This window comes from Yoonia sp. 67-2 (genome assembly GCF_035117555.1).
In the GTDB taxonomy this organism is placed as follows: Bacteria; Pseudomonadota; Alphaproteobacteria; order Rhodobacterales; family Rhodobacteraceae; genus Yoonia.
Map to the genome: position 1 here is coordinate 54,694 of NZ_JAYKPK010000001.1, position 57,671 is coordinate 112,364.

General features: G+C 60.2%; 49 protein-coding genes and 2 tRNA genes (2 of these 51 only partly in view). 27 read left to right on the plus strand and 24 right to left on the minus strand.

Translation table 11 applies throughout. The annotated features are described in order from the left end of the window. Window positions 1-515 carry the 3' portion of an imidazoleglycerol-phosphate dehydratase gene (locus VOY09_RS00305; RefSeq protein WP_322892885.1) on the plus strand. 70 nt of this gene lie to the left of the window's left edge, so only the last 515 of its 585 coding nucleotides appear in the window; its start codon lies beyond the left edge, outside the window; it ends in the stop codon at window positions 513-515. A 65-nt stretch (window positions 516-580) separates the two neighbouring features. Here the strand turns inward: VOY09_RS00305 and VOY09_RS00310 are convergent. The 3 genes from VOY09_RS00310 to VOY09_RS00320 form a co-directional block, all read right to left on the minus strand. Beyond that, window positions 581-655 (minus strand) — tRNA-Gly (locus VOY09_RS00310). Between the two features lie 263 nt (window positions 656-918). Continuing rightward, on the minus strand, window positions 919-4,362 hold the full coding sequence (locus VOY09_RS00315; protein ID WP_322892884.1) for a pyruvate carboxylase: 3,444 nt from the start codon (window positions 4,360-4,362) through the stop codon (window positions 919-921). A gap of 60 nt (window positions 4,363-4,422) precedes the next feature. Next, a complete protein-coding gene (locus VOY09_RS00320) occupies window positions 4,423-5,562 on the minus strand; it encodes an alpha-hydroxy acid oxidase (protein ID WP_322892883.1) in 1,140 nt (379 codons plus the stop codon). 139 nt (window positions 5,563-5,701) lie between these two features. Here VOY09_RS00320 and VOY09_RS00325 point away from each other — a divergent pair, with 139 nt between their 5' ends. Then, entirely contained in the window at window positions 5,702-8,374 is a 2,673-nt protein-coding gene (locus VOY09_RS00325; RefSeq protein ID WP_322892882.1) for a UvrD-helicase domain-containing protein, read from the plus strand. Window positions 8,375-8,493: 119 nt separating this feature from the next. Next, window positions 8,494-10,119, plus strand: a complete 1,626-nt coding sequence (locus VOY09_RS00330; RefSeq protein WP_322892961.1) for a chloride channel protein — start codon at window positions 8,494-8,496, stop codon at window positions 10,117-10,119. Here VOY09_RS00330 and VOY09_RS00335 read toward each other — a convergent pair. The 3 genes from VOY09_RS00335 to cobT form a co-directional block, all read right to left on the minus strand. Further along, window positions 10,116-10,457, minus strand: coding sequence for a DUF427 domain-containing protein (locus VOY09_RS00335; RefSeq protein WP_322892881.1), 342 nt, complete (start codon window positions 10,455-10,457; stop codon window positions 10,116-10,118). The two genes, VOY09_RS00330 and VOY09_RS00335, sit on opposite strands and share 4 nt — an antisense overlap. Window positions 10,458-10,499: 42 nt before the next feature. Next, window positions 10,500-12,284: an aminopeptidase P family protein gene (locus VOY09_RS00340; protein WP_322892880.1), complete on the minus strand. Its 1,785-nt coding sequence runs from the start codon at window positions 12,282-12,284 to the stop codon at window positions 10,500-10,502. A gap of 71 nt (window positions 12,285-12,355) precedes the next feature. Further along, window positions 12,356-14,233, minus strand: a complete 1,878-nt coding sequence (gene cobT / locus VOY09_RS00345) for a cobaltochelatase subunit CobT (protein ID WP_322892879.1) — start codon at window positions 14,231-14,233, stop codon at window positions 12,356-12,358. A 149-nt stretch (window positions 14,234-14,382) separates the two neighbouring features. Between cobT and VOY09_RS00350 the strand changes: the two genes are divergently transcribed. Beyond that, entirely contained in the window at window positions 14,383-14,967 is a 585-nt protein-coding gene (locus tag VOY09_RS00350) for an NAD(P)H-dependent oxidoreductase (protein WP_322892878.1), read from the plus strand. Window positions 14,968-15,079: 112 nt separating this feature from the next. On the opposite strand, the gene cobS is transcribed toward VOY09_RS00350, so the two are convergent. Together cobS and VOY09_RS00360 are read right to left on the minus strand one after the other, a co-directional pair. Further along, window positions 15,080-16,066, minus strand: coding sequence for a cobaltochelatase subunit CobS (gene cobS, locus VOY09_RS00355; RefSeq protein ID WP_322892876.1), 987 nt, complete (start codon window positions 16,064-16,066; stop codon window positions 15,080-15,082). A gap of 81 nt (window positions 16,067-16,147) precedes the next feature. Then, on the minus strand, window positions 16,148-16,783 hold the full coding sequence (locus tag VOY09_RS00360) for a DnaJ domain-containing protein (protein ID WP_322892875.1): 636 nt from the start codon (window positions 16,781-16,783) through the stop codon (window positions 16,148-16,150). Window positions 16,784-16,861: 78 nt separating this feature from the next. Here VOY09_RS00360 and VOY09_RS00365 point away from each other — a divergent pair, with 78 nt between their 5' ends. After that, window positions 16,862-17,113 (plus strand): BolA family protein, encoded by a 252-nt coding sequence (locus VOY09_RS00365; protein ID WP_322892874.1) that lies wholly within the window; start codon window positions 16,862-16,864, stop codon window positions 17,111-17,113. Here the strand turns inward: VOY09_RS00365 and VOY09_RS00370 are convergent, their stop codons facing one another. The 3 genes from VOY09_RS00370 to VOY09_RS00380 form a co-directional block, all read right to left on the minus strand. Next, a complete protein-coding gene (locus tag VOY09_RS00370) occupies window positions 17,114-17,479 on the minus strand; it encodes a DUF4177 domain-containing protein (RefSeq protein ID WP_322892873.1) in 366 nt (121 codons plus the stop codon). It lies immediately after the preceding gene. A gap of 63 nt (window positions 17,480-17,542) precedes the next feature. Beyond that, on the minus strand, window positions 17,543-19,054 hold the full coding sequence (gene gatB / locus VOY09_RS00375; protein WP_322892872.1) for an Asp-tRNA(Asn)/Glu-tRNA(Gln) amidotransferase subunit GatB: 1,512 nt from the start codon (window positions 19,052-19,054) through the stop codon (window positions 17,543-17,545). A gap of 54 nt (window positions 19,055-19,108) precedes the next feature. Further along, window positions 19,109-19,984: a 1-acyl-sn-glycerol-3-phosphate acyltransferase gene (locus VOY09_RS00380; protein ID WP_322892871.1), complete on the minus strand. Its 876-nt coding sequence runs from the start codon at window positions 19,982-19,984 to the stop codon at window positions 19,109-19,111. A gap of 124 nt (window positions 19,985-20,108) precedes the next feature. Between VOY09_RS00380 and VOY09_RS00385 the strand changes: the two genes are divergently transcribed. The 5 genes from VOY09_RS00385 to VOY09_RS00405 all read left to right on the plus strand — a co-directional run bounded on the left by VOY09_RS00385 (window position 20,109) and on the right by VOY09_RS00405 (window position 24,574). Next, window positions 20,109-20,252 (plus strand): DUF2256 domain-containing protein, encoded by a 144-nt coding sequence (locus tag VOY09_RS00385; protein WP_322892870.1) that lies wholly within the window; start codon window positions 20,109-20,111, stop codon window positions 20,250-20,252. 97 nt (window positions 20,253-20,349) lie between these two features. Continuing rightward, window positions 20,350-22,494 (plus strand): malate synthase G, encoded by a 2,145-nt coding sequence (locus VOY09_RS00390; RefSeq protein ID WP_322892868.1) that lies wholly within the window; start codon window positions 20,350-20,352, stop codon window positions 22,492-22,494. A 17-nt stretch (window positions 22,495-22,511) separates the two neighbouring features. Beyond that, window positions 22,512-22,940, plus strand: a complete 429-nt coding sequence (locus tag VOY09_RS00395) for a GlcG/HbpS family heme-binding protein (RefSeq protein ID WP_322892867.1) — start codon at window positions 22,512-22,514, stop codon at window positions 22,938-22,940. 141 nt (window positions 22,941-23,081) lie between these two features. After that, window positions 23,082-23,849, plus strand: a complete 768-nt coding sequence (locus VOY09_RS00400; protein ID WP_322892866.1) for a gamma-glutamyl-gamma-aminobutyrate hydrolase family protein — start codon at window positions 23,082-23,084, stop codon at window positions 23,847-23,849. A 17-nt stretch (window positions 23,850-23,866) separates the two neighbouring features. Beyond that, a complete protein-coding gene (locus VOY09_RS00405) occupies window positions 23,867-24,574 on the plus strand; it encodes a D-lyxose/D-mannose family sugar isomerase (protein ID WP_322892865.1) in 708 nt (235 codons plus the stop codon). Here VOY09_RS00405 and VOY09_RS00410 read toward each other — a convergent pair. Together VOY09_RS00410 and VOY09_RS00415 are read right to left on the minus strand one after the other, a co-directional pair. Beyond that, window positions 24,563-26,797, minus strand: a complete 2,235-nt coding sequence (locus VOY09_RS00410) for a xanthine dehydrogenase family protein molybdopterin-binding subunit (RefSeq protein WP_322892864.1) — start codon at window positions 26,795-26,797, stop codon at window positions 24,563-24,565. The two genes, VOY09_RS00405 and VOY09_RS00410, sit on opposite strands and share 12 nt — an antisense overlap. Window positions 26,798-26,799: 2 nt before the next feature. Beyond that, window positions 26,800-27,264: a (2Fe-2S)-binding protein gene (locus VOY09_RS00415; RefSeq protein ID WP_322892863.1), complete on the minus strand. Its 465-nt coding sequence runs from the start codon at window positions 27,262-27,264 to the stop codon at window positions 26,800-26,802. A 210-nt stretch (window positions 27,265-27,474) separates the two neighbouring features. Here VOY09_RS00415 and VOY09_RS00420 point away from each other — a divergent pair, with 210 nt between their 5' ends. The 9 genes from VOY09_RS00420 (at window position 27,475) to glmM (ending at window position 39,588) form a co-directional block, all read left to right on the plus strand. Beyond that, window positions 27,475-28,923, plus strand: a complete 1,449-nt coding sequence (locus VOY09_RS00420; protein ID WP_322892862.1) for a TrkH family potassium uptake protein — start codon at window positions 27,475-27,477, stop codon at window positions 28,921-28,923. 106 nt (window positions 28,924-29,029) lie between these two features. Continuing rightward, window positions 29,030-29,947, plus strand: a complete 918-nt coding sequence (locus VOY09_RS00425) for a glycine--tRNA ligase subunit alpha (protein ID WP_322892861.1) — start codon at window positions 29,030-29,032, stop codon at window positions 29,945-29,947. Beyond that, window positions 29,947-30,474 carry a DUF6446 family protein gene (locus tag VOY09_RS00430; RefSeq protein ID WP_322892860.1) on the plus strand — a complete coding sequence of 176 codons (528 nt, stop codon included), beginning with the start codon at window positions 29,947-29,949 and terminating at the stop codon, window positions 30,472-30,474. Before VOY09_RS00425 ends, VOY09_RS00430 begins: the two co-directional genes overlap by 1 nt. Next, the gene (glyS, locus tag VOY09_RS00435) at window positions 30,474-32,753 is read left to right on the plus strand and encodes a glycine--tRNA ligase subunit beta (protein WP_322892859.1); all 2,280 of its coding nucleotides are present in this window, start codon (window positions 30,474-30,476) and stop codon (window positions 32,751-32,753) included. The genes VOY09_RS00430 and glyS overlap by 1 nt, the downstream gene beginning before the upstream one ends. Window positions 32,754-32,832: 79 nt before the next feature. Continuing rightward, window positions 32,833-35,385 (plus strand): putative PEP-binding protein, encoded by a 2,553-nt coding sequence (locus VOY09_RS00440; protein WP_322892858.1) that lies wholly within the window; start codon window positions 32,833-32,835, stop codon window positions 35,383-35,385. 183 nt (window positions 35,386-35,568) lie between these two features. Beyond that, on the plus strand, window positions 35,569-36,237 hold the full coding sequence (locus tag VOY09_RS00445; RefSeq protein WP_322892857.1) for a cell wall hydrolase: 669 nt from the start codon (window positions 35,569-35,571) through the stop codon (window positions 36,235-36,237). Between the two features lie 83 nt (window positions 36,238-36,320). Continuing rightward, window positions 36,321-37,238, plus strand: coding sequence for a dihydroneopterin aldolase (locus VOY09_RS00450; RefSeq protein WP_322892856.1), 918 nt, complete (start codon window positions 36,321-36,323; stop codon window positions 37,236-37,238). Beyond that, complete coding sequence (gene folP / locus VOY09_RS00455; RefSeq protein ID WP_322892855.1) at window positions 37,238-38,245, plus strand: dihydropteroate synthase; 1,008 nt, start codon at window positions 37,238-37,240, stop codon at window positions 38,243-38,245. The genes VOY09_RS00450 and folP overlap by 1 nt, the downstream gene beginning before the upstream one ends. Further along, window positions 38,242-39,588: a phosphoglucosamine mutase gene (gene glmM, locus VOY09_RS00460; RefSeq protein WP_322892854.1), complete on the plus strand. Its 1,347-nt coding sequence runs from the start codon at window positions 38,242-38,244 to the stop codon at window positions 39,586-39,588. The genes folP and glmM overlap by 4 nt, the downstream gene beginning before the upstream one ends. Window positions 39,589-39,668: 80 nt before the next feature. Here the strand turns inward: glmM and VOY09_RS00465 are convergent, their stop codons facing one another. Together VOY09_RS00465 and ilvC are read right to left on the minus strand one after the other, a co-directional pair. Next, on the minus strand, window positions 39,669-40,577 hold the full coding sequence (locus VOY09_RS00465) for a DMT family transporter (protein ID WP_322892853.1): 909 nt from the start codon (window positions 40,575-40,577) through the stop codon (window positions 39,669-39,671). Between the two features lie 83 nt (window positions 40,578-40,660). Beyond that, entirely contained in the window at window positions 40,661-41,683 is a 1,023-nt protein-coding gene (ilvC, locus tag VOY09_RS00470; protein WP_322892852.1) for a ketol-acid reductoisomerase, read from the minus strand. Window positions 41,684-41,810: 127 nt separating this feature from the next. On the opposite strand from ilvC, the gene VOY09_RS00475 reads away from it, so the two are divergent. The 3 genes from VOY09_RS00475 (at window position 41,811) to VOY09_RS00485 (ending at window position 43,952) form a co-directional block, all read left to right on the plus strand. Continuing rightward, the gene (locus VOY09_RS00475; RefSeq protein ID WP_322892851.1) at window positions 41,811-42,266 is read left to right on the plus strand and encodes an Lrp/AsnC family transcriptional regulator; all 456 of its coding nucleotides are present in this window, start codon (window positions 41,811-41,813) and stop codon (window positions 42,264-42,266) included. Beyond that, window positions 42,263-42,715: an Lrp/AsnC family transcriptional regulator gene (locus tag VOY09_RS00480; protein ID WP_322892850.1), complete on the plus strand. Its 453-nt coding sequence runs from the start codon at window positions 42,263-42,265 to the stop codon at window positions 42,713-42,715. Before VOY09_RS00475 ends, VOY09_RS00480 begins: the two co-directional genes overlap by 4 nt. A gap of 109 nt (window positions 42,716-42,824) precedes the next feature. Beyond that, the gene (locus tag VOY09_RS00485) at window positions 42,825-43,952 is read left to right on the plus strand and encodes an aminotransferase class V-fold PLP-dependent enzyme (RefSeq protein ID WP_322892849.1); all 1,128 of its coding nucleotides are present in this window, start codon (window positions 42,825-42,827) and stop codon (window positions 43,950-43,952) included. Here VOY09_RS00485 and VOY09_RS00490 read toward each other — a convergent pair. Together VOY09_RS00490 and VOY09_RS00495 are read right to left on the minus strand one after the other, a co-directional pair. Further along, window positions 43,949-45,139 (minus strand): UbiH/UbiF family hydroxylase, encoded by a 1,191-nt coding sequence (locus VOY09_RS00490; RefSeq protein ID WP_322892848.1) that lies wholly within the window; start codon window positions 45,137-45,139, stop codon window positions 43,949-43,951. The genes VOY09_RS00485 and VOY09_RS00490 overlap by 4 nt on opposite strands. 38 nt (window positions 45,140-45,177) lie before the next feature. After that, window positions 45,178-45,825 carry a pyrimidine 5'-nucleotidase gene (locus VOY09_RS00495; RefSeq protein ID WP_322892847.1) on the minus strand — a complete coding sequence of 216 codons (648 nt, stop codon included), beginning with the start codon at window positions 45,823-45,825 and terminating at the stop codon, window positions 45,178-45,180. A 102-nt stretch (window positions 45,826-45,927) separates the two neighbouring features. On the opposite strand from VOY09_RS00495, the gene VOY09_RS00500 reads away from it, so the two are divergent. Continuing rightward, complete coding sequence (locus VOY09_RS00500; protein WP_322892846.1) at window positions 45,928-46,581, plus strand: GntR family transcriptional regulator; 654 nt, start codon at window positions 45,928-45,930, stop codon at window positions 46,579-46,581. Here VOY09_RS00500 and VOY09_RS00505 read toward each other — a convergent pair. Both VOY09_RS00505 and carA read right to left on the minus strand, forming a co-directional pair. Then, a complete protein-coding gene (locus VOY09_RS00505) occupies window positions 46,535-48,427 on the minus strand; it encodes a glycosyltransferase (protein WP_322892845.1) in 1,893 nt (630 codons plus the stop codon). The genes VOY09_RS00500 and VOY09_RS00505 overlap by 47 nt on opposite strands. A gap of 53 nt (window positions 48,428-48,480) precedes the next feature. Next, complete coding sequence (carA, locus tag VOY09_RS00510) at window positions 48,481-49,626, minus strand: glutamine-hydrolyzing carbamoyl-phosphate synthase small subunit (protein WP_322892844.1); 1,146 nt, start codon at window positions 49,624-49,626, stop codon at window positions 48,481-48,483. A 172-nt stretch (window positions 49,627-49,798) separates the two neighbouring features. Between carA and VOY09_RS00515 the strand changes: the two genes are divergently transcribed. After that, window positions 49,799-50,260: a GatB/YqeY domain-containing protein gene (locus tag VOY09_RS00515; protein ID WP_322892843.1), complete on the plus strand. Its 462-nt coding sequence runs from the start codon at window positions 49,799-49,801 to the stop codon at window positions 50,258-50,260. A 74-nt stretch (window positions 50,261-50,334) separates the two neighbouring features. Here the strand turns inward: VOY09_RS00515 and VOY09_RS00520 are convergent, their stop codons facing one another. From VOY09_RS00520 to lipB, 3 genes are all read right to left on the minus strand, one after another. Continuing rightward, the gene (locus VOY09_RS00520; RefSeq protein ID WP_322892842.1) at window positions 50,335-50,835 is read right to left on the minus strand and encodes a DUF2244 domain-containing protein; all 501 of its coding nucleotides are present in this window, start codon (window positions 50,833-50,835) and stop codon (window positions 50,335-50,337) included. Between the two features lie 144 nt (window positions 50,836-50,979). Then, window positions 50,980-52,638, minus strand: a complete 1,659-nt coding sequence (ctaD, locus tag VOY09_RS00525; protein ID WP_322892841.1) for a cytochrome c oxidase subunit I — start codon at window positions 52,636-52,638, stop codon at window positions 50,980-50,982. A 145-nt stretch (window positions 52,639-52,783) separates the two neighbouring features. After that, window positions 52,784-53,434 (minus strand): lipoyl(octanoyl) transferase LipB, encoded by a 651-nt coding sequence (lipB, locus tag VOY09_RS00530; RefSeq protein WP_322892840.1) that lies wholly within the window; start codon window positions 53,432-53,434, stop codon window positions 52,784-52,786. A gap of 106 nt (window positions 53,435-53,540) precedes the next feature. Between lipB and VOY09_RS00535 the strand changes: the two genes are divergently transcribed. Beyond that, a tRNA-Leu gene (locus VOY09_RS00535) sits at window positions 53,541-53,627 on the plus strand. Between the two features lie 8 nt (window positions 53,628-53,635). Here VOY09_RS00535 and VOY09_RS00540 read toward each other — a convergent pair. Further along, window positions 53,636-54,178, minus strand: coding sequence for a pseudouridine synthase (locus tag VOY09_RS00540; protein ID WP_322892959.1), 543 nt, complete (start codon window positions 54,176-54,178; stop codon window positions 53,636-53,638). Window positions 54,179-54,322: 144 nt separating this feature from the next. Between VOY09_RS00540 and VOY09_RS00545 the strand changes: the two genes are divergently transcribed. Next, on the plus strand, window positions 54,323-55,603 hold the full coding sequence (locus VOY09_RS00545; protein WP_322892839.1) for a DUF3422 domain-containing protein: 1,281 nt from the start codon (window positions 54,323-54,325) through the stop codon (window positions 55,601-55,603). A gap of 54 nt (window positions 55,604-55,657) precedes the next feature. Continuing rightward, a complete protein-coding gene (locus VOY09_RS00550; protein ID WP_322892838.1) occupies window positions 55,658-56,971 on the plus strand; it encodes a cytochrome-c peroxidase in 1,314 nt (437 codons plus the stop codon). Here the strand turns inward: VOY09_RS00550 and VOY09_RS00555 are convergent. Further along, window positions 56,942-57,671 carry the 3' end of a CRTAC1 family protein gene (locus VOY09_RS00555; RefSeq protein ID WP_322892837.1) on the minus strand. 758 nt of this gene lie beyond the right edge of the window, so the window shows 730 of its 1,488 coding nt (coding positions 759-1,488); its start codon lies off the right edge, out of view; its stop codon occupies window positions 56,942-56,944. The genes VOY09_RS00550 and VOY09_RS00555 overlap by 30 nt on opposite strands.

The window sequence follows — 57,671 nt, forward strand, 5'->3', positions numbered from 1 at the left end:
GGTTCCAGACCTATTGCGTCACCAGCCGCGATCTGGCGCAGGCGATGATCCGCGCGGTGGTGATTGACCTGATCATCATGGATGAACGTGTGGCGGGGCGGTTGACGCATGCGGTTGCTCTGTCAGCCGAACGGCGTAATCCCTATGTCAGCACGATCATGCTGGCGGATCAGTTTGGTGCGGCCAAGGGTGAGCTTCCTGATCTGATCCCGAGCCTTCACGCCCTGCTGGACCCGGATGCGAGCGCCGGAACACTTGGCAGCGTAGCCCTGTCCGCTGCCGCCAATATTCAGGAAACCGCGTTGCGGGTTGCGCAGAACAAGGCGGCGGATGCTGCCGAAGCGACCTGTGATGATATGGCCGATCTTGGTGCGCTGCTTGATGATCTATCTGATGCGGAACCCGATGAGTCGGCTTTTGCCTTGCCCGGTCTGATCAGGCTTGCCGCCATGCCCCGGCCAGGCTGGGGTGATCTTGCTAATCTGGCACCCCACCGTGCCAGTATCTGCGCCTGAGCAGGAATGCAAAAGGCCGCCCTGACAGGCGGCCTTTGCAGCTGGGTTTGACCCAGTGAACCAATTGGAGCGGGCGAAGAGATTCGAACTCTCGACCCTAACCTTGGCAAGGTTATGCTCTACCCCTGAGCTACGCCCGCATCCGTTGGTAGGGCGTGGATTACAAATAAGCCGGGTGATCCGCAAGGCCAAAATCAACGAGTGGTGCATTTTTTCTTGGTGGGCGGTGAATTGCATGGGAATGGTATGGCGGGGTTCACCCCGCCATATTGGCGGGCCGCGGTCAGGCGGGGTGAACCCCGCCCTACGGTGTGACGGCGGGGGCCTCCGGCGGGAGTATTTTGGGAAATAAGAAGCGGGGGTGGCGGGGCGCAAGGCAGTGATCCCCCTTGCGCCCCGGTGTTTATTCCAGCTCGATCAGCAGATCCTTGGCATCGATCTGGCTGCCGGGCTGTACATTGACCGTCTTGACCACCGCGTCACGTTCGGCGTGGATGCCGGTTTCCATCTTCATCGCCTCGATCGTCAGCAACAGATCACCGGCTTTCACCGATTTGCCCGCGACAGCCGCGACACTGGCCACCACGCCGGGCATCGGCGCGCCGATATGATTGGCATTGCCGTTTTCCGCCTTGGGCCGCTGCACCTTGTCCGCGGAGGCCAGCCGGTTCATCACCCGGATCGTGCGGGGCTGGCCGTTGAGTTCAAAGAACACTTTGACCTCGCCATCATCGTTCATGTCGGCCACGGCCTGCATGCGGATTTCCAGTGTCTTGCCGGGGTCGATTTCGGCGGCGATTTCCTCGCCCGGTTCCATGCCGTAAAAGAAGGTGCGCGTGGGCAGGGTGCGGACCGGGCCATAGATTTCATGGCGCGCGGTGTAATCGAGAAAGACCTTGGGATACATGAGGTACCCGTTCAGATCCTCATCATCGATGATGACATCTTCGAACTTCTCTTCCAATTCCTTCTTGGTCTGCGCCAGATCGACAGGGGGCAAGGATTTGCCGGGGCGGTCTGTTTGCGGCGTCTCACCCTTGAGGATCTTTTTCTGCAAGGCGGCAGGCCAGCCGCCCGGAGGTTGCCCCAGATTGCCGCGCATCATGTCGATCACGCTGTCGGGGAAGGAGACATCGACCTTGGGGTCCTCGACCTGCTGGCGGCTCAACCCCTGACTGACCATCATCAGGGCCATATCACCCACCACCTTTGAGGATGGCGTCACCTTGACGATATCGCCGAACATCTGGTTCACGTCGGCATAGGTCTGCGCGACCTCGTGCCAGCGTTCTTCCAGCCCCAAGGATCGCGCCTGCGCCTTGAGGTTGGTGAATTGCCCGCCGGGCATTTCGTGCAGATACACCTCTGACGCGGGTGCCTGCAGGCCGGATTCGAACGCGGTGTAATGCGCGCGGACCTGTTCCCAGTAATTGCTGATCTCGCGGATCGCCGCGATATCAAGGCCGGTGTCGCGGTCGGTGCCGCGCAAGGCCTCGACAATGGACCCCAAGGTGGGCTGTGATGTATTGCCTGACAGCGCGTCCATCGCGGCATCGACGCAATCCACGCCAGCGGCAGAGGCGGCCAGCACCGTCGCAATTGCCGCACCAGACGTGTCATGCGTGTGGAAATGGATCGGCAGGCCGATTTCATCCTTCAGCGCCTTGATCAACACGCTCGCGGCGGCGGGTTTCAACAGACCCGCCATATCCTTCAGCCCTAGCACATGCGCACCTGCGGCTTCCAATTCCTTGGCCATGCCAATGTAATACTTCAGGTCATATTTGCTGCGCGCGGGGTCCAGCAGATCGCCGGTGTAACAGATCGTGCCTTCGCAGACCTTGTTGGCGTCAATCACCGCATCCATCGCGATGCGCATGTTTTCAACCCAGTTGAGGCTGTCGAACACCCGGAACACATCGACACCCGATGTGGCGGCCTGCGCGACAAAGCTTTGCACAACGTTGTCGGGGTAGTTCGTATAGCCGACCCCGTTTGAGGCGCGCAGCAGCATCTGCGTCATGATATTGGGCATCACCGCGCGGATATCGCGCAGGCGTTGCCAAGGGCATTCCTGCAGGAAGCGGTAAGCCACGTCGAAGGTCGCGCCACCCCAGCATTCGACGCTGAAGAGGCCATGCATCTTGGCGGCATAGGCGGGTGCGGCGTTGATCATGTCGATCGACCGCATCCTTGTTGCCAGCAAAGATTGGTGCCCGTCGCGCATCGTCGTGTCGGTGATCAGCACCTGTGGCTGGTCTAGCATCCATTGCGCCACGGCGGCAGGCCCTTGTTCATCAAGGATATTGCGGGTGCCGGGGGTCAGGTTGCTGGTGGGTCGCACCGGCGGGCGCGGCAGGCGGATTTCGGCGGCAGGGCGCGCACGGCCTGCGGTTTCGGGATGCCCGTTGACGGTGATATCCGCGATATAGGTCAGGATTTTCGTCGCCCGGTCACGGCGCTTGGTGAAGGTGAACAGCTCCGGCGTCTCATCAATGAATTTGGTGTGGTATTCATTGTTCAGGAATGTCGGATGTTTCAGCAGGTTTTCGACAAAGGCGATATTGGTGGACACACCGCGAATACGGAATTCACGCAAGGCGCGGTCCATCCGTGCAATCGCCATTTCCGGCGTGGGCGCGCGGGCGGTGACTTTGGTCAGCAGGCTGTCGTAATAGCGGGTGATCACGGCACCGGAATAGGCTGTGCCGCCGTCAAGGCGAATCCCCGGCCCGGTGGCCGAGCGATACATCTGAATACGCCCGTAATCGGGGATGAAATTGTTCTGCGGGTCCTCGGTTGTCACCCGGCATTGCAGGGCGTGGCCGTCGAGTTTGACATCATATTGCGACGCGCAGCCCGTTGCTTCCACAATGGATTTGCCTTCGGCAATCAGGATCTGGGCACGGACGATGTCGATGCCGGTGACTTCCTCGGTCACGGTATGTTCGACCTGTACGCGGGGGTTCACCTCGATGAAGTAGAATTCGCCATTATCCATATCCATCAGGAATTCGACCGTGCCCGCGCATTCGTAATTCACATGGGCGCAGATTTTCTTGCCCAGATTGCAGATCTGTTCGCGCTGGGTGTCGGACAGATAGGGGGCAGGGGCGCGTTCCACGACCTTTTGATTGCGGCGCTGGACCGAACAATCGCGTTCCCACAGGTGATAAATCTGGCCGTGGCTGTCGCCCAGGATCTGCACCTCGACATGGCGGGCGCGCATGATCATCTTTTCCAGATAACCTTCGCCATTGCCGAACGCTGCCTCGGCCTCACGCCGGCCTTCGCGGACTTTTTCTTCCAGTTCTTTCTCGTTCATGATCGGCCGCATGCCGCGCCCGCCACCGCCCCAAGAGGCTTTCAACATCAGCGGATAGCCAACCTCGGCGGCCTCCTTGCGGATCGCGTCCATGTCATCGCCCAGCACTTCGGTCGCGGGGATGACCGGCACGCCCGCTTCCATCGCGACGCGGCGGGCAGAGGCTTTATCGCCCAATTGCCGCATGGTTTCAGCCTTGGGGCCGATAAAGGTGATCCCGTTCGAGGTGCAGGCATCAACGAAATCAGGGTTTTCAGAGAGCAGGCCATAGCCCGGATGGATAGCATCCGCGCCGGACATTTTGGCCACGCGGATGATTTCATCAATCGAGAGATAGGCGGCAACCGGCCCCATGCCTTCACCGATGCGATAGGCTTCATCGGCTTTGAAACGGTGCAGGCCCAGCTTGTCTTCTTCGGCAAAGACGGCGACGGTTTTCTTGCCCATCTCATTGGCGGCACGCATGATGCGGATGGCAATTTCGCCGCGGTTGGCAATCAGAATCTTCTTGAAATCGGTCATAATGGTTCCTTTTGCAGTTGCAGCAACGCTATGCGGCAAATTTCCCAAGGTCCAGAAAGATTAGCGGTTTTCGCGCAGGCATCCTGGCAAATCCTTCAGGCTGCGCGCCCCCAATTGCCCCATATTGCTGATCATATCCTGCCGCAGGATATCCAGCACATGCGCCGCCCCCGGCTCTCCCATCGCGGCCAGCCCGTAATGGAACGCGCGGCCCAGCATCACGAAATCCGCGCCTAATGCCAGCGCGCGCAGCACATCCAGCCCGCCTTCGATCCCGCTGTCGAAAATCACCGGCAGATTGGTGGCCGCCCGGATCGCGGGCAGGATTTCGATACTGGCAGGGCCGCCGTCGAATTGCCGCCCGGCATGATTGCTGACCCAGATCGCATCGGCCCCTTCATCGGTCAGCCGCGCGGCATCATCGGGGCGACCGACGCCCTTGACCACCAGCGGGCCGTCCCAAGCATCGCGCAGGGATTTGAAATAATCCCAATCGGGTGAGGTGCGCAGCAGATAACCGATATGCTGATTGGCGGGCAGGGTGGCCTTGATATCGCTGTAGCTTTCCATCAATCGCAGCCGTGGCATCCCGGTCTTGCGGATGCCCATCAGCCAGGCCGGACATTGCGCCGCCTGCAGCGCCAACCGTGGGGTCAGACGTGGCGGTTGCGTCAGCCCGCCGCGCGTTTGGCGTTCGCGGCGCGAGGCGACTGGCACATCGACCGTCAGGATCAGCGTATGGAAGCCCGCGTTTTTGGCGCGGCTCAGAATATCGTCACGGATTGTGGGATCGCGCGGCGGGTAAAGCTGGAACCAGCCTTGATCCCCGGCATGCGGCCCGACAGATTCGGGTGTCTGGCTGGCAACGGTGGACAGCCCGTAAGGGATGTTTTCACGCGCCGCCATCCGGGCCAGCATCTGTTCCGCCCCGGGCCAGATCAGGCCGGACATACCCAAAGGCGCGATGCCAATGGGAATGGGGTGGGTTTTGCCCAGCAATGTCGTGGTCAGATCGGGGGTGAATTCGCCATGCAGGATTGATGGATTCATCAACACCTGATCCAGCATGGTGCGGTTGCGTTTCTGTGTCGCCTCTACCCCGGTGGCGCTGTCGAGATATTCCCAGACGAAATGCGGGATCCGTCGGCGAGCGCGGGATTTCAGGTCGGCTATGGCGGGGTATCTTGCATGGGCGTTCATGGGGTGGACATTAGGAGGGAATTCCCGCCATTTGCAATGGCTGGAAGCCTCCGGCGGGGATATTTATGCTCGGACGATGCGATGGAACGGAAGTAGAACAAGGGTTTTCTTGGCAGGCGTTAGGCGGTATGGATAAGGGATGAATGATTTTACCGAAGATGATGCCTTTGAAGCCGCCGCAATCCCGCTGAGCCAGCGCGCGATGGCGCGGCCTGCGATAGTTGCAAAGATGGATTATCTTGCAGGACTAAACCCGGCTCAGCGCCAAGGAGTCGAGACGCTTGACGGTCCTGTCTTAATGCTGGCTGGAGCGGGAACAGGTAAAACCAAGGCGCTGATGACGCGTATTGCCCACCTTGTCTTTCAAGGGCGAGCAAATCCTGATCAAGTTTTGGCCGTTACCTTCACCAACAAAGCCGCGAAAGAAATGCGGGCGAGGCTTGAGAAAGATCCGTTTGGCATTGAAACGCCCATGAGGTGGATGGGCACCTTCCATTCGGTCAGCGCCAAGCTGCTGCGCCGCCATGCCGAACTGGTCGGGCTGCAATCGAGTTTCACGATTCTCGACAGCGATGATCAGTTGCGCCTGCTCAAGCAATTGGTCGTGGCCTCGGGTATCGACGAAAAACGCTGGCCGCCGCGGATGTTGGCCGGGATCATCGATGGCTGGAAGAACAAGGCGCTGACGCCCGATAAAGTGCCGGTCGCGGAAAGCGGTGCCTTTGATGGCAAGGGGATCGATCTTTATGCCGCCTATCAGCGCCGGTTGCGCGATCTGAATGCCGTCGATTTCGGCGATATCCTGCTGCATATGGTGACGATTTTCCAAAAGCACCCGGATGTGCTGCAGATGTATCAGAACCGGTTCCGCTATATTCTAGTGGACGAATATCAGGATACGAACGTGGCCCAATATCTGTGGCTGCGCCTGCTGGCGGCGGGGCATAAGAATATCTGCTGCGTCGGCGATGACGATCAGTCGATCTATGGCTGGCGCGGCGCAGAGGTCGGCAATATCCTGCGGTTCGAGGCGGATTTTCCGGGTGCCCATGTGGTGCGGCTGGAAGAGAATTACCGTTCGACGCCCCATATTCTGGCCGCTGCATCCGGCGTGATTGCCGCCAATAAGGGGCGTTTGGGCAAGACCCTGTTCACCTCGGTCAAGGAGGGCGAGAAGGTCCGCCTGATCGGCCATTGGGATGGCGAGGAAGAGGCGCGCTGGATCGGTGAGGAGATTGAGGCAGGTCAGCGCGGCAGTCGCGGCATGGCACCCTTGGGGCTTGATTCGATGGCTATTCTGGTGCGCGCCAGCCACCAGATGCGCGCCTTCGAGGATCGGTTTCTGACCATCGGTCTGCCGTACCGCGTCATCGGCGGGCCGCGTTTTTATGAACGGATGGAAATCCGCGATGCGATGGCCTATTTCCGGCTGGCGGTGTCGCCCGCCGATGATCTGGCCTTTGAGCGGATCGTGAATACGCCGAAACGTGGCTTGGGAGATAAGGCAGTCCAGACCATCCAGCGCACCGCGCGGCCAAACGGTGCCTTGGAGAATGAGCGCATGCCGCTGCTGGAAGGTGCGCGACTGGTTTGTCAGGAGCGGCTCTTGGGCGGCAAGGGTCTGAAAGAACTGACCGAATTGGTTGCGGGTTTGGATCGTTGGAAATGGTTGCAGGGAAGCATCGGTAACGCGGAAGAGATTAATCGACTAGAACTGGAGATTGCAGACCTTAATGCCTCTAAGGTCCTATCTTCAGAAGAAAGAGAAGACCTGCAAGCTGAGTTAGCTAGGCTTTCTTCGGGTGAGGTGGTCGAAGACGACAAGTTAGAATTGCAAAAAGCCGATCTGTTTAAAAAGATAGAGCAAATAAACGCTGAGGTGGAGCGACTATCATCACGCATCAGATTGCGGGAAATTTATCTAGGCGTACTAACCGAAGGTCACGTGCGACTTGCAGAAGTCATATTGGACGAATCCGGCTACACCGGTTTCTGGCAGAACGACAAAACGCCAGAGGCGCCGGGGCGGCTCGAAAACCTCAAGGAACTGGTCAAGGCCTTGGAAAATTTCGAAAATCTGCAAGGCTTCCTCGAACATGTCAGCCTGATCATGGATAACGAGACCGAGGAACAGGGCGAAAAGGTCAGCATCATGACCCTGCACGCCGCCAAAGGGTTGGAATTTCCTTCCGTGTTCCTGCCGGGGTGGGAGGATGGTCTGTTCCCGTCGCAACGCTCGATGGATGAAAGTGGGCTGAAAGGCCTCGAGGAAGAACGCCGCCTTGCCTATGTCGGCATCACGCGCGCCGAAGAGCTTTGCACCATTTCTTTCGCGGCCAACCGTCGTGTCTATGGCCAGTGGCAATCGCAGATGCCCTCGCGCTTTATCGACGAATTGCCTGCCGATCATGTTGAGGTGCTGACACCCCCCGGCCTATATGGCGGCGCTTATGGGGCTGCGGGCATGGCGGCCAGTGCCTCGCCCGCGATCATGGGGGCGATGGGCTCTGACCTGCATCAAAAAGCGCATGATGCCGATGTCTATAATTCGCCCGGCTGGCGGCGGCTGCAGACCCGCAGCCAGCAGCGCGGCATGAGCGTGCCATCCGAGGCGCGGCATATGACGATTGACGCGACGGCTGTTTCGGCCTTCAGCGTCGATGACCGGGTGTTTCATCAGAAATTCGGCTATGGCGCGGTGCTGGGGATTGAAGGCGACAAGCTGGAAATCGCCTTTGACAAGGCGGGCACAAAACATGTCGTTGCACGCTTCATCGTCAGCGCCGATGCGGCGGATGATGTGCCGTTCTGACCAAAGCGGCTTGAGCTTGCCCGCCTGACCCCGCCATACTGGCAGCGACCAGCAAAAAGGACGGCACAGTGGCAAGCGGCGGATCTGTCAGAACCGGTTTCAACAAAGCCGTCAGCCATGTGATCCAGTCCAGCCGCAGCGCATTGGCGGTGATCAAGGCCAAGGGGCCTACACAGATCCAGTTCTGGTTCATCGCTTTGGCCATTGGCGTCGCTGCGGGCGGGGCCTCGGTCCTGTTCCGGCTGGGGATTGAGCTTCTCCAGACGACGGTTTATGGCACCGATGATATCCTGACCTTACACACATTCGCCGCCGGTCTGATCTGGTATCAGGTGCTGCTGATCCCAATCTGCGGCGGGCTGGTGGTGGGGCTGATCCTGCACAATTTCACCGATGACGGCCGGGTGCGGTCGGTTGCGGAAGTGATCGAAGGTGCCGCCCTTGCGCAAGGCCGGGTCGAGGTGCGGCGCGGTTTCGCCTCAACCGCTGCCTCGCTGATCACGCTGTCTACCGGCGGGTCCAGCGGGCGCGAAGGCCCGGTTGTCCATCTGGCCGCCGTGCTGGCGACGATAGTCAGCCGCCTGATCAAGGCCAATGGCATCACCGGGCGCGATCTTTTGGGCTGCGCTGTGGCGGCGGCGGTTTCAGCCAGTTTCAACGCGCCGATCGCTGGGGCGCTTTTCGCGCTGGAGGTGGTGCTGCGCCATTTCGCTGTTCACGCCTTTGCGCCCATCGTCATCGCCTCTGCCGTGGGGACGGTGCTGAACCGGCTGGTGTTCGGCGATGTCACGGAATTCGTGCTGCCGGTGCAGAATGCGCTGGCGTTTTATGTCGAATTGCCGGCGTTTTTGATGCTCGGGCTGATCTGCGGTCTGGTCGCGGTGGTCTTGATGAAGTCGATCTTCTGGGCCGATGATTTCGCGAATTTTGTGCAGCGCAAAATCCACTTGCCACGCTATCTGCGCCCGGCGATTGCGGGGGCGATGCTGGGCGGTTTGGCGATCTGGTTTCCGCATATCATCGGGGTGGGCTATGAAACCACGACTGCCGCGCTGACCGGGTCACTGCTGCTGCATGAGGCGATCATTTTCGTCGTGCTCAAGGTCATTGCCGTCGCCATCACCATCGGCGGGCGGATGGGCGGCGGGGTATTCTCGCCCTCGCTGATGATCGGCGCGCTGACCGGGCTGGCCTTTGGCCTGATCGCGACGGCGGTCTTTCCCAATGTCTCGGGTGAAGGCTCGCTTTATGCGCTGGCGGGCATGGGTGCGGTTGCCGCCGCCGTGCTGGGCGCGCCGATTTCCACCACGCTGATCGTGTTTGAACTGACCGGCGACTGGCAGACCGGGCTGGCGGTCATGGTCGCAGTATCCCTGTCCAGCGCCTTGTCATCGCGGCTGGTGCATCGGTCATTCTTTCTGACGCAACTCGAACGGCGCAATGTGCATCTGGCGGCAGGGCCGCAGGCCTATCTGCTGGCGACGATCCCGGTGACTGACAATCTGCGCGACGCCCCGGAAGAGGCCTGTTGGGACCTTGTCCAACAGGGCCTCTACCTCGACCGGATCGCTACGCTCGAACAGGCCATGCCGGTCTTTGACCGCAGCGGAGAGGCGTTTTTGCCGGTGGTTTCTCTGGGTGGGGAAAGCGACGCGCCCGCATTGCTGGGCGCGCTGTATCATGTCGATGCGCTGCGCGCGATGAACCGCGCGCTGTCAGATACGGCGGCAGAGGAACATTCCTAGACTTCCTCGACCGCCACTTTGTTGGTGTAAAAGGCCAAATAGCCTTTGATCTGCGCCACGGCGGCCTTGGGGTCCTCATAAGACCAGACCGCATCCTTGATCAGCCCGCTTTTGGCGGCGATCCCGTAATAGGTCGCCTGACCTTTGAACGGGCAGGTGGAAATCGTCTCGGATGGTTCCAGAAATGCGGTGGCGATATCGGCGCGCGGGAAATAGATCACCGGGGGATAATCACCCTCGGTCAGTTCCAGCGCATCGCTGGTTTCACCCAGCACGGCACCACCGGCGCGCACGACCCATGTGCCGGTCGCAGGACGGATTGAAATGTGATCAGGCATGAGTGATCCTTTTGGTAATTGATAAATGAGATGACGGAATGGTCACAAAGGGGCGCAGGCAGCGATCAGCCAATCCTTGGCAGCCTGATCAAGGCGCGGGCCAACAAGGTCGAGTGTATCGGCATGATAGCGATCAATCCAGTCCCGTTCTGCGCGGCTGAGCAAATCACTATCGATCAGGCGGCGGTCAAATGGCACATAGGTCAGCGTGTCAAACGCCAGCATCGCGCGGTCATCCGCGCCTTGCAGGGCAGGGGCATCGACCGTGACAATCAGGTTCTCGATGCGGATGCCGAAATCGCCGGGCCGGTAATAGCCCGGTTCATTCGACAGGATCATACCTGCCTGCAAAGCCACCTCGGACCGGCGCGACAGGCTTTGCGGGCCTTCATGCACGCTGAGGTAGGACCCAACGCCATGCCCGGTGCCATGGTCATAATCCATCCCCGCCAGCCACAAAGGCGCGCGCGCCAAAGCATCCAGATGCTGCCCGCCGACCCCTTTGGGAAAGCGGATATGGCTGATCGCAATCATCCCCTGCAACACACGTGTATAGCAGGCGCGATGATCGGCGCGCGGGGTGCCGATCACCATGGTGCGGGTGATATCAGTGGTGCCGTCCTGATATTGCCCGCCGCTGTCGACCAACAGCAATTCATCGCGGCCCAAGGCGCGGTTGGTTTTCTCGCTGACCCGGTAATGGACGATGGCAGCATTGAGGCCTGATCCGCAGATCGTCTCGAAACTGATATCGCGCAGTTCATTTGTCTCGCGCCGGAATCCTTCCAGCGCGCGGACGACATCGATCTCGCTCAAACCACCGTTTGGCGCTGTGGCATCGAGCCAGGCCAGAAACCGCACCATGGCAACCGCGTCGCGCTGATGCGCGGCCTTGGCCCCGGCGATTTCCACGGCATTCTTGCAGGCTTTGGGCAGGATGCAGGGATCGCTGGCATGCACGACATTGGCGGCACCTTCCGCCAAAGTTGTCGCCACCAGTTCAGGGCAGGATTTGGGATCAATCTGCACTTTGCCCGTCAGCGCGCGCAAAGCAGGCAAAAATTCCGCCACATCGGCGGTTGTCACATCCGGCCCCAGATGATCCTGCACCGCTGCCGCCTTGCCCGCGCCCGCAAACAGGGTCACTGTGCCGGTTTTATGCAGGACCGCAAAAGCCTGCGGCACCGGATTACGCGCGATGTCGCTGCCACGGATATTCAACAGCCAGGCAATGGAATCAGGCAAGGTCAGCACGCAAGCCTCTGCTGCCAGATCCTTGGCCAGCCGCGCGCATTTCGCCGCATGATCCTCGCCCGCCAAAGCGACAGGATGGGCCGCAAATGGCGCATCCGGCGCGGCAGGCTGATCGTCCCAGATCCGGTCGACCAGATTATCTGTGGCACGCAGCTCAAACCCCGGCAGCGCCGCGCGCAGGCGCGTGACCTCATCAACTGTATGCAACCAAGGGTCAAAGCCCAGCACGCCACCATCCGGGCGCGCCGCTTTCAGCCAATCGGCCAATTGCACTTCGGGCCAATGGACCGGCGTGTAACATGCGGCCACTTCGGCCAGAACCTGCACCCGGTAGCGGCCATCGATGAACACGCCCGCCTGATCGGCCAGCACCACAGCAAAGCCAGCCGAGCCGGAAAACCCCGTCAGCCAACGCAACCTTGCATCACGCGGGGCGACATATTCGCCCTGATGCGCATCCGCGCGCGGCACCAGATAACCATCCACGCCTTCCGCCGCCATGATGTCGCGCAAAGCCACCAGCCGCGGCGGCCCTTGATCCGGCAAAGATTGTGCCTCAAAACTCTGAAACATCAAGGCTATTCCCTTCAACTTCTTTTTTCCAAAAATACTCTCGCCGAAGGCATCCGGTTTGCAAAACCGGATCAGCTGACCTTGCGCATGCCCAACACCCGCGCCCTTTTGCGCGGATCGGAATCAAACAGGCTGGCCAATTGTTCGGTCATCGCCCCCGCCAATTGTTCGACATCGGTGATCGTCACCGCGCGTTGATAATAGCGCGTCACATCATGGCCGATCCCGATGGCGCATAATTCCACCGCCTTACGCTTTTCGATCATCGCGATCACATCGCGCAGGTGTTTTTCGAGGTAATTCGCCGGGTTCACCGACAATGTGCTGTCATCCACCGGCGCACCATCGGAAATCACCATCAACACCTTGCGCTGCTCATAACGCGCCGTGATCCGCCGATGCGCCCATTCCAGCGCCTCGCCATCGATGTTTTCCTTCAACAGTCCCTCTTTCATCATCAGCCCCAGATTGGGCCGCGTCCGCCGCCAAGGTGCATCGGCGGATTTATAGATGATATGGCGCAGGTCGTTCAAACGACCCGGCGTCGCAGGGCGCCCTTCGGCCAGCCATTTTTCGCGGCTTTGGCCGCCTTTCCACGCTTTCGTGGTGAACCCGAGGATTTCCACCTTCACATCACAGCGTTCCAGCGTGCGGGCCATCACATCGGCACAGATCGCCGCAATAGAAATCGGACGGCCCCGCATCGAGCCGGAATTATCCAAAAGCAGCGTGACCACTGTATCGCGGAACTCCGTATCCTTCTCGACCTTGAACGACAGCGGCGTCGTCGGCGATGCCACCACCCGCGCCAAGCGGCCCGCATCCAGAATCCCTTCCTCACGGTCAAATTCCCATGACCGGTTCTGCTGCGCCTGCAAGCGGCGCTGCAATTTATTCGCCAGCCGTGACACAGCACCTTTCAACGGCTCCAATTGCTGGTCCAGATAGGCGCGCAGCCTTTCCAACTCGACCGGTTCGGCCAGATCCTGCGCGCCGATTTCCTCGTCAAACGCAGTATAGGCGACCTTGTAATCCGGGTCGGCATCCGACACGGGTGCTGGCTGGGGCGGGTCATTCGGGGCCTCGCCCTCGGGCATCTCGGTCTCTTCGCCCATGTCGGCATCGGCCTGATCATCCATGCTGACCTGCGCCTGGCTCGCATCCTGCTGGCTTTCCTGGCTCTGCTCGGGCGAGGCTTCAGCCTCATCACTGTCGCCGTCCTCATCGCCGCTGCTGTCCGGCTCTTCCTGATCGTCGCTGCCATCCTCGGCGGCATCATCCTGATCATCATCGAGCTGATCGGGGTCATCGCCCAGCTGATCGCCATAGCCCAGATCGCTGATCAACTGCCGCGCAAATTTCGCGAAAGCCTGCTGATCCTTCAGCGTCGCCGACAGGTTTTCCAAGGTCCCACCGCAATGATCCTCGATGAACCCGCGCCACAATTCCATGACATTATCAGCACCCTTTGGCAGATCGCGCCCGGTCGCCAGATGCCGGATCAGATAGCCTGCGGCGACCGGCAAAGGCGCGTCAGAGGCTTGGGTGATCTGATCGTAGCCTTTACGCTTGGCCTCATTGCCGATCTTGGCGTCGATATTGCCTGCAGTGCCGGGCATATATTGCGCGCCCACCGCCTCGATCCGCGCCGTTTCCATCGCGTCATACAAATCCCGCGCCATCTGCCCTTGCGGCATATAGCGCGCGGAAAGCGCCGCATCATGGAACTTATGCCGCAGGGCAAAAGCATCCGCCGTCCCGCGCGCCAGTAACACCTCATCCCGCGTCAACCGGCGCGAGATTTGCGGCAGGCGCATCGTATCCGCCGTCTGGCCGGACGGATCGACCGAAAAGGTCACCGACAGATCGGGATCATCGGCCATGACTTTGGTCGCCTCGGCCAAGGCTTTTTTGAACGGATCGGCGGGATTGTCACTGGGTTTTTGCATGGCAAAGATAAAGCACCGGACGGGGTCAGGGGCAAGGGGGCAAGGCTCTGCTTATTTTTGCACAGGCGCTGCGCTGATGTGCCTGTTTCAATGCGCGACCATTTCGCGCATCTTCCCACCATACGCATTTTCACATCTGGAGAGATGACATGACCAATAAACCAAAAATCGCCCTGATCATTGGCTCGACCCGCGAAACCCGCTTTGCCGACAAACCTGCCGCATGGATGCTGGCCCAAGCGCAAAAGCGCGACGATATGGAGGTCGAACTGGTCGATCTGCGCGATTTCGATCTGCCCTTGTTTGACGAAGCCGCGAGCAACCTCTGGATGCCCTCCACGGATGAGCGCGCCGTGAAATGGCAGCAGAAGATCGGTGAATTCGACGGCTTCATCTTTGTCGTGGCGGAATACAATCGCTCGATCACCGGCGCGCTGAAGAATGCGCTGGATCAGGCCTATAACGAATGGAACCGCAAGCCGATGTCGGCGATTGCCTATGGCTCTGTCGGTGGCACCCGCGCGCTGGAGCATCTGCGCACGATCGCCATCGAATTGCAGATGGTCCCCACACGCAATGCCGTCCACATCGGTGGTGGTGATTTCTTTGCCGTGCACCCGCTGGGGTCCAACAACGAGATCGACACGATTGCCGATCACCTGCTGCCATCGGTCGAAGCGACCTTAGACGATGTCGTCTGGTGGGCAAATGCGACCAAAGCGGCGCGTGGGTAAAAAAATGTCGGGGATAACCCCGACCTACATATCGGCCACCGTAGGGCGGGGTTTTCCCCGCCTTATTTCATATCGACTAGCACCCTAGGTCGGGGTTAACCCCGACCTACTTTCACCCCAAAGACAAGCTCGCCGCACTTTCCGGCAATTCCTCGTCAAAACACCGCTGATAGAATTCCGCGACAGTCTGACGTTCCAGTTCATCGCATTTGTTCAGGAACGACAGCCGGAACGCATAGCCGACATCCTTGAAAATGCGCGCATTTTCGGCCCAGGCCAGCACCGTGCGGGGTGACATCAGCGTGCTCAGATCGCCATTGATAAACGCCGTGCGCGTCAGATCGGCGACGGTGACCATTTGGCTGATTGTCCGGCGACCCTTTTCATTATTGTAATGCGGCGACTTGGCCAGCACGATCGCAGCCTCTGCATCGTGGCTCAGATAATTCAGCGTCGCGACCAGCGACCACCGGTCCATCTGCGCTTGGTTGATCTGCTGGGTGCCGTGATAGAGACCCGTGGTATCCCCCAGACCCACCGTATTCGCCGTGGCGAACAGGCGGAAATAAGGGTTCGGCGTGATGATTTCATTCTGATCCATCAGTGTCAGCTTGCCGTCGGTTTCCAGCACGCGCTGAATCACGAACATCACATCGGCGCGGCCTGCGTCATATTCGTCGAACACAATCGCCACAGGGTTCCGCAAGGCCCAAGGCAGGATGCCTTCGTGGAATTCGGTGACCTGCACACCGTCGCGCAGCTTGATCGCATCCTTGCCGATCAGATCGATCCGGCTGATATGGCTGTCAAGGTTCACCCGCACGCAGGGCCAGTTCAGCCGCGCCGCAACCTGTTCGATATGCGTCGATTTGCCGGTGCCGTGATAGCCCTGAATCATCACCCGGCGGTTATAACCAAACCCGGCCAAAATCGCCAAAGTCGTGTCGGGATCGAATTTATAGGTGCTGTCAATCTCGGGCACACGGTCGGTCCGCTCGGCAAAGCCTTTGATCTTCATGTCGCTGTCGATGCCAAAGACATCCCGGACAGAGATATCCTCGGTAGGTTTCGCATGCATATCAGTGGTGCCGTCGGCCATGTGCCTTGCCTTTTCGTTTAGATCGTCAGTTTCAAGCTGTGAGGCAACATAACGCCCCACGCGCCAAGCGCCAGCCCCGGTTCAATCCGCGTCGCGGAAATTGCGGCTGACTTTGATCTGGTCCCAGGCCCAGACCACTTCGGACAATTGTTCTTCCTGGCTGCGGTCGCCACCATTCATATCGGGGTGCAGCACCTTGATCAGCGATTTATAGGCTTTGCGGATCTCCTGTTTGGACCAGTTATCCTTGGCCTCCAGAATATCAATCGCACGGCGCTCGGTCGGCGGCAGTTTGCGGCCCACGGCAGCACCGCGTCCCGGGTTGCGGGTGGCATTCTGGCCCAGCACCTCATGCGCGTCATTGACGCCAAGCCGTGCCCAGGCGCGTTCTTCGACAGACCGTTTGAATGGTTTGGTGGGCCGGTCCCAGACCCTATCATTGGTCATCTGGGCTGCCAGTTCCGCCTCTGACGCGGTGTCGAAGAAATTCCATTTCAGGTTATATTCGCGGACATGCTCCTGACAGAACCAGAAATAATCATCCAGCACATCGGGGGCCTTGGGCGCGCGGAACGGGGCCGGTTCCTGACAACCTTCATGATCGCAGACGCGTTTGGACGTCTCGGAAGCGCCCGACATCCCCCGCCGTCCGCGCGGATTTTTCTTCTTGGAGGACGACACGGACATATCGAAACCAAAGGGATCATCTTTTTTCATGGTGCTTCTCTTCTTTCCGACTCGGACGACAGACTGTAGACCTCTGGGACGCAGATAGAAGAGGGCACAGGGAAAATAATGGCATTACAGGCTGAAATTCACGCAAGACTGATGACACTGGCCCCTCAAACGCTCGATGTGATCAACGAAAGCGATCAACATGCTGGCCATGCCGGTCATGACGGCAGCGGCGAAAGCCACTTTCGCGTGGTGATCAAGGCCGCCGTGCTGGACGATATGTCGCGGATCGCGCGGCACCGGGCGGTGCATGACGCGATAGGCCCGGATCTGATGGCGCGCATTCATGCGCTGGCCATCGAGATGCGCTGATTATTCTGCCGCCTCTGGTTTATCCTCGGCACTGGTGATCTTTTTCTCGACCTTGGGCGCAGACACCGCAGGCGCGCTGACTGACGGGGCAGGGGGCGTTTGCCGCTGCGCTTTCATCTTGGGCGCGCCGCTGGCAGGTTTGGCGCGGCGGAACACCAGCATATTCTGGTAAACCGTGGTTTTGCTCATCAACCCCTCGCGCTGTTCGCAGGGCAATGTATCGGCGCGGATATATTCCCAGCCATCTGCCGCCGCCTCATTGATCGCGGTTTGCAGCGCCAGCGCAAAGCGTTCTTCATTGGTCTTGGCACCCGGCGCCTTCAGCCCGCGTATCGGGGCCGGAACGACCTTATATTCATGTGTCATCGCGCTTTCCCCCATGATTGCCGCGCCGTTCTACCAAAACCGGCGCAGATAGGAAAGCACCCCTCACAGCCCCAGTTTTGCCGCGACCAGCTGATTGACCGCCGCCGGATTGGCCTTGCCGCCGGTCGCCTTCATCACCTGACCGACAAACCAGCCCGCCAGTTTCGGATTGGCCTTGGCCTTTTCGACCTGATCGGGGTTGGCGGCGATAATCTCATCCACCGCAGCCTCGATAGCGCCGGTGTCGGTGACCTGTTTCATGCCTTCGGTTTCGACGATTTCTTCAGGGTCACGGTTTTGCGTATAGGCGATGTCAAAGACGTCCTTGGCCATCTTGCCGGAAATCGTGTCGGACTTGATCAAGCCGACGATCTGGCCCAGACGTTCGGCAGAAATCGGGCTGTCGGCGATATCCTTGTCGTCTTTCTTCAGACGGCCAAACAATTCATTGATGACCCAATTCGCCGCCAGCTTGCCATCGCGGCCATCGGCGACTTTTTCGAAAAACGCCGCATTCTCGCCCTCTGCTGTCAGGACCGAGGCGTCGTAATCCGACAGCCCGAAATCCGCGATGAACCGCGCCTTTTTCGCATCCGGCAATTCGGGCAGGGCAGCGTTGATATCATCGACCCAAGCCTGTTCAATCTCCAGCGGCAGCAGGTCCGGGTCAGGGAAATAGCGGTAATCATGCGCCTCTTCCTTGGACCGCATCGACCGTGTCTCATTGCGATCCGGATCATAAAGCCGGGTTTCTTGCGTGACGCTCTTGCCATCTTCCAGCAGGGCGATCTGGCGGCGTGCCTCATACTCAATCGCCATCTGGATAAAGCGCATGGAGTTCATGTTCTTGATCTCGCAGCGCGTGCCAAGATGGCTGAAATCCTGTGTCGCCTGATAGCGTTCGTAATTACCCGGCCGACAGACCGAGACGTTGACATCGGCGCGCAGATTGCCGTTTTGCATATTGCCATCACAGGTGCCCAGATAGCGCATGATCTGGCGCAGTTTCAGCACATAGGCGGCAGCCTCTTCCGGCCCACGGATATCGGGGCGGCTGACGATTTCCATCAGCGCGACGCCGGTGCGGTTCAGGTCCACGAAAGACATCGCCGGGTCCATGTCATGGATCGACTTGCCCGCATCTTGTTCCAGATGGATGCGTTCGATCCGCACCAGACGGGCGAGACCGTTGCCCATTTCCACCAGCACTTCGCCTTCACCCACGATAGGGTGATACAACTGGCTGATCTGATAGCCTTGCGGCAGATCAGGATAGAAATAATTCTTGCGGTCAAAGGCCGATGTCAGATTGATCTGCGCCTTCAGACCCAACCCGGTGCGCACGGCTTGTGCCACGCATTCCTCATTGATCACCGGCAACATGCCCGGCATCCCGGCATCCACGAAAGCCACATTGCTGTTGGGTTCGGCACCGAACAGGGTGGAGGCACCGGAAAACAGTTTCGCATTGGTCGCAACCTGCGCATGGACTTCCAGCCCGATCACCAATTCCCAATCGCCGGTCGCCCCGGCAATCACTTTGGGGGCAGGGGTGTCATAGGTCAGATCCAGCATGGCGATATCCTTGGTTCAGCTTTGCGCGATCTTTACGGAAACGCGCAGCCCGCTTCAAGGTGCGGTGGACGCATCTTTGGACAGCCAAGGGCGGGTCGTGGCGATCAGATTGACCACCGGGGCATATTCGCCCCCCAGCGCGAGCGTCGCACGGCGCAGCATATTGATCCCCTCTTCCGCATCGCGCGGAATCGCCGAGGCTGAAATCGGCTCGCCCATCGTCACGACAAAAGGCTGACGATCCTTGTTCAGCGTCTCATGAAACAGGGTGATGTCGCGCAATGTCGGGTGGATGCGGTCGAACAGGTAAAACAGCGCCGAATTGCGTGCCTGAATATTGACCGGGATCACCGGCAGATCGAATTTGCGCGCCAGCATCGCGGCAGAGGCCATCCATGGGCGTTCATGCAGCGACAGCCAGCGGCGTTTCGCCAACCGGCCCGATGGAAAGATCACGCCCAACCGCCCGGCTTCCGTCGCTTGCCGGACAAAGGCCATGGTTTCGCGGGTCTTGCCGTGGCTGCGCAATTCCTTGCGCCATTCGACAGGGGCGATCATATCGTCCATCTGCGGAAAGACGCGCAAAATGTCGCGGTTGGCAAAGAAATAGGCATCAGGCCGGGATTTGGCGATCAGATGGTTGAGGATGATTCCATCTGCGATTCCCGTCGGATGATTGGCCACAATCAGTGCAGGGCCATGTTTGGGAAGATTGCCGAAACCTTTGGCTGTGACCATACGCGCAAGCCGTTCTGCCATATCCTGCATGATCAGCGCGGAATCGGCATCCTCCAGCCTTTCAGCAATTGTAATGGTCTTGTTGTAGCCCAGCATCTTGTGCAGCAAACCACGGGCCAGACGCGTGCCGGGACGGGTTGCGTAGAGCCATGGTGCACGTTCGGCGATCAACGGGTCGATACGGTCTTTCATAGGATCCCTCTGATCACGCGCTTGTAAACATTCAACGACACCATAACCCCGGTTGCACAAAACGGAAAGACCGGCTGCAATTTGGTCACTGGACAACGCATGACCCGCCTCTAGGTTCCCTGCCATGCCCAAGATGCGTAAAAAATCCGACTTGCCCGAAAAGATCTGCGCCACCTGTGGCAGGCCTTTTACATGGCGCAAGAAATGGGCCAAGGTCTGGGAGTCTGTGCGCTATTGCTCGGACAAGTGTCGCGGCACACGCAACTGAATCCGGTCAGCCGTGTTGCCTATCGGAAACTTCTGTTCTAATTCGTGGCAGAGGAAGATTTTGCCGTCGCCGGCCGGAATTGTAAGGGAGCACAGCCATGAATGATCGCGTCGAGAAACAAGGGCTTCAGGTCGCCAGTGAACTGGCGAGCTTTATTGAAACGCAGGCCTTGCCCGGTACCGGCATCGATGCGGATATATTCTGGTCCGGGTTCGCCGGGCTGATCAGCACAATGACCCCGCGCAACCGCGCCTTGCTGCAAAAACGCGAAGACCTGCAATCGGCGATTGACGCCTGGCATGTGAGCCAGCGCGGTAAAGTGCATGACCGCGTGGCCTATGAACATTTTCTGAAAGATATCGGCTATCTGGTCGCTGAAGGCGATGATTTCGAGATCGAGACGCAGAATGTCGACCCCGAGATTGCAACGATCCCCGGGCCGCAATTGGTCGTGCCGATCACCAATGCCCGTTTCGCGCTGAATGCGGCAAATGCGCGTTGGGGTAGCCTCTATGACGCATTTTACGGCACCGATGCGATGGGCGTGCAGCCCCCCGCCGGTGGGTATGAGCGTGGCCACGGCGCCCGTGTCGTCGCCCGCGTGCGGGTGTTTCTGGATGAGGCGTTTCCGGTCGAGGGCAAAAGCCATGCCGATGTGACGGAATACCGCGTGCAGGATGGCGCGCTGTTTGTCGATGACCAGCCTTTGCGCGATCCGGCAAAATTTGTGGGCTACCGCGGCGATCCCGCAGCGCCCGAGGCGGTGCTGCTGGTCAACAATGGCTTGCATGTCGAACTGGTCTTTGACGGCAACCATCCGATCGGCAGCCGCGATCAGGCCAAACTGGCCGATGTGCGTCTGGAAAGCGCCATTTCCGCGATCATGGATTGCGAAGATTCTGTCGCCTGTGTCGATGCAGAGGACAAAGTCCTCGCCTACAGCAATTGGCTTGGCCTGATGAAAGGTGATCTGACTGCCGATCTGGTCAAGAACGGCAAGACGATGACCCGTAAACTGTCCGCTGACCGCGACTACACCACCGCTGACGGCAGTGTCACGCTGAAAGGCCGCGCGCTGCTGTGGATTCGCAATGTCGGCCATCTGATGACCAACCCCGCGATCCTTGATGCGGATGGGGAAGAGGTGTTCGAGGGTCTGATGGACGCCATGATCACCACTTTGGTCGCCATGCATGACCTGAAATCCAAAGGCGGCAATTCGGCGCTTAGGTCCGTATATGTCGTGAAACCCAAAATGCACGGGCCGGAAGAGGTCGCCTTTACCAATGACATTTTCGCCGCCGTCGAAGATGCGCTGGGTCTGCCGCGCGATACCGTCAAGATCGGCATCATGGACGAAGAACGGCGCACGACCGTCAACCTCAAGGAATGTATCCGCGCCGCGAAATCCCGTGTCGCCTTTATCAACACCGGCTTTCTGGACCGGACCGGCGACGAAATCCACACCTCGATGGAGGCGGGACCGTTCAGCCGCAAGGATCATATCAAGCGCAAGCAATGGATCGGCGCCTATGAGGATCAGAACGTCGATATCGGGCTGGAATGTGGTTTTTCAGGCCGCGCCCAGATCGGCAAAGGCATGTGGGCCATGCCCGATCTGATGGCCGCGATGCTGGAACAGAAAATCGGCCATCCGCAATCGGGTGCCAATTGCGCCTGGGTGCCCAGCCCGACCGCCGCGACCCTACACGCCTTGCATTACCACAAGATCGACGTGCTGGCCGTGCAAGCCAAGATGCGCAAAGGCGGGCGGCGCGCGCATGTGTCCAGCATTCTGGACATCCCGCTGGCGCAATATCAGCGCTGGTCCGATGCGCAGAAACTGCGCGAGGTCGAAAACAACGCGCAGGGTATCCTTGGCTATGTGGTCCGCTGGATCGATCAGGGTGTCGGCTGCTCCAAAGTTCCCGACATCAACAATGTCGCGCTGATGGAAGACCGGGCCACCTGCCGGATTTCTTCTCAGGCGCTGGCCAATTGGCTGCATCATGACGTCGTCAGCCGCGATGCGGTGATGGAGGCGATGCAGAAAATGGCGCGCGTGGTGGATGAACAAAACGCCGATGACCCGGCCTATCGCCCGATGGCCCCCGATTTCACCAGCATCGCCTTTCAGGCCGCCTGCGATCTGGTCTTCAAGGGCCGTGAACAGCCATCCGGCTATACCGAACCTGTGCTGCACCAGCGCCGGTTGGAACTCAAAGCACAACGCAATCACTGATACCGAAGGACAGACCAATGGCAGATATCTCGATCAGCAAGGCCCGCATGATCATCCGCAAGGCACTGGCAACAGGGCGCGAGATGGAATTCAAACCGCTCTCTGTCGTCGTGCTGGACGCAGGCGGGCATGTGAAAGCCTTTGAACGCGAAGACGGCGCCGCACCGGGCCGTTTCGCGATTGCCCATGGCAAGGCTTATGGCTCCGTCATGCTCGGCATGGCCGGCAAGGCGCAGATGGCCCGGGCAGAGGCGCAGGCCTATTTCATGGCTGCTGTGAATGGCGTCTATGGCGGGCAGGTCGTGCCGGTGCCGGGTGGCGTCTTGCTGCGCGACAAGAAAGGTGCCGTGATCGGTGCGGTCGGCGTGACGGGTGACACATCCGACAATGACGTGATCGCCGCCATGGCCGGGATCGAAGCTGCCGGGCTGACCGGCGAGGCCTAAGCCTCAATCACGCGCGATCACCATGGAAACCGCCACAAAATCGGGCATGTGCGCCAGCGCATGCCCGTTTGTGCGTTTGGCCTCTCTTCCATTGGTCAGCCTGCCTGACTATCCTTTGTCCAGCACAAACAGGAGAGTCTCATGCCCCGTCCCGTGATCGGAGTGATCGCAAGTTCGTATCTGATCAATGACCAATACCCCGCCCATGCCTCTGGTGCGATGAATGCCGAGGCTTTGGCCGCCGTCTCTGGCTGTCTGCCGCTGATCGTGCCCTCACATCCCGGCATGGTCTGCCTTGATACCTTGATGGACACCTGCGACGGTTTCCTGTTCCCCGGTGCCCGCGCCAATGTCCACCCAGAGGAATATGGCGAGGAAGAAACCCCCGCCCATGGCACGTTTGACCGCGACCGCGACCGTCTGACCCTGCCGCTGATCCGCGCCTGTGTGGCACGTGGCCAGCCGATCCTTGGCATTTGCCGTGGCTTTCAAGAGGTGAATGTCGCCATGGGCGGCACACTTTTCCCCGAAATCCGCGACCTGCCGGGGCGTGACAATCACCGCATGCCGCCTGACGGATCGCTGGAGGAGAAGTTCGCGTTGCGCCACAAAGTCACCTTCCGCCACGGCGGTGTGTTCCACCGGCTGATGGACGCGCCCAGCGTGATGACCAACACCTTGCACGGGCAGGGGATCAAACAACCCGGCCCCCGCGTGATCGTCGACGGCCATGCCCCTGATGGCACGCCAGAGGCGATCTATATCGCCGATGCCCCCGGTTTTACCTTGTCGGTGCAATGGCATCCCGAATGGAATGCCGATGCTGATCCGGTGTCACGCCCGCTGTTCGCCGCCTTTGGCGATGCCTGCCGCGACTGGGCCGCGCGGAGCTTGCGCAAGGCATCGTAATCGATTACGTGGGGGTTATGAAAAGATCACGCATCAATGATATCATGGCCGAAGCGGATGAGATGATCCTGTCACACGGTTTCGTCCTGCCGCCTTGGACCTATTGGACCCCCGACCAGTTCAAATCCCGCGCCAAAGATGCCCAAGCGGTGATCGACGCGCGCTGCGGCTGGGATATCACCGATTACGGCGCGGGCCGTTACGACGACATGGGCCTGTTCCTGTTCACCCTGCGCAATGGCCGCCTTGCCGACCTGCAACGCGGCGGCGGGATGTGTTATGCCGAAAAGCTGCTGATCTCCAAACAGGATCAGCTGTCGCCGATGCATACTCATGTGATCAAGGCCGAAGATATCATCAACCGGGGCGGCGCGACGCTGGTGGTGGAACTCTACGGGTCAGACCCGGATGGTCATTTCGACGAAACGGCGGGCGGCACGGTCATGTGCGATGGCATCCGGCGCCCCTTTGCCCCCGGCGACAAACTGCGCCTTGCGCCGGGTGAAAGCGTCACGCTGATGCCGGGTGACTGGCACGCCTTCTGGGGCGAGGGGGGCGATGTGCTGATCGGCGAAGTCTCGACCGTGAATGATGACGAGACCGACAATATTTTCCGCGACCCCATCGGGCGGTTCGCACAGATCGAGGAAGATGTGGCACCAACCCATCTGCTGGTCAGCGATTACCGGACATGGCTGGCCAGCCACGGCCCGTTACAAGATTAGATCATAGGTCTTGATCAGCGGCAATTCCCGCGCCCGGACGCCCGTCAGATCAAACAAAGCATTGCCCAACGCAGGCATCGCAGGCGGTGTGCCGGGTTCGCCGATGCCGCCGATATGCGGGTTTGTTTCCAGAATACGCACCTCAAACGCCGGGGTATTATGCATCCGCAGCGCATCATAATCGGTGAAATTATATTGCTCTGCCTGACCATCGGCAAAGGTGACCTCTTCCTGCATTGCCGCTGAAAAACCATAGATCGCGCCAGAGATCATCTGCGCCTCGATGATCGCAGGGTCCAGCGCGACACCGGGATCGCAGGCGATCCAGCATTTATTGATGCGGATGCCGTTGCCGGTATCCTCGACCTCGACAATCTGCGCTGTCGGCGTGCCGAAAGAATAGCAAAACCCGATCCCGCGCCCGATGCCCTCTGGCGTCTGCCCGGTCCAGCCCGCCATTTCGCCCACGGCACGGATCACACCGGCCGAGGGCGCATGTTCCCGTTCTGCCAGCGTCAGCCGGAATTGCAGCGGATCAGCACTCGCCGCATGGGCCATCTCATCGATGAACGTATCCATGAAGAACCCGTTGAACGACGCGGCGACCGACCGCCAGAAGCCGATTGGCACCGCCAGATCGGTCAGATGGCCGGTGATGCGGAAATTGGGGATGCCGTATGGCTGATCCGCCGCCCCTTCGACATGCGCACGGTCGGGGCCGGGCGGGACCTGCCCCATCTGGCGCATGATCGATTGATGCGACACTGAGGGTGCCGCGATCTGCCCGTCAACCAGCAAGGCTGTGCCATCCGCCACCACACCGCGAAACCGCGCCATCGCCGCAGGGCGATAGAAATCGCGCTGCATGTCTTCCTCGCGTGTCCAGGTCATGCGGATCGGCGTGCCGGGCAGGGTGGCGGCAATCTTGGCCGCTTGCACCGCATAATCCGTCTCACCCCGCCGCCCGAAACCACCACCCATCAAAGTGGTATGGACCGTGACCATCTCCGGGTCGATCCCGGCGGCAGCAGCACATTTGTCGCGCGTCATGACGGGTGCCTGATTGCCGGTCCAGATCTGCAAAGCGCCATCCTGCAACAGTGCCGTCGCGCTCATTGGTTCCATCGTCGCATGGGCAAGGAAGGGGACGCGATAATCGGCCACAACTTCGGTGCCTTCAACGACAGCCGTCACATCGCCATCGTTGCGCACTGTGCTGTCGGGTGGTGCATCCAATGATGCGGCAATCGCCGCCATCATCGCAGCCGTGTCAGCGGGGTAGGGCGCGTCGTCCCAGATGATCTCAACCGCCTCTGCCGCCTGCATGGCGAGCCATGTATTGCTGGCAACAACGGCGATCCCGTCGCCCAGATCGACGACAGCCTGCACCCCAGCCATATTGCGCGCGGCAGTATCGTCATAAGACACCATGCCCGCCCGTTTCGGGTTCATCCGGACCGTGGCAAATTTCATCCCGTCGAGCACGACATCCGTGCCGAATTCTGCGGTCCCGGTGACCTTGCCCAGCATATCCACGCGCGGCATGGATTTGCCCAGATATTTCCATTCCGACCGTGGCCGCAGTGCAACGTCAGGTGGGGTGATGTCGCGCACCGCCTCGGCCAGCGCGGTATAGGCAAGGCGCGTGCCGTCTGGCGCGATGACATGGCTGTCGGCGGTACGCAGATCACCCACAGCAACGCCCAGCTGATCCGCCGCCGCCAGTTTCAGCGCTTCGCGGGCCGAGGCTCCGGCATGGCGCATCCGCTCATAAGCATCCTTAATCGAGGTTGACCCGCCGGTCACCTGCAGATGCAGCAATTTGCCGACCAGCCCGATATTCTGGCGCAGACTGTTGCGGAATTCCGTATCGGCATAATGCCGGAACGGCAGGGCGATCCCCAGCAAGGCCTGATTGTAATAGGCCTGCGCTGGCGGGCCATGCAGGACGGTGATATCGTCCCAGGCGACATCCATCTCATCCGCAACCAGTGCCGCCAGCGTCGTATGCACGCCTTGCCCCATTTCGGCACGCGGCGCGATGATGGTCACCCCGTCCTGATTGAGCAACACATAAGGCGTCAATGCGACCTCGCCGTCGCCTGTGATCAAAGGATTAGGCGCGTCCTTGCGCAGCTGATAGATTCCAAAGGCCGCGCCACCGGCGATTGCCACCGACCCGACCAGAAACGTGCGCCGCGCGATTTTCCCGATGCTGGCCATGATTACACCTCGCCCAGACGCTGTGCTGCGTCTTTGATCGCGGCGCGCATGCGTGGATAGGTCCCGCAGCGGCACAGGTTCCCCTGCATCGCATCATCGATATCCTGATCCGTGGGTGTAGGTATGTCCGCCAGCAAGGCCGCCGCATTCATGATCTGCCCGGACTGGCAATAGCCGCATTGCGCGACCTGATGATCGATCCAGGCCTGCTGGATCACGGCCAGATTGCCGGGCTGGCCCAAGCCTTCAATCGTAGTTACCTCACCCCAGACATCGGCCAGCGCCACCTGACAGGACCGCACCGCCTGCCCGTCGATATGCACGGTGCAAGCGCCACAGGCGGCGATACCGCAGCCGAATTTGGTGCCGGTCAACCCGATCTCATCCCGCAAGACCCAGAGCAGCGGCACATCCTCGGGCAGGTCAACGCTGTGCTGCCTGCCATTGATCGTCAGTGAAATCGCCATGATCCGCCTCTGAAATTTTCTGAACCGTTTCGTTTAGAATAGGGCGCGGCACCCCCTGTATCAAGCAAATTGGCAGGAATCTTTCGCATCGTCCGAGCCTAAATATCCCCGCCGGAGGCTCCCAGATCGCCCCACGCGCCGTCGGTTGCTTATTCACGCCCCGGTCGCCCGCTTCTTGACACCGGCGCGGGGGCGGGCCAACGCTGCGGCATGTTTGATCTGCGCCCTGTCGGATATGTGATCGGTCTGCTTATCGCCTCTCTTGGGGGGACGATGCTGGTGCCTTTGGCAGCAGATCTTTTCGCGGGCAACGGCCATTGGTTCGTGTTTTTCGAAAGCGCGATCATCACGATCCTGACCGGCGGGCTGTTGTCGCTGGCCTGTGCCAATGGGGTGACTTCGGGGCTGACTTTGCGGCAGATATTTCTGCTGACCTCGCTGGTCTGGCTGACCTTGCCGTTTTTCGGCGCATTGCCTTTCATCCTTGGCGCGACTGACGCCAGCATCACCGATGCGTTTTTTGAGGCGATGTCAGCCCTGACCACCACCGGCTCGACCACCTTTACCCAATTGGAGACCTTGCCGGTGGGCCTGCTCTTGTGGCGCGGTTTGCTGCAATGGCTGGGCGGGATCGGGATCGTTGTTGTGGCGATGGTTTTTCTGCCGGAATTGAAGGTCGGGGGGATGCAAATTTTCAGGTCAGAAGCTTTTGATACAATGGGGAAAATCCTGCCGCGTGCAGGTCAGATCGCAAGACAGATATCCGAGATTTACGTGGCCATCACCATCGCCTGCGCCCTGGCATATTCCGCGCTGGGGATGAGCAATTTTGACGCTTTCGTTCATGCGCTGACCACTGTGTCGACCGGCGGAATGGCCAATACCGACAATTCCTTCGCCCTCTACGGTGCAGGCATCCATTACGCCGCCGCGTTTTTCATGTTCCTCTCGGCCTTGCCTTTCGTGCGGTTCATTCAATTGATGGCAGGCACGGCGCAGCCTTTGCTGCGCGACAGCCAGATCAAGACCTTTTTCGGCATTCTTGGCACGGCGATCCTGCTGATCACTGCCTGGCTTTGGGCGCGCGAGGGGGCCTTTACTGAAATCGCCCTGCGTGAGGCGGTGTTCAACGTCGTCTCGATCATTTCCGGCACCGGCTATAGCAGCGCCGATTACATGACATGGGGCACATTTCCGGTGGTGATGTTCTTTTTCATCGGGTTGATCGGCGGTTGCGCCGGATCGACAAGCTGTTCGATCAAGGTGTTCCGCTATCAGATCCTGTTCGCCGCGATCAAAAGCCAGATCCGCCAGATCCACAGCCCGCATGGGCTGTTCACGCCGCGCTATGACGGCAGGCCGGTGGGGGAAGAGGTGCTCAATTCCGTCGTCGCCTTTTTCGTGGCCTTCGTCTGCCTGCTGGGCGTGATCACGGTGCTTCTGGGGTTGACCGGGCTGGATTTCATCACCTCGGTCTCCGGTGCGGCGACGGCCATCGGCAATATCGGCCCCGGTCTGGGGCCACAGATCGGGCCAGCGGGCAATTTCGCCGAAATCAATGATCCGGCGAAATGGATTCTGGCGATTGCGATGTTCGTGGGCCGTCTGGAAGTCATGGTGGTGCTGACCATCCTGTCGGTCCGGTTCTGGCGGAACTGACAAAACCTTCCCCGCGGGGAAGGTTCCGGTGATCTTCCCCGCGGGGAAGATTGACCCTCGCCGCGCCGGGGCCTATGTGTCGCGCAACATGATCACGAGGGTTCCGATGTCCGACAAACCACGCAGTTTTCAGGAAATCATCCTGCGGCTTCAATCCTATTGGGCCGCCAAAGGCTGTGCGATCCTGCAGCCATATGATATGGAGGTCGGTGCCGGTACGTTCCACCCCGGCACGACATTGCGGTCGCTGGGGGCAAAACCCTGGGCCGCCGCCTATGTCCAGCCGTCGCGCCGCCCGACGGATGGGCGCTATGGCGAGAACCCTAACAGATTGCAGCATTATTATCAATATCAGGTGCTGATCAAGCCCAGTCCGCCGGATTTACAGGATCTTTACCTTGGATCATTGGCCGCGATTGGAATCGATGCGCATCTGCATGATATCCGCTTTGTCGAGGATGATTGGGAAAGCCCGACCTTGGGTGCCTGGGGTCTGGGCTGGGAGGTCTGGTGCGACGGGATGGAAGTCAGCCAGTTCACCTATTTCCAACAGGTCGGCGGGCATGACTGCCGCCCTGTGTCGGGCGAGCTGACTTACGGCTTGGAACGTCTGGCGATGTATGTGCTGGGCGTGGATCATGTGATGGACATGCCGTTCAATGATCCGCAATCGCCCAGCCCGCTGACCTATGGCGATATCTTCCGCCAGACCGAACAGGAATATGCCCGCTGGAATTTCGACGTGGCCGATACCGACATGCTGTTGCAGCATTTCAAGGATGCCGAGGCTGAATGTCACCGTATCCTGTCCGCCCCGGCGCATGACCCGAAAAAGGACATGGCCATCATCATGGCCCATCCCGCCTATGACCAATGCATCAAGGCGAGCCATCTGTTCAACCTGCTGGATGCGCGCGGCGTGATCTCTGTCACCGAACGGCAAGCCTATATCGGCCGGGTGCGCGCGCTGGCTAAGGCCTGCGCCGATGCCTTTGTGCAGACCGAAGCTGGGGCCGCCGCCTGATGGGCCGCGTGTTGATTGTGGGCATGCTGGTGCTGGCGCTGATCTTTGGTGCGGGCATGTATTATTTGCAGGTCTATGCCTATTACGAGGATGTCACGGCAGAGGTCGGCGATATCACCCTGCCGGTGGCGCTGGAAGGTGCCGATCCGCTGGTCGTGCCTTTCACCAATTTCCGCGGGATTGATTCCATCTCCAGCCCCCTGCGCTATCGCGCCTGTTTTGACACCGACATCAGCATGATCACGCTGGCGGCCACCGCACAGGCGCTGCCCTTTGTTGAACCACGCGTCGCACCGGGCTGGTTCGATTGTTTCGATGCCGCACAATTGGGGGCCGATCTGGAAAGCGGGGCGGCCTCTGCCTATCTCAGCATTCCCAATATCCAATATGGGATCGACCGTGTCGTTGCCTTCTACCCCGATGGGCGCGGTTATATCTGGCACGAGATCAACGCCTGTGGCGATGCCGTGTTCAACCGCAATCCCGCGCCTGAAAATTGCCCCGAACCACCCGAAAGCCTCCAATAATGCCTGATCTGCTGATTGAACTCTTTTCCGAGGAAATCCCGGCCCGGATGCAAGCCCGCGCCGCCGATGATCTGAAAAAACTGGTCACTGACGGGCTGGTCGAGGCTGGTTTGACCTATGCCGGTGCTGCTGCCTTTGCCACGCCACGCCGCTTGACGCTGGCGATTGACGGGCTGACCGGGGAAAGCCGTGCGGTGCGCGAAGAACGCAAAGGGCCAAAGGTCGGCGCGCCCGACGCGGCGATTGACGGTTTCCTGCGCGGGGCGGGGATCAGCCGCGAGGCGCTGGAAATCCGCGATGATAAAAAGGGCCAGACCTATTTCGCGGTGATCGAAAAGCCGGGGCGCAAGGCGGCAGAGATTATCGCCGAAGTGCTGGACGCGACCGTGCGCAATTTTCCTTGGCCGAAGTCCATGCGTTGGGGGACGGGCAGTCTGAAATGGGTGCGGCCGCTGCAATCGATTATCTGTCTCTTGTCGGATGAATCCGGCGCAGACATCGTGCCGCTGACCATCGACGGGATCACGGCGGGGCGGACCACCTATGGCCACCGTTTCCTTGCGCCTGCGGCGATCACCGTCAACGGCTTTGACGATTATGAGGCAAAGCTGAAACGCGCCCATGTCATCCTGCGCGCCGAAGAACGCGCGGAAACCATCTGGAACGACGCGACGCAGCAAGCCTTTGCGCGCGGTCTGGAACTGGTCGAGGATCGCGGGTTGCTGGCCGAGGTTGCCGGGCTGGTCGAATGGCCGGTCGTGTTGCTGGGCCGGATTGACGATGCCTTTCTGGGTCTGCCGCCCGAGGTGCTGCAAACCTCGATGAAGGAACATCAGAAGTTTTTCTCGGTCCGTAACCCCAGGACGGGGCGGATCGAATGTTTCGTGACGGTTGCCAATATGGAAACCGCCGATAAGGGCGCGACCATTCTGGCGGGCAATCAAAAGGTGCTGGCCGCGCGCCTGTCGGATGCGAAATTCTTTTGGGAGAATGACCTGCGCACGGTCAAGGCCGAGGGTCTGGAAGGCATGGGGGCAGGGCTGGCCAATGTGACCTTCCACAACAAGCTGGGGTCACAAGCCGACCGGATCGCGCGGATTGCCGCCTTGGCGCGAGAGATCGCGCCGCATGTGGGCGCTGATCCTGATCTGGCGGAACAGGCGGCGAAGGTCGCCGAATCCGATTTGCAATCAGAAATGGTCGGGGAGTTCCCCGAATTGCAGGGGTTGATGGGACGATATTACGCAACCGCTGCGGGCCTTGATCCAGCAATCGCCGCCGCCTCTCAGGAGCATTATGCGCCGCTTGGCCCGTCGGATGCCGTGCCGACAGCGCCGGTATCGGTCGCCGTGGCGTTAGCTGAGAAGATCGACAAACTTGCCGGCTTCTGGGCGATTGACGAGAAGCCGACCGGGAGCAAGGACCCCTTCGCGCTGCGCAGGGCGGCGCTGGGGGTTACTCGGTTGGTGTTGGAGAATGGGTTGTCAGTTGAGATTGATAAACTGTTACGATGGGCATTCCACCAACATCGCGACCAGACAAGCTGGCGCGCTGGTATGGTTCAAGAAGAAAAACTGTCGGCTATTGCGCGCGAATATGACGTCTCACCAGTTGATCTTGGGAAGGCACTTGATGAAGCTCGTCGAAACCCGACTAACCCGAAAGGGATTATTAAGAATATCCTAGAGAAGATAAAACCATCACTTGATAAAGCGCTTGAAACGCTCGGGTTCCTCGAGATTTGGTCTAACGCAGACGACCTCCTCGCCTTTTTCCACGACCGCCTCAAGGTCTACCTGCGCGACCAAGGCATCCGTCATGACATCATCGACGCTTGTATCGCGATGCCGGGGAATGACGATCTGACCTTGCTTGTCAAACGCGCCCGCGCCTTGGCGGAAACGCTGGCCACGGATGACGGGGAAAACCTGATTCAGGGGTTCAAGCGGGCCAATAACATCCTGACGCAGGCCGAGGCCAAGGATGGGGTGGAATATTCCTATGGCGCGGACCCGAAATTTGCCGAAGATGATGCCGAAAAGGGCCTGTTTGCCGCACTTGATGCTGCAGATGCGAAGATCGCACCCGCGATGAAAGAGGAAGATTTCAGCACGGCGATGACTGCTATGGCGGCATTGCGTGGCCCGATTGATGCTTTTTTCACCGCTGTGCAGGTCAATGACGACCGGCAGGTGATCCGGCGCAACCGGCTTAACCTTTTGTCACGCATTCGGAAAATCTGTCTGTCCGTCGCTGACCTGACGAAAATCGAAGGCTAGGTCACCCGGCTGTCAACTTCGCTTTACGCAAAGCCGGATTCTGCTCTATGCTGCAGTCACATAATGGAGTGATGCCGCAGTGCAGCAACAGATCACCTTTGCCCCCGTGACGCAGATCACGCCGACTGCCCCGATGAAGGTCGCGGTTTACGGTGAGCGTGCGAAATGCCTGCAACGGCTGATCCGGCTGGAGTTTCCGATCCCGGTCACGGTGGCTTTATCATTTGATGCGGTGCGTGATGCCTCTATCGGGCAATTGCCCGATATGAAGGCGCTGATGGCACCGTTTGGCCCACAGCCGTTGCTGTCAGTGCGGCCGTCCAGCGAAAACCCCGATTGGGGCGGGCCATCGACGATTTTGAATGTCGGCATGAATGACGCGCGCTTTGCCTCTATGGCGCTGGCGATGGGCGAACAGCTTGCTGCGCAATTATATCTGCATTTCGTGCAATCCTATGCGGTGCATGTCGCGCGGCTGGACCCGGATGAATTTGATCTGCCCGATGTGGCGGACAAGGCCAGTGTGCAGGCGATGCTGGCGAATTATGAGGCTGAGACTGACGCGCCTTTCCCGCAGGACCCTGCGGTGCAATTGGCCGAGGTGCTCCGGTCCATGGCGCGGGCTTGGGACGGCACCAGCGCACGGTTGTTGCGGCAGGCCAAAGGCGCGCCTGCGGATGCGGGGCTGGGGCTGGTCGTGCAGGCGATGGCGCTGGGGCTGGGGCAGGGCGAATGCGGGTCGGGCATTGTGCAATTTGTCGATGCGGCCACCGGCGCGCCAAAGGTCGTGGGTCGCTATGCCGCGCAAAGCATTTCCCAACTGGTCCGGGCCGACACGGAAGGCGCGCTTTATCTGACGCGCGATGCACGTGGCCCGTCGCTGGAGGAGCGCTGTCCCGATACCTATGCGCATCTGCTGGATTGTGGCGCGCTTTGCCGCAAACATCTGCGCGAAGAGATGCAGATCAAATTCGCGATTGATGCAGGGCATCTGTATATTCTGGATGCGGTGCGGGTGCAGCGGTCATCGCGCGCCTCGGTCCGTATTGCCGTGGCTTTGGCCGAAGATGGCGTGATCACACGGCAAGAGGCGGTGATGCGCGTCGAACCTGTCGCCTTGGCGGAATTGCTGCACAGGCAGGTCGATCCCAGTGCGATGCGCGATGTGCTGGTCAAGGGCATCGCCGCCAGCCCCGGTGCGGCATCGGGCCGGATCGTGCTGACTGCCAATGAGGCGCAGGCAAGTGCGGCGCGCGGCGAACCTTGCGTACTGGTCCGCCGCGAGACGACGCCGGAGGATATTCGCGGGATGCATGCCGCCTCCGCCGTGCTGACGATGCGCGGCGGGATCACCAGCCATGCTGCTGTGATCGGGCGCGGGCTGGGTGTGCCTTGTGTCGTCGGTGCGTCTGACCTGCTGATTGACCGCAAGGCGAACCGGGTTGTTGCGCCTGACGGGCGGGTTTTTGCTGCCGGTGATATCATCACGGTGGACGGCACCACGGGGCAAGTTCTGGCCGGTGCGCCCGCGATGCTGGAGGCGTCACTGGACGGTGCCTTTCAGACCTTGCTGGAATGGGCTGATATGTTCCGCGATATCGGGGTGCGCGCCAATGCCGATACCCCTGCCGATGCGCAGACCGCGCGCAATTTCGCCGCCGAAGGCATCGGGCTGTGCCGGACCGAACATATGTTCTTTGAAGGCGACCGTCTGGGTGTCATGCGCGAGATGATCTTTGCCGAAGGGTCAGAGGATCGCCGCGCCGTGCTGGACCGTCTGCTGCCGATGCAGCGTGCGGATTTCGCGGAATTGTTCAGTATCATGGAAGGGCGCAGCGTCTGTGTGCGCCTTTTCGACCCGCCTTTGCATGAATTCCTGCCCTCGGATAAGGCCGGATTGCGTGATCTGGCGGAACAATTGGCGCTGCCTTTGCCGGATGTGACGGAACGGGTTGCCGCGCTGAGCGAATATAACCCGATGCTGGGGATGCGGGGCGTGCGACTCGGCATAGCGATTCCCGAAATCTATGACATGCAGGCGCAGGCGATTTTCGAGGCGATGGTCGCCGTGGGCCGGAAAGGTATCGCACCTGCGGTGGATATCATGCTGCCGCTGGTCTCTGCCGTGCGCGAGGTCGAGCTGATGAAATCGCGTATCGAAGGTGTCGCCAATATGGTGGCGGGTCGCGCGCGCGCGGCGCTGAATTACCGGCTGGGCGTGATGGTCGAAACCCCGCGTGCCGCGTTGAGGGCGCAGGATATTGCCGCCCATGCCGCGTTTTTGTCTTTTGGTACCAATGATTTGACCCAGATGACCTATGGTCTGTCACGCGACGATGCCGGGCGGTTCATGTCGACCTATGTGCAGCAAGGCGTCTATGCCGAGGACCCGTTTCACACGCTTGATATAGAAGGTGTCGGCGAGCTTGTCGCCATGGCGGCAGAGCGTGGCCGCAAGGGGCGGCCAGATGTCGTGCTGTCGATTTGCGGCGAACATGGGGGTAGCCGCAGCGCGATTGCCTTTTGCCGGGATCACAAATTTGACTATGTCTCCTGTTCGCCGTTTCGGGTGCCCGGGGCCCGGTTGATGGCCGCACAGCTGGCGTTGAAGGACCTGGTCAATAAAGTGTGAACTACTAAATGTAGGGGCGCACCTTTTTGGTAAGGCATCATATAGATCAGTTTTAAGATATTTTTAACGATTTTCGGCAATTCTCCGCCGTGTGCCCTACTAGGGGTAGACGGGTCGGAAACTTTACCCTAACCACCGCGAGGCCTGCGTGGGGCTTTCCGCGTGGTTGCTTTGGTTTGAAATATGTCGCCGATAAGAACAATTGTGGCTGCCTGCGTCGCAGCACAACTGGCTTTTGCAGCCGCCCCCGCATCTGCGGAAGAAACAATGGCCAGCCGTCTGGGTGCGGTGTTGAGCCAAGAGCGTGCAGCGCTTTCTGTGGTCCCTGATGCGCGTATGGCGCAGCTGACCAGCCTGCCCCCGGCGAGCGAGCGGGGCATTCCAACCGAACCTGTCGTGATCTACGACGATTCCTATCTCGCCAGTCTGCCCGCCGCCTCTGGCGATGATCAATGGCAATGTCTGGCCGAAGCTTTGTATTTTGAGGCCCGCGGTGAATCCGTGCGCGGCCTGTTCGCCGTCGGTGAAGTGATCCTGAACCGTGTCGATAATGCAGCCTATCCCGGATCGCTCTGTGGTGTGATCAATCAAGGCACCGGGCGTCGTTATGCCTGTCAGTTCAGCTATACCTGCGATGGTAAATCCAAAGCGATCCACGAACAGGCTGCTTGGGAACGTGTCGGCAAGGTGGCCAAGCTGTTGCTTGATGGCACGCCGCGTGAATTGACTGGTGGTGCCACTCATTTCCATACCAATGCGGTCAGCCCGTCATGGTCGCGCCGCTTTACCCGGACCGCGACGATTGGTGCGCATCTGTTTTATCGCGAACCCGTGCGGACAGCCTCGAACTAAAGACGCTTTCGCCGGTGCGGCTTGTCCTGCGGGCAGGCGCATTGTAACGCTGGCGGCATGATGCCAGTTGACCGGACCCCGCGATGAGTGATGATATCCGCCTTGCCTTTGCCCATCCCAGCGAACGGGCAGAGGCCAGCGCCACCAATCCCTGCGACCGGATTTCCCTGCGCGATTATATCGTCAGCGTCGAGATCGGCGCGTTTCAGCAGGAACGCGGCACGTTGCAGCGGGTGCGGTTCAACGTGGTTGTTGAAGTCCCGCGCCTGACCGGCCCGATTGACGACGATGTCGACCGCATCCTGTCCTATGACCGTGTGACCGAGGCGATTGCCGCAGAATTAGAGGCGGAACGGCTGAACCTGCTGGAAACACTCGCCGCCCGTGTCGCGGATCGCATTCTGCTGGAACCGCAGGCGCAAAGGGTCTTCGTGCGGATCGAAAAGCTCGATCGCGGGCCTTTTGCCTTGGGGGTCGAGATTATGCGCGCCCGCGACGGGCATAGCCCCAGCGGACAAGCGCATGTGCCGGTGCCGCATCCGCGCGTGGTGTTCTTGTCCAATGCAGCACTTGCCGCGCCGCATTTGACGGGTTGGATCGACCAACTGTCCGCAATGTCGGCCCCTTTGATCCTTTGCGTCGGCCCCGCCGATATCCGCGCGCCGCAGGTGGCCAATAGGCTGGCGCAGCGCCGGATTGATCTGCTGGCGATTGAGCAGAATGCCTGGTCCTTGGCCGCGCGTGATCCGCGCTGCGTGGTGGTGCAGACAAGGACAGAGCTGGATTGGGCGATGAAAAACGGCCAGATCAGCCTTTGGGCGCCGTCCAAGATCGTGCTGGATGCAGTTGATGGGCCTTCGGCCAGCCCTGCGGATGCGGCGGCTTTGGTGACATGGTTCGCAGGCCAGATGCAGGCGGCGGAACTGGTGCTGATCGGGCATCCGGCACCGGTGACGGATTTACCCGTGCAGGTCTATCCGGTGGACAGGGAGGTGCTGTGATGAAGCTTTATCACCGCCCGATCATTCTGTCCGAACCAACGCGCGATGCCCTGTCGCTTGCCGGTGGGCCGTGCTGGTTTCGCGAAGTCGCGATTTTTGAGCGTAATATGCCGTCCTTCATTGCGCCTGCGTCGGATTTGCCTGCTGACATCCTGACCCGCCTGACCGCGCCGCGCGCGCCTGTTGCGGGGCTGAACATGGACCGGCCCCGGATCATGGGGATTCTGAATGTCACGCCTGACAGTTTCTCTGACGGTGGCGATCATGCGGGGTTGGACAGCGCTATGGCCCATGCGCGCAGGATGCAGGTGGATGGGGCCGAAATCATCGATATCGGTGGCGAAAGCACGCGCCCCGGTGCGGTGACGGTGCCGGATTCTGAGGAAATCAGCCGGACCAGCCCGGTGATTGCGGCGATCCGGGCGCAATCGGATATCGCTATTTCTATCGACACCCGCAAAGCGGCTGTCGCGCAGGCGGCGATCACGGCAGGGGCCAGCATGGTGAATGATGTGGCGGCGTTCAGCTATGATCCCGCCTTGGCACAGGTCACAGCGCAATCGGGCCTGCCGGTCTGCCTGATGCATGCGCAGGGCGATCCCGCGACGATGCAGGATAATCCTGTCTATGAGGACGTCTTGGCCGATGTTTATGATTTTCTCGAAAGCAGTGTCCAGCAGGCCGAGGCGGCGGGCATTGCGCGCGACCGGATCATCGTCGATCCGGGGATCGGTTTTGGCAAGACCGAGGCCCATAACCTGATCCTGCTGCGCCATCTTGCGCTGTTTCACAGCCTTGGTTGCCCGATCCTGCTGGGTGCTTCGCGCAAGCGGTTCATCGGCACGATTGGTGGCGGTGATCATGCCAAGGATCGGATGGCCGGATCGGTTGCAGTGGCGCTGCATGCTGCAACCCAGGGCGTGCAAATCCTGCGCGTGCATGATACGTTCCAGACAAAACAAGCGCTGGCTCTGCAGGCCGCGATCAAAGGGACGGAGATCAGATGACACGTAAATTCTTTGGCACGGATGGCGTGCGCGGCACGGCCAATACCTATCCGATGACCGCCGATATGGCCTTGCGCATCGGGGCTGCGGCGGGTCGCTATTTCCGCAATGACGGATCGAATGGGCACCGCGTGGTGATCGGCAAGGATACCCGCCTGTCGGGCTATATGTTCGAAAGCGCGCTGACCGCTGGCCTGACCAGCACCGGCATGAATGTGCTGCTGCTGGGGCCGGTGCCGACCCCTGCGGTGGGGTTGTTGACCACCTCGATGCGTGCCGATGTCGGGATCATGATTTCCGCGAGCCATAACCCGCATCAGGATAACGGGATCAAATTCTTTGGCCCGGATGGGTTCAAATTGTCGGATGAGGCTGAGACGCAGATCGAGGCGTTGATCCAATCCGACATTGAACCCGCGCAGGCCAGCAATATCGGCCGCGCCAAGCGGATTGACGATGGCCGGTTCCGCTATGCGGAACGGCTCAAGGCGACTTTCCCCGCAGGGATGCGGCTGGACGGGCTGAAGGTGGTGATCGATTGCGCCAATGGCGCAGCGCATCGCGTCGCACCCGAGGTGTTGTGGGAACTCGGCGCCACTGTGATCAAGATGGGGGTGGACCCGGATGGGTTCAACATCAACGATGGTTGCGGCTCGACCCATCCTGAACAGGCCGCCGCGCTGATCCGGCAGACGGGTGCGGATGTCGGTATCTGTCTGGACGGCGATGCCGACCGGGTGATGATCATCGATGAAACCGGCAAGGTTGCTGATGGCGATCAGATCATGGCGCTGATGGCGGCGCGTTGGGCGGCACAGGGCCGGCTGCGTGGCGACACGCTGGTCGCGACGGTGATGTCCAATCTGGGGCTGGAACGGTTTCTGGCGGCCAAGGCGTTGCACCTGCACCGCACCAAAGTCGGCGACCGCTATGTGGTCGAGGCCATGCGCGCGGCTGGTTTCAACCTTGGCGGCGAACAATCGGGCCATATCGTGATGACCGATTATGCGACAACCGGCGATGGCCTGCTGGCGGGGCTGCAGTTTCTGGCGGCGATGATCGATACCGGGCAAAAGGCCTCTGCGCTGACCCATCAATTCGATCCTGTGCCGCAGCTATTGAAGAACGTGCGCTATCAGTCGGGTCAGGTGCCGTTGGAAGATGCGCAGGTCAAAGCCGCCATCGCGGATGCCGAGATCAGGCTGGCGGGCAATGGGCGGCTGTTGATCCGTAAATCTGGGACCGAACCGCTGATCCGGGTGATGGCCGAATCCGAGAACCCGGCGATCCTGCAAGCTGCTGTGGACAATGTGGTGGACGCCGTCCAGACTGCGACGGCCTGAAGTGACAGCCGCGCCTTTGGTTGGCATTGGCCTCGGATATCCTGAATAGCCGGGGCGGGCGGTCAACGCCGGAGGCTCTTTCAGCGCTGTTCGCTTGCGAACAGCCGCTTCAGCCCGGCCCATTGGCTGACGGCGAGGCCCAGAAGGATCAGCGCCAACGCGGCGAAGAACCGCACGGGCAGGACTTCGGACAGAACCAGCACACCGAACAGCATCGACCAGAGCGGGACCTGATAATTCACCAGCGTCAGGAATACCGTGCCGGCGCTGCGGATCGTCGCGACGCGGATCAATGCGGCAAGGGCGGTGGGCACGACACCCAGAAAGATGATCGCGACGGTCGGCCGGGTGGCGGCGATATCGGGGATACCTTCGATCAGCAGCATCGCAGGGATCAGGGCGGCCGAGCCGACGGCGAGCAACAACGCGGTCATACTGATCGGGTCAATCGGCGGGCAGCGGCGGGTCATGATGCTGGAGACGGCATAGGACATCGCGGCACCGATACAGGCGATCTGGCCCAAAGGTTCCCACCCGGTGCCGATGCGCAAGACGCCGGGGCCGATCAGCACCAGCGCGCCGGTGAAACCGATGATGACGCCAAGCGCGCTGCGCCATTGCATCCGCTCATCCGTGAACAGGTGCGCGAGCGGCAGCACGAAAAGCGGCAAGGCGGCCATTGAAATGCCAGCGAAGGCAGAGGGCACATATTGCTGGCCCCAGCTGAGCAAGGCAAAGGGCAGGGCGGTGTTCATCAGCCCGATTGCGACCAGATAGCGGCGCATCAGCGGGGTGAAAACCGGTAGCGGACGCCGCAGGGCCAGCATCAGCGTGAGCATCGCCAAAGCCCCCAGCGTCGTGCGGGCGCAGGCGACGGTCAGCGGGCCGTAGCCTTCCAGCGCGATGGAGACGACCATGAAAGTGGCACCCCAGATCAGGCCGAGGGCAAGGATCGAGATCCAGTTTAACGCGGTCGGCTGCTGCGGCATTTCGGGGGCTTTCGACAGGAAAAAGGCCCGGAGGGTGCCGGGCCTTTGGTCGGGGGAGGCGGGGCGAGCCCCGCCCTACGGGTTTAGTTCTTGGCTTTGTCGACCATGCGGCCTGCGGAAATCCACGGCATCATCGCGCGCAGTTTTTCGCCGACCTGTTCGATCTGATGTTCGTCGTTGATCCGGCGGGTGGCCTTGAAGTAAGGCTGACCAACCGCGTTTTCCTGCATGAAATCACGCACGAATTTGCCGGTCTGGATGTCGGTCAACACGTCTTTCATCCGCTTTTTGGTTTCCTCGTAAGGCAGGATGCGCGGGCCAGAGACATATTCACCATATTCGGCGGTGTTCGAGATCGAGTAATTCATGTTGGCGATGCCGCCCTCATAGATCAGATCGACGATCAGCTTGACCTCATGCAGACATTCGAAATAGGCCATTTCAGGCTCATAGCCTGCTTCGACCAGCGTCTCGAACCCCATGCGGATCAGTTCGACCAGACCACCACACAGCACGGCCTGTTCGCCGAAGAGATCGGTTTCGCATTCCTGACGGAAGTTGGTTTCGATGATCCCGGACCGGCCACCACCGATGGCAGAGCAATAGGACAGGCCGATTTCCATCGCCTTGCCGGTCGCGTCATTATGCACGGCCACAAGGCAAGGCACGCCGCCGCCTTTGGTATATTCGCCACGCACGGTATGGCCGGGGCCTTTGGGCGCCATCATGATGACGTCGACGCCGGGCTTGGGCTCGATCAGGCCGAAATGCACGTTCAAACCATGGGCGAAAGCGATGGCGGAGCCTTCTTTGAGGTTGTCATGGACGTATTTTTTGTAGGTTTCAGCCTGCAATTCGTCGGGCATGGTGAACATGATGACATCGCACCAGGCGGCGGCTTCGGCGATGCCCATGACTTCGAGGCCTTCGCCTTTGGCTTTGGCTTCGGAAGGGGAGCCTTCGCGCAGGGCGACGACGAGGTTTTTCGCACCGCTGTCGCGCAGGTTCAGCGCATGGGCGTGGCCCTGAGAGCCATAGCCGAGGATGGCGACTTTCTTGTCCTTGATCAGGTTCACATCGCAGTCACGGTCGTAATAAACGCGCATTTTCTTGTCCTTTGGTTGATCTGTGGTGGTTATAGCGGGCTTGGCGCGATGTGGCAGGGGTGTTCTTTGAGTATTTGGGGAAATAAGAAGCTTGTTATGCGTCAGATGTCAGAATATGGCGTGATCTATGCTTGATGATGTTGATCGCCGTTTGTTGCGCCTGTTGCAGGTTGATCCGGGGCGGGGCGCGCCGGATCTGGCCGAGGCTGTGGGCAGCACGCCTGCGCGGGTGACCCGCCGTCTTGATCTGATGCGCGAGGCGGGGGTTCTGTTGGGCAGCCGGATCTCGATTGATTGGCGCGCGCTGGGATATGCGGTGGCGGTCAGTCTACGGATCACGCTGGATAAGACCGCGTCGCGCGCCTTTGATGAATTTCTGGCAGCGGCGCGGTTAGTGCCCGAGGTGATCGAGATTCAGACCTTTCTGGGCCGGGTTGATGTGCGGCTGTCGCTGATCGCGCGTGATCTGGCGGATTATCAGCGGATCTATCGCGAGCTGATTCTGGAGCTGCCGCATATCGCCGATATCGAGGCGCTGATGAATGTCGCAACGATCAAGGCCGATGAAAGCCTGCCACTATGAGCCTTGATGATCTGGACCGCGCCATTCTGCGGGCGCTGGTCGCGAATGCCGATCAATCGACGACGCGGCTTGCCGCCAAGCTGGGGTTGAGCCAGCCTGCCACATGGCGCCGGATCAAGCGTCTGCAGGAGGCGGGCGTGATCGCGGGCCGCCGTTTGCAGCTTGACGCGGCTAAGGCGGGTTTTGGCGTGACTGTGTTTCTGGGTGTGAAACTGGCCACCAAGGGCCGGGTGTCGCTGGAAGATTTCGAACGGGCGGTGGGGGCGATCCCCGAAGTGCAGAGCGTGGAACATGTGCTGGGGCTTTATGATTATCGCCTGCGTGTGGTGGCCCGTGATCTGGCGGATTTCGAACGGGTCTTGCGCCGCCGGTTGATGACCCTGCCGGGGGTCGGCGCGGTCGAGGCCAATGTGCTGTTGTCCGAAGAGCGTCGTCCGGGGCCGATCTGACGCGGATCGGAAACCTGTTGCGGGTAAAATCACGCGATACGCGCCAGATAGCTTTTGATTTCGCGGCGGCGGCACTTTAGCAAAGCTTAACCAATCGAGGGAGAGTGGCATGGATGGTGCAGTCAAGGCGATTGATCCGGATGGATTGATGGAATTTTCGGTCGTGTTCACCGACCGGTCGCTCAACCATATGTCCAAGGTGTTTCAGGGGGTGATGAATGATATCTCATCCATGCTGAAAGAGGTTTATGCCGCCGATCATGTGGCGATTGTGCCGGGCGGCGGGACCTATGCGATGGAAGCTGTGGCACGCCAGTTCGGGGCAGGGGCGCATGCATTGGTCGTGCGCAACGGCTGGTTTTCCTATCGCTGGAGCCAGATTTTTGATGCCGGTCAGTTCACGGCCCAGACCACAGTGATGAAGGCGCGGCAGGCGGGCAATGACAGCCGTGCCGCTTTCGCGCCTGCGCCGATTGACGATGTCGTTGCAGCGATCCGCGATGCGCGCCCGGATGTGGTGTTTGCGCCGCATGTGGAAACCTCTGCCGGCATCATCCTGCCGGATGATTACCTGACGGCTTTGGCCGCTGCGGCGCATGAGGTTGGCGCGATCATGGTGCTGGATTGCATCGCCTCTGGCTGTGTCTGGGTCGATATGAAAGCGACCGGTGTGGATGTGCTGATCTCGGCCCCGCAAAAAGGCTGGTCATCCACGCCTTCTGCCGGGTTGGTGATGCTGTCGCAGCGCGCTGTGGATCGCATGGCCAGTACCGCGTCCAATTCCTTTGCCGTTGATCTGAAGAAATGGCATGGCATCATGCAGGCCTATGAAAACGGCGGTCACGCCTATCACGCGACCATGCCCACCGACGCCCTGCGCGCATTCCGCGATACGATGGTCGAGACGCGGGACTACGGCTTTGACCGGCTGAAGGCGGCGCAATGGGAATTGGGGAATGCCGTGCGCAAGGTGCTTGCCGACAAGGGCATCCTGTCGGTTGCAGCACCGGGATTCGAAGCTCCGGGTGTTGTCGTGAGCTATACCGATGATCCGGGCGTGCAGAACGGGTCAGTGTTTGTGGCGCAGGGGATGCAGATCGCCGCCGGTGTGCCGCTGCAATGCGATGAACCGGTCGATTTCCGGACGTTCCGGCTTGGTCTGTTTGGGCTGGACAAGCTTTATGATGTGCCGGGGACTTTGGGGCGGCTGGTGCCGGTGCTGGAAAGGGTTCTTTAGCCAGCTCCGAGGCCGAGTTGCATCAGGCTGCGCCGTACCGGGGCAATGCCGTAAAGCGCCGCGATCCCCCTGGCGCGCAGATCCTGCGCCATGGGATTGCCCAGCATGGAGGCGCGGTTCAGCGCGTCGATCCCGGCGACGCGCAGTTTGATATCGGGGTGGCGCTGGCGGGCATAGCTGTCGAGCATCGTCTGGCTGCCCAGATCGGCGGGCTTGGCCGTTGCCAGATCCAGCAGACATGCCAGATCCCGCAGTGACATGTTCAGCCCCTGCGCACCGATGGGCGGCATGACATGCGCAGCCTCGGCGACCAAGGCGGTGCGCGGGCCGATGATCTGGTCGGCGGTCTGGCTGATGATCGGCCAGACCAGGCGTTTCGAGGCCAGTTTTAGCGGGCCATAGTGCCAGGCGGAACGGTCGTTCGCCTCAGCCTCAAAATCCTCCGGATCAAGGCCCGCACGGCGCAAGGATTCCGCCCCGTGATCCATCCAGACCACGGCAGAACAAGGCTTGCCGTCATGATCCGGCAGCGGAACCAGCGTGAAAGGGCCACCGGCGCGGTGGATCTCGGTCGAGATATTGTCATGCGGGGCGTCATGGGTGACGGCGAAGGTCAAGGCTTTTTGCCCATAGCGCATGGTGGTCGCGGAAATCCCTAAGGCTTGGCGCACAGGCGAATTGCGCCCGTCAGCGCCGATCACCAGCCTTGCCGCGACTTGTGTAGCGTCGGTCAAATTCACCAAGGCCGCATCAAGGCGCGGTACCATGCTGGCAAAGCCGGTGCCGGGGCGGAAATCGACATTGGGCAGGTCGTGCAGCCGCGCCACAATCTCGCGCCGCAGCAGCCAATTGGGCAGGTTCCAGCCAAAGGGCAGGTCGGAAATGTCGGAGGCATCAAAATCATGCTGCACCGGCGGATGGGCTGCGGCATCTATGATGCGCATGATCTGCAAAGGGGTGGCGTGATCAGACAGGCGCGGCCAGATGCTAGCAGTCTCCAGAAAGGCCTGTGCCGGTTGCAGAAATGCCGTTGTGCGCAGATCTGCGCCGTCGCTGGCCGCATCCGTGATCGGCGGCGCGGGATCGACGATCACGACGTCAAAGCCGGCAGAGCCAAAGGCGGCGGCGGCGGTCAGCCCGGCGACACCGCCCCCGGCGATCAGAATATCAGCGTTTTTGCGTTCCATGATCTGCACATAGTCCGCATCTGCCAGCTTGAGAAGGATCAGCGCGCAAGCTGCGACAAGAAAGCCGTCAGATCAGGCGCGCCATGGTGGATATGCGGGGCGGTTTCGGGGCTTTCATGCACATGCACCGTGCGCATCCCCAGATCATGCGGCACGGCGAGGTTTCGCGCCTCATCCTCGAACATCGCGGCTGTGGCGGGGGTGACACCATCGCGCGCAAAAATCGCGGCAAAGGCCTCTGCCGTTGGTTTCGGGCGGTAATTGGCATGTTCAACGCCGTAAACCGCATCAAAATGCTGCGTCAGCCCGCGCGCGGCCAGCACCCGTTTGGCATGGTTTTCCGACCCGTTGGTATAGACGATCCGCCGTCCCGGCAGGGCCGCGATCGCGCCGGACAAGGCCGGATCGGGCATCAGATGGGTGATGTCGATATCATGCACATCGGCCAGAAAATCTGTGGGGTCTATATCATGGTCCGCCATCAGCCCCGCCAATGTTGACCCATGATCGACCCAATATTCATGCGCGAGCCGCAGGGCGCGGTCACGGTCCAGCCCGGTGATCCGCATGACATAGGCCGCAAAGCGTATATCCATCTGCGCGAAAAGCCCGGCTGATGGATGGTACAGCGTATTGTCGAGGTCAAAGACCCAAGTGTCGATATGTAAGAAATGCTGTGCAATCATGGCGGTGTTTTAGCGGCCTTGCCGTGCTGGCACAATTGCTTTGGCTTGCCTGCCGGGGGGCAAGCGGCGTAAGATCACCTGATCATATGACAGGCCCCCCCTATGCAAGATCCGCGCCATGCCCAAAAAGACGCCTATGCCCTGATATTGGAGGCGATCGACAGTCACCTGTATAAACCGGGCGACCGGCTGGTCGAAAGCGAACTGGCCGAAAGGTTCGGCGTGTCGCGCACCCCGATCCGCGAGGCCTTGCAGCGGCTGGAAACCCAATCGCTGTTGACCCGCGATGGGCGGTCGTTGATCGTGGCGTCCTTGGATCATTCGCAATTGTCCGAACTTTACGTTGTGCGCGGTGAGTTGGAGGGTCTGGCCGCGCGACTGGCCGCGCGTCATGCCGCACCGGAAGAGGTCAAGGTGCTGCAAGACATGCTGGAGGCGGATAAACGGCTGATCAATGATCCTGCCGCCTTGTCCCGCGCCAACCGGCGGTTTCACAAACAGATCCATCTCGCCTCGCATAACCGGTTTCTGGTGCAGCAGCTTGATCTTGTGCATCGTTCGATGGCTTTGCTGGCGACCACATCGCTGGCAGCCGAAGGGCGCGGGGTGCAGACCTTGCAGGAACATACGCAGATCGTCGAAGCGATTGCCGCAGGCGACGGCGATGCTGCTTATAAAGCCTTGCGCGACCATATCTCTGCCGCTTTTGTCACAAGGCTGAAACTGGACGCGGCGGCGGTCGAGGCGGCGGAATAACCGGCCCCGGCCGCGCGACATTATGGGCGGTCTTGTCCCAGTAGAACGGGCGGATCACCAGCTCGACCAGACCACGGCAGGCCGCCAGCGCCCCCAGCGGGAAATAGAATGGCAAGGTCAGCGCCCAGGCCCAGAGATCGCGGCGACCCGCCTTGCGCAGCCCGATCAGATTGACGAGCAAGGCGATGATTTCCGACAGGACAAAGAAGGTCCCGACCGCCTGTAAAACCGCTGCTGGCAGCCAGATCTGTAGCGGATGGGTAAAGCCGAACGGGATGAGCCAAAGCGTCCAGAACAGCGGGATCAGCAGATATAGGCTGAGCGCACCGGCGAAGATCACCTGTATCCCGAAAAACCGCCAAAACCCCAGATCCTGCAACAAAGCCAAAGGGTTGCGCATATGCACGAGGTAGGTGATCGCATAGCCTTTCAGCCAGCGCGCGCGTTGTTTGACCCAAGGCCAGCCGCGGCTGTTCGCCTCTTCCAGCGTGACGGTGGGGATCAGTGCGGTCCGGTAGCCATGGCGCGCCAGCCGTAGGCCCAGATCGGCATCTTCCGTGACATTATGCGCATCCCATGCGCCCAATTCTTCCAATGTCGTGCGGCGGAAAAACAAGGTGGTGCCGCCCAAGGGCACCACCACCCCCAGCCGCGCCAGCCCCGGCAGCACCACGCGGAACCATGCGGCATATTCAATGGTGAAACAGCGCGTCAGCCAATTGGTAGAGGTGTTGTAATAATCCAGCACCCCTTGCAGGCAGGCAACATCAGGGGCGGCAGCCGCAAAATGCCGGGCCACCACATGCAATTGATCGGGCGCGGGCGCATCTTCGGCATCCCAGACCCCGATGAGAGAGCCGCGCGCAAAGGGCAGCGCGTAATTCAGCGCGCGCGGTTTGGTGCGTACCTGCCCCGGCGGCACGGTGATCGCGCGTATCCAGCCCGGCAGTGCGGTGCGCGCAAGCGTCGCGCGGGTGGTGTCATCATCTGCTTCCAGCACCAGACAGACATCGAGCAAAGCGCGTGGATAGCGCAAGGCCGCCAGCCGCACCAAAAGATGCGCGGCAATGGCGGTTTCGCGGTAAAGCGGGACCAGCATGGTGATCACTGGCAAATCCGCCTCTGTCACCGGGGGTAATTGCGCGGGCGGTCCGCGCAGGGCCAGCACGGCAGAGGCGAGTTTCAGTGCGGTCGTCGCCGCCAGCATCGTGATCGCCCAAAGCAGCACCGCCATGGCCAGCAGTTGTGGCGCAATGATCGCCGCAGCGGTCAGCAGCACGGCGATGCTTGCAGCAATCCGGCGCGCGCGGGACGTGGTCCAGCCACGGCAACTGTGCTGCGCCGCGACGCAATTTTCGGCCTGCGCTTTCATGGCGGGGCCGTAAAGTGTTTCAATCGCGCCGGTCAGCTCCGTCTCGGTCGTGATGCCGATGTCGACCGGGCCGAATATCTGTTCCAGATCATGGCGATGGCGGGCGAAGCTGTCAGGCCGACAGGTCAGGATCACGGGCCTGCCGCCCTGCGCGCGCCATGGTAAAAGACCCGCGCGCAGGCAATGCGCAGCGTCAAGCCTTGCGACCAGATCCGCCGTTGGGACATCAATGCGCGGATCGACCACAGTGGCGGCAAAGATCTGCCCCTGATGTCGGGCCAGCACTGCCGCGTCCAGATCAAACTGCCGCAGCAGAATATCAGCCAGCGGCAGGCCCAGATGCTGCGCGCTGGCCTGCGCGCGATTTGCCGTTGGTGCCGCAATCGCCCCTTCAGCCAGCAACCCTGCCAGCAAAGCAGCGTCACTGCTGGCAAAGCGCGGCAAAATCGCCCTGTCATCATGAGAATCAAGCATCAACCAACCCGCCTGTAACGAGTTGATCTTGCCGCTAACCGATTAAGGAAAGGTTAAGCCGTCACGCGGTCCATCGCCTCGGCAAAGCGTTCGAACAGGTAATAGCTGTCCTGCGGGCCGGGGCTGGCCTCTGGGTGGTATTGCACGCTGAACACGGGGCGACCGTCAAGGCGGATGCCGCAATTGGAGCCGTCAAACAGCGATACATGGGTTTCGATCACACCGGCGGGCAGGGTCTGGCTGTCGACGGTAAAGCCATGATTCATCGAGGTGATTTCTACCTTGCCGGTTTCCATATCCTTCACAGGATGGTTGGCACCGTGGTGGCCGTGGTTCATCTTGACCGTGCGCGCGCCCAAAGCCAGCGCCAGCATCTGATGGCCCAGACAGATCCCGAAAACCGGGATTTCCGTGGCCAGCACGCCTTTGATCATCGGCACGGCATAGGCACCCGTCGCCGCCGGATCGCCCGGACCGTTGGACAGGAACACACCGTCGGGGTTCAGTGCCAGCACATCCTCTGCCGTCGCCGTGGCGGGCAGAACGGTGACATCGCAACCGGCAGAGGCAAGGCAGCGCAGGATATTGCGTTTGGCACCGAAATCGATGGCGACGACCTTGTGCTTGGCCTCGGTCTGCGGCTGATGCCCTTCGGGCCAGGCCCAGCGCATTTCATTCCAGTGATAGGATTGTGCGCAGGTGACATCCTTGGCCAGATCCAACCCTTCCAGCCCGGCAAAGGCGCGGGCTTTGGCGACAAGGCGTTCCAGGTCGAAGTTGCCGTCCGGATCATGGGCGAGCGCCACATGCGGCGCGCCTTGCTGGCGGATCGCACGCGTCAGGCGGCGGGTATCGACGCCTCCCATGCCGATGCGGTTGCGGCTGGCAAGCCAGCTTTTCAGCTCGCCCGTGGCGCGCCAGCTGGATGCATCGGTCGGGTCCCATTTGACCACCATGCCTGCGGCGACAGGGTCAGCGGTTTCATCGTCATCGACGTTCACGCCTGTATTGCCGATATGGGGGAAGGTGAAGGTGATGACCTGCCCGGCATAGGACGGGTCGGTCATGATTTCCTGATAGCCGGTCATGGCTGTGTTAAAGCAAAGCTCTGCCACGGTTTCGCCGGTGGCGCCAAAGCCCATCCCGTAAAAGATCGTGCCATCCGCCAGTGCAAGGCAAGCCGTTGGTTTCTGCGTCATGATCCGAACTCCATCCGTCAAATTGGTCCGGGTGTACGAGGGCAGGGGCCAAGGGTCAAGGGCCGATACCCGCCATGCAAACAAGGCAGAGCGTGGCGTCACGGCTGCTTGTCAGCCCAAGCGCGAAACGATATGGTGCGGGTTCTTTGATGCAATAATCACAGGATATTCCATGCAATTGCGCGACCGGATCACGGCGGCTTTGAAAGATGCGATGCGGGCGAAAGAGGCGGACAGGCTGTCCACCCTGCGCCTGATCAATGCCGCCATCAAAGACCGCGATATCGCCCTGCGCGGCACTGCGGAGGAGAGCGCAGGCCTGTCGGATGCCGATGTGCTGGCAATCATGGGCCGGATGGTCAAACAACGTCAGGAATCTGCGCGCGCCTATGAAGAAGGCGGCAGGCTGGAACTGGCGGAAAAGGAATTGTCCGAGATCAAGGTGATCGAAGAATTCCTGCCGCGCCAATTGTCCGAAGCCGAGGCTGAAGCCGCTGTCGATGCGGCGATTGCCGCCGTGGGCGCGGAAAACATCCGCGACATGGGCAAGGTTATGGCCGAGTTGAAAGCCAATTACACCGGCCAGATGGACTTCGCGAAAGCCGGGCCGCTGGTCAAATTCCGTCTGGGGTAACCCCCCATCTTCCGAGTATAAATATCCCCGCCGGAGGCATAAAAGTTTTTGCCCCCGGCCATGCGCTTGACCAGCTACGGCGCGCCATCCCCGCGCAAGGCGCGTTTGAGGTCGCCATAAAGTGCGAGCCTTTCCGACACATCAAGAAACGCACCAATTTCGACCTCGCGGTCGCCACCGCGCAGGGTGATGTAGTTCTCTACCGGCCCGCCCTTGGGATGCAGATGCACGGTGACCCAATAGCGGTTGGCCTGCCATTCCTGCCGGTCGCCTTTGGGATTATAGCGGGTCAGATGCGCGGTCTGGTCATCGACCACCAATTCTTCCAACACCTCGCCCCGCTTGTAGCTGACATTCAGTGCAGTCCAGAGCCCCCAGAACATCAGACCGAAGAACGGCAGCAAGGCCCAGAGCACGACTGACCCCAGCAGCGTGATCAATGGCAAGGCGACCAATGCCGCGGTCGCCCCCATGAACAGCACGAAATCCTTGCGCAGCAAAGACCGGTACGGCCAAAGGCTCAACTGCCAGTCGGGGCCGTCATGTGGGTGTTCGGGGGTCCATTCATAGGGCATCTGTCCATCCTCGCTGGCGCGCAAATTGCGCCTGTGCGGGACATAGGTCCATGCGTGAAACTGTCACTGTCCGCCGCGCGGATTTCCAATAGCGCATGAAAAAAGCCCCCGGAAACCGGGGGCTTTTTATCTTGTCAGCCAAGGCTAGTGGGAATGTTGCTTATCCCAGTCTTCGCGCTTGGGCAGCGTTTCGAACGTATGCTCTGGCGGTGGGCAGGGCAGGGTCCATTCCAGCGTATCGGCATATTCGTTCCAGGGGTTGTTCTCTGTCACCACGCGGCCGCGCAGCAATGTCCAGGCCAGGATCCCGATGAAGAACAGGAATGAGGCAAAGGACAGGAACGCCCCCCAGCTCGACACCAGGTTCCAGAAGGCAAAAGCCTCAGGATAGTCGATATAGCGGCGTGGCATCCCCTGACGACCCAGAAAGTGCTGTGGGAAGAAGGTTACGTTGGCACCGATGAACATCATCCAGAAATGCAGCTTGGCCGCCCATTCAGGATACATCCGGCCCGACATCTTGGGCAGGTAGAAATAGATACCTGCAAAGATCGCGAAGACCGCACCAAGGCTCATCACATAGTGGAAGTGCGCCACGACATAATAGGTGTCATGATAGACCCGGTCGATGCCCGCCTGTGACAGCACGATCCCGGTGACACCACCAACGGTGAACAGGAACAGGAAGCCAAAGGCCCAAAGCATCGGCGCTTTGAATTCAATCGACCCGCCCCACATCGTGGCGATCCAGGAGAAGATTTTCACGCCTGTCGGCACCGCGATGACCATGGTTGCCAGCATGAAATAGCTTTGCTGGGTCAGGGACATGCCCACGGTATACATGTGGTGCGCCCAGACAACAAAGCCCAGAACCGCAATCGCCACCATCGCATAGACCATCGGCAGATAGCCAAAGATCGGCTTGCGGCTGAAAGTGGCGATGACATGAGAGATAATACCAAAGCCGGGGATGATGATGATGTAAACTTCGGGGTGACCGAAGAACCACAGGATGTGCTGGTAGAGCACCGGATCGCCGCCGCCTTCTGGTTGGAAGAAGGTCGTGCCGAAATTCCGGTCTGTCAGCAGCATGGTGATCGCACCGGCCAGAACCGGCAGGGCGAGCAGGATCATCCAGGCGGTCACAAAGATCGACCAGGCGAACAGCGGCACTTTATGCAGCGTCATGCCCGGTGCGCGCATGTTCAGGAAAGTTGTGATGATATTGATCGCGCCAAGGATAGAGGAAGCACCCGACAGGTGGACAGCGAAGATCGCCAGATCCATCGACATGCCAGCCTCATTCGTCGACAGCGGCGGATACATGACCCAACCCACGCCCGACCCAAGCTGACCATTGCCACCCGGTGCGAACATCGAAGCCACACCCATGGCGCCACCAGCAATGAACATCCAGAACGACAGGTTGTTCAGACGCGGAAACGCCATATCCGGCGCGCCGATCTGCAACGGCATGAAATAATTGCCGAAACCACCGAACAGCGCCGGAATGACGACGAAGAACATCATCAGCACGCCGTGATAGGTGATCAGCACGTTCCACAGATGCCCGTTGGGCGTGCAGGGATCGGTCATGAACCCTTCGGTACACATATATTGCACACCGGGATACATCAGTTCGAGCCGCATATAGACGGTGAATGCGACCGAAACGAACCCTAGAATACCTGCGGCGAACAGATACAGGATCCCGATGTCCTTGTGATTGGTGGACATGAACCAGCGGGTGAAAAAGCCCCGGTTGTCTTCATGTGCGTCGCCGTGGATGGCTGCGTCCGCCATGTGGCTCTCCTCGTATTGGCTACAGATCGACGCCGCCGATTCAAGCGTGGGCGGTCGTTAAGCCGGGTTCTAGTCGCTTGCACCGCGCGGGGCAACTGCGGATACACGCGCGAGGTTGGGTTATATTGGCGCAGGGGTGGGCGGATTACCCCGTCATCGTCGCCGCAAATGTCTGCCGCAGCGCCACGTCGAGATCATCCATGCTGACCGGCAGGCCCAGATCGACCAAGGATGTCACGCCGTGGTCGCGGATGCCGCAAGGCACGATCCCGTCGAAATGCGACAGGTCCGGGTCCAGATTGATAGAAATCCCGTGAAACGACACCCATTTGCGCATGCGGATGCCGATAGCGGCGATCTTGTCTTCGGCCAGCGTGCCATCGGCATTGCGCGGCTTTTGCGGTCGCTGCACCCAGACACCGACGCGGCCTTGCCGGATTTCACCTTTGACGTTGAAAGTCTCCAGCGTGCCGATCACCCAGTTTTCCAGATCCTGCACGAAACGGCGCAGGTCATGGCCGCGTTTGCCGACATCGAGCATGACATAGATCACCCGCTGGCCCGGCCCGTGATAGGTATATTCGCCGCCGCGCCGCGCGTCATAGACCGGGAAACGGTCCGGGCTGATCAGATCGCCAGCCTTGGCCGAGGTGCCTGCGGTGTAAAGGGGGGGATGTTCCAAAAGCCAGATACATTCATCCGCCTCGCCCGCGATGATCGCATTCACGCGCTCTTCCATAAAGGCCAGCGCCTGCGGATAATCGGTCGATCCGTCGCTGATGATCCATTCTACCATGAGTCCGGATTAGCCCTGCGGCGGCGCGATGAAAAGAGGCATGATTTCCCCTTGGCATCGCAAATCCGCTCGTCTATGAGAGCGGCACTTACCTGCCTTGAGACCTGCGGTCGTGGCGGAATTGGTAGACGCGCAGCGTTGAGGTCGCTGTGAAGTAACATTCGTGGGGGTTCGAGTCCCCCCGACCGCACCACGGCGCCTTTATGCGTCACGCCAGATCCCCGGCGCCAGATCCCCCAGATCCCATTCCCCGATCCGCCAGCGCACCAGCCGCAGGGTGGGAAAGCCGATATGCGCAGTCATCCGGCGCACCTGCCGGTTGCGGCCTTCGCTGATGGTGACCTCCAGCCAAGAATCCGGCACTGATTTGCGGAACCGCACTGGTGGGTCGCGCTGCCACAGGGCGGGGGGATCGATCCGCCGCACCTGCGCGGGCCGCGTCGGGCCGTCGTTCAGCGTCACACCTTTGCGCAATAGATCAAGATCGCGCTCTTGCGGTGCGCCTTCGACCTGCACCAGATAGGTTTTGGTCAGTTTATGTTTCGGGTCCGCAATCCGCGCCTGCAAGGCACCGTCATCCGTCAGCAAAAGCAAGCCTTCGCTGTCGCGGTCCAACCGGCCTGCCGGATAGACACCCGGCACAGTAACATAGGCCGACAGCGTCGGGCGCGGCGAGGGGCTGCGCGCATCGGTGAATTGCGACAGCACGCCAAAAGGTTTGTTGAACAGGATGATCCGGGCCATAGTTATATTTAGACCGCGAGAGGCATAAACGTCCATCGTATACCTTTGTGTGCGACTAAGTGATTAGAAATTAACACTTTTCCTGTTTACAGCGGGGATTGGTGCGCTAGTGTAAAGCAGAGTTGAAAGTGAAAGTTTCGTTTGATGCCACCGATTGCTGATCATCCTTTGCGCTACACGCTGGCGAATGAATTGCATGCCCGCCCGTTTCCGGCGGTCAGCGCACCCAGCCGTGCGGCCTATCTTGCGATCAAACCGGCCAGCAATGCCGCTGGTCGCGACCGCGCCGCTGATCGCGCGCATCTGATTGATTTGCTTGACCGTTTCGGCGCGCAACATCCGCAGCCCGATGCGACACATTACTTTGGCACCATCGGCAAGCATCAGCTGAAATGGGAAAGTCATACGGAATTTGTGACTTATACCGTCTTTGGCGAAGGCGTGGCCAACCGCCCATTCGATGTCGCGACTTTTGAGGTGTTTCCGGATGATTGGCTGTCCAAGGCCCCCGGCACCCGCGTCACCTCTGCCCTGATCCGGGTCGAGGTGGTGGATGGCGACGATGGCATTCTGCAGAAAGCGCATGACTGGTTCGTGCCCGAAAGTCTGGCGATCAGCCGTGTTGTCGAAAATGATCTGATCATCGCGGGTGATTTCCGCATTGATACGGCAGGCCATATGCGGTTTGCCGTTTTCGCCCGGCCGCAGGTCGATGACCGGCGGATCGGCCGCGTCGTGCAGCGCCTGTGCGAGATCGAGACCTATAAGGCGATGTCGATGCTGGCCTTGTCCAAGGCCCGGTCGCTGGGTCCCAAGATGGGCGAATTTGATACAACGCTGACCGGACTTCTGGCCGATATGCGCCAGTCGATGACAGATCCTGCCAAGGTCTTGCAATCGTTGCTGCAAGTCTCTGCCGAGATTGAAAATACCATTGCTGAAACGACATTCCGCTTTGGCGCTGCGGGCGCCTATGAAACCATCGTCAATCAGCGGATTTCGGTTCTGCGTGAAGAACGCTTTGCCGGGCGGCAGACCTTTGGTGAATTCATGATGCGCCGCTTTGATCCTGCGATGCGGACCGTCAAATCGACCGAGGCGCGGCTTTATGCCATGTCTGAACGCGCGCTGCGCGCGGGTGATCTGCTGCGGACAAGGGTCGATGTGGAAAGGTCGGCGCAGAATCAGGAATTGCTGACCAGCATGGACAAACGCGCCGATCTGCAATTGCGCCTGCAACGCACCGTCGAAGGTCTGTCAGTGGTTGCGATCAGTTATTATGCCGTCAATCTCGCGCTCTATATGGCGGCACCCTTGGCAGAGGCTTTGGCGATCACCAAGCCGGTGCTGACCGCGATTACCACGCCTGCGGTCCTGCTTTTGGTCTGGCTGCTGGTGCACCGCATTCGCAAAAGCATGGAATAAGGCGATCTTGCCAGAACCCATGCAAGTGATAGCATGGTGATCTGGGGGGATCAGATGCGTTTCATCGTCATTTTTGCCGCGCTTGCCAGCAGTGCTGCGGCGCAGGATTTGCCGCGCGCCTTAACCGATGCGGATTTTCACCCGGTTGACCGGGCCGAAGCTGAATTAGGCCAGCTTTTGTTCTATGACCCGATTCTATCGGGCAATCGCGATGTGTCTTGCGCGACTTGCCACCACCCGGCCTTCGGCACCTCTGACGGGTTGTCGCTGGGGATGGGCGATGGCGGCAAGGGGCTGGGGCCTGACCGCGTGGCGGACCCGGCAAATCTGCCTGAACAGCGTATCCCGCGCAATTCACCGGCTTTGTTCAATCTGGGCGCGCGCGAATTCACCGTGTTGTTCCACGATGGACGGATCGAGGTGGACCAGACCCGCCCCGGTGGCCTGCGTACACCCTTGGCGGATGATATGGTCACCGGCTTTGCCTCGCTTTTGTCGGCACAGACGATGTTTCCGGTGCTGTCGGGCGATGAAATGGCCGGGCATTATAGTGAAAATGATGTGTCCCAGGCGGTGCGGCGTGGCATGATCACGGGGCCGGGCGGGGCTTGGGATATCATTTCGCGCCGGGTGGCGGATATCCCGGCCTATGCGGATGCATTTATCGCGGTTTATGATCATATCGACGATCCCGCGCAGATCGGGTTCACCGATATCTCCAACGCCATCGCCGCCTTTATGGAACTGGAATGGCGGTCTGACAACGCGCCTTTCGATGCTGTGCTGCGGGGCGAGGCGAGCTTGCCCGCACCCGCCGCCGCTGGCATGGCGCTGTTTTACGGCGAGGCTGGCTGCAGCAGCTGTCATGCCGGTCCTTTCCTGACCGACCATCAGTTTCACGCGATGGGTGTCCCCCAGATCGGGCCGGGCAAGGCGGAACGGTTCGAAAGCCATGCCAGTGATCTGGGCCGGTTCCGGGTGACGGGGGACGCAGCGGATATGTTCGCCTTTCGCACGCCAAGCCTGCGTAATGTCGCGCTGACCGGGCCTTATGGGCATTCGGGTGCCTATGCCGATCTGCGCGCGTTTCTTGTTGCGCATCTGGACCCGGTGACCGCGCTGGACAGCTATGATCTGGATCAGGCCCTGCTGCCGGATCTGGCGGTGGATGATGGGCGCGGGCTGGCGGATAGCCCCGCCATTGCCGCTGCTGTGAGTTTGGACCCGGTCAGCTTGGATGATGCTGGGTTAGACGCTTTGCTGGCCTTTCTGGACAGCCTGACCGACCCGAATGCCAAAACCGGCGTGCTGGGCATCCCAGATACTGTGCCGAGCGGCCTATCTGTCGCGCGGGTGCCGGAGGGTTAAGGGCGCATTCACCTCCGCCTGATCAGTGCTTTGCGTGCCATCGGGCCAGGTGACGGTGATCGTGACGTCGGTCGCGTCACCCAGCCCGAAATGCAACGGCAGCGCCTTGCCACCCGCATGACCGCCGCCGATGGTGTTTTGCTGGCTTTGGCGCAGATCACCGCTCTGCACCACCACCACCGCGCCAATCGCATTGCGGTTGCCGCTGGATTGGTCCAGCGCAACGGATAGCCAATTGCCGGTGTCTTCGGTCACATTGCGGTACATCTCCAACGGTGCGCGGCGGTTGACCACGATCAGGTCCAGCCGCCCGTCGCCGTCGAAATCCGCCAGCGCCGCACCGCGTGACCTGTCAGTCGTGGCGATGCCTGCGCTCAGGGCGGCCTCGGTGAACGTCCCGTCCTCCTGCTGCATCAGCAGGTTATTGGGATCGGCCATCGCCAGCCCCGGCATCTGTTCGACATTGCCTTTGGCGATGAACAGATCAGGCCGCGCGTCATTATCCACATCGGCAAATTCCGCATGCCAGCCGGTCGATGGCCGCCCGTCATCGCCGGTATGCGGGCGCTGGGCATAGGTGCCGATGCTGAAGGGGGCGGCCTGATAAGTGCCATCGGCTTGGGCGATCTGCAGCACCTGATCACCCATAGAGGTCAGCATCACCTCATCCCTGCCGTCACCTGTCAGATCACGGCTGGCG

Bases quoted from the DNA above. Each gene is read 5' to 3' on its own strand.
- VOY09_RS00315 (WP_322892884.1), bottom strand. From the start codon at position 4,362: ATGACCGATTTCAAGAAGATTCTGATTGCCAACCGCGGCGAAATTGCC.
- VOY09_RS00320 (WP_322892883.1), bottom strand. From the start codon at position 5,562: ATGAACGCCCATGCAAGATACCCCGCCATAGCCGACCTGAAATCCCGC.
- VOY09_RS00325 (WP_322892882.1), top strand. From the start codon at position 5,702: ATGAATGATTTTACCGAAGATGATGCCTTTGAAGCCGCCGCAATCCCG.
- VOY09_RS00335 (WP_322892881.1), bottom strand. From the start codon at position 10,457: ATGCCTGATCACATTTCAATCCGTCCTGCGACCGGCACATGGGTCGTG.
- VOY09_RS00340 (WP_322892880.1), bottom strand. From the start codon at position 12,284: ATGTTTCAGAGTTTTGAGGCACAATCTTTGCCGGATCAAGGGCCGCCG.
- cobT (WP_322892879.1), bottom strand. From the start codon at position 14,233: ATGCAAAAACCCAGTGACAATCCCGCCGATCCGTTCAAAAAAGCCTTG.
- VOY09_RS00350 (WP_322892878.1), top strand. From the start codon at position 14,383: ATGACCAATAAACCAAAAATCGCCCTGATCATTGGCTCGACCCGCGAA.
- cobS (WP_322892876.1), bottom strand. From the start codon at position 16,066: ATGGCCGACGGCACCACTGATATGCATGCGAAACCTACCGAGGATATC.
- VOY09_RS00360 (WP_322892875.1), bottom strand. From the start codon at position 16,783: ATGAAAAAAGATGATCCCTTTGGTTTCGATATGTCCGTGTCGTCCTCC.
- VOY09_RS00365 (WP_322892874.1), top strand. From the start codon at position 16,862: ATGGCATTACAGGCTGAAATTCACGCAAGACTGATGACACTGGCCCCT.
- VOY09_RS00370 (WP_322892873.1), bottom strand. From the start codon at position 17,479: ATGACACATGAATATAAGGTCGTTCCGGCCCCGATACGCGGGCTGAAG.
- gatB (WP_322892872.1), bottom strand. From the start codon at position 19,054: ATGCTGGATCTGACCTATGACACCCCTGCCCCCAAAGTGATTGCCGGG.
- VOY09_RS00380 (WP_322892871.1), bottom strand. From the start codon at position 19,984: ATGAAAGACCGTATCGACCCGTTGATCGCCGAACGTGCACCATGGCTC.
- VOY09_RS00385 (WP_322892870.1), top strand. From the start codon at position 20,109: ATGCCCAAGATGCGTAAAAAATCCGACTTGCCCGAAAAGATCTGCGCC.
- VOY09_RS00390 (WP_322892868.1), top strand. From the start codon at position 20,350: ATGAATGATCGCGTCGAGAAACAAGGGCTTCAGGTCGCCAGTGAACTG.
- VOY09_RS00395 (WP_322892867.1), top strand. From the start codon at position 22,512: ATGGCAGATATCTCGATCAGCAAGGCCCGCATGATCATCCGCAAGGCA.
- VOY09_RS00400 (WP_322892866.1), top strand. From the start codon at position 23,082: ATGCCCCGTCCCGTGATCGGAGTGATCGCAAGTTCGTATCTGATCAAT.
- VOY09_RS00405 (WP_322892865.1), top strand. From the start codon at position 23,867: ATGAAAAGATCACGCATCAATGATATCATGGCCGAAGCGGATGAGATG.
- VOY09_RS00410 (WP_322892864.1), bottom strand. From the start codon at position 26,797: ATGGCCAGCATCGGGAAAATCGCGCGGCGCACGTTTCTGGTCGGGTCG.
- VOY09_RS00415 (WP_322892863.1), bottom strand. From the start codon at position 27,264: ATGGCGATTTCACTGACGATCAATGGCAGGCAGCACAGCGTTGACCTG.
- VOY09_RS00420 (WP_322892862.1), top strand. From the start codon at position 27,475: ATGTTTGATCTGCGCCCTGTCGGATATGTGATCGGTCTGCTTATCGCC.
- VOY09_RS00425 (WP_322892861.1), top strand. From the start codon at position 29,030: ATGTCCGACAAACCACGCAGTTTTCAGGAAATCATCCTGCGGCTTCAA.
- VOY09_RS00430 (WP_322892860.1), top strand. From the start codon at position 29,947: ATGGGCCGCGTGTTGATTGTGGGCATGCTGGTGCTGGCGCTGATCTTT.
- glyS (WP_322892859.1), top strand. From the start codon at position 30,474: ATGCCTGATCTGCTGATTGAACTCTTTTCCGAGGAAATCCCGGCCCGG.
- VOY09_RS00445 (WP_322892857.1), top strand. From the start codon at position 35,569: ATGTCGCCGATAAGAACAATTGTGGCTGCCTGCGTCGCAGCACAACTG.
- VOY09_RS00450 (WP_322892856.1), top strand. From the start codon at position 36,321: ATGAGTGATGATATCCGCCTTGCCTTTGCCCATCCCAGCGAACGGGCA.
- folP (WP_322892855.1), top strand. From the start codon at position 37,238: ATGAAGCTTTATCACCGCCCGATCATTCTGTCCGAACCAACGCGCGAT.
- glmM (WP_322892854.1), top strand. From the start codon at position 38,242: ATGACACGTAAATTCTTTGGCACGGATGGCGTGCGCGGCACGGCCAAT.
- VOY09_RS00465 (WP_322892853.1), bottom strand. From the start codon at position 40,577: ATGCCGCAGCAGCCGACCGCGTTAAACTGGATCTCGATCCTTGCCCTC.
- ilvC (WP_322892852.1), bottom strand. From the start codon at position 41,683: ATGCGCGTTTATTACGACCGTGACTGCGATGTGAACCTGATCAAGGAC.
- VOY09_RS00475 (WP_322892851.1), top strand. From the start codon at position 41,811: ATGCTTGATGATGTTGATCGCCGTTTGTTGCGCCTGTTGCAGGTTGAT.
- VOY09_RS00480 (WP_322892850.1), top strand. From the start codon at position 42,263: ATGAGCCTTGATGATCTGGACCGCGCCATTCTGCGGGCGCTGGTCGCG.
- VOY09_RS00485 (WP_322892849.1), top strand. From the start codon at position 42,825: ATGGATGGTGCAGTCAAGGCGATTGATCCGGATGGATTGATGGAATTT.
- VOY09_RS00490 (WP_322892848.1), bottom strand. From the start codon at position 45,139: ATGGAACGCAAAAACGCTGATATTCTGATCGCCGGGGGCGGTGTCGCC.
- VOY09_RS00495 (WP_322892847.1), bottom strand. From the start codon at position 45,825: ATGATTGCACAGCATTTCTTACATATCGACACTTGGGTCTTTGACCTC.
- VOY09_RS00500 (WP_322892846.1), top strand. From the start codon at position 45,928: ATGCAAGATCCGCGCCATGCCCAAAAAGACGCCTATGCCCTGATATTG.
- VOY09_RS00505 (WP_322892845.1), bottom strand. From the start codon at position 48,427: ATGCTTGATTCTCATGATGACAGGGCGATTTTGCCGCGCTTTGCCAGC.
- carA (WP_322892844.1), bottom strand. From the start codon at position 49,626: ATGACGCAGAAACCAACGGCTTGCCTTGCACTGGCGGATGGCACGATC.
- VOY09_RS00515 (WP_322892843.1), top strand. From the start codon at position 49,799: ATGCAATTGCGCGACCGGATCACGGCGGCTTTGAAAGATGCGATGCGG.
- VOY09_RS00520 (WP_322892842.1), bottom strand. From the start codon at position 50,835: ATGCCCTATGAATGGACCCCCGAACACCCACATGACGGCCCCGACTGG.
- ctaD (WP_322892841.1), bottom strand. From the start codon at position 52,638: ATGGCGGACGCAGCCATCCACGGCGACGCACATGAAGACAACCGGGGC.
- lipB (WP_322892840.1), bottom strand. From the start codon at position 53,434: ATGGTAGAATGGATCATCAGCGACGGATCGACCGATTATCCGCAGGCG.
- VOY09_RS00540 (WP_322892959.1), bottom strand. From the start codon at position 54,178: ATGGCCCGGATCATCCTGTTCAACAAACCTTTTGGCGTGCTGTCGCAA.
- VOY09_RS00545 (WP_322892839.1), top strand. From the start codon at position 54,323: ATGCCACCGATTGCTGATCATCCTTTGCGCTACACGCTGGCGAATGAA.
- VOY09_RS00550 (WP_322892838.1), top strand. From the start codon at position 55,658: ATGCGTTTCATCGTCATTTTTGCCGCGCTTGCCAGCAGTGCTGCGGCG.